Source organism: Methylomusa anaerophila (genome assembly GCF_003966895.1).
GTDB classification, from domain to species: Bacteria; Bacillota; Negativicutes; order Sporomusales; family Sporomusaceae; genus Methylomusa; species Methylomusa anaerophila.
Window position 1 is genome coordinate 57,672 of record NZ_AP018449.1, and the last position, 57,671, is coordinate 115,342.

The window sequence follows — 57,671 nt, forward strand, 5'->3', positions numbered from 1 at the left end:
CCTTCAATCCATTTCGGGTTAAGCACCTTGGTGCGCACTACCCGGCGAATCTCGTCAGCCAAATCAACAACCTGAGGCAATTGCGGGTCGCGGGTGTCGCCATAGTACGTTTTGGCCTTCCGGCCGGATATCACATTGGCCGCCAGCGTCATGCCGCCCTGATAGCTGTAGTAGCAGCAACAGCCCAACAGGTCATGCTCATCGGTCGGATTGTTGCGGAAGGTGACGTTCAGCGTCTGGAGTTGGTTGACCAGTTGATCGGCGGCCTCGGCGCCCTGACTGTCCATCCCTTCGCCATAGGCAAAGCTGTTCCAGTACACATACACCTCGGCCAGGTCCTTTTCATCCTTCCAGGCGCTGGCATAGACCGCCAGATTAACACCTGAACCATACGTACCCGGCCGTGTGCCGAAAATCCGGAAGGTGGCCTGCCGCCAAAGCTCGGCTTCAGCGGCTGCGGTTTTTTCCAGTTTTAGCTTCTCCATGTTTTCCAGCGTATGCTTTTTGACATAATTGTGCTCGCTTGGCTCGTCAAGAGCGGCCAGCTCTTTTACCGCCCGGTCAATGATTTCCACAATCATCGGGAAGCAATCGCGCACCAGGCCGCTGATATGTAAGGTTACGTCAATACGGGGGCGGTTTAGTTCCGCCAGTGGTATGATCCGGTAACCTTTAATGCGCCCATTTGGCTCCCATTCCGGTTCCACACCAAGCAAGTAAAGGATCTGAGAGGTTTGCTCCCCGTTCGTCCACATCATATCCGTGCAGGAAAGGACAATGCCGCAGTTTTCCGGCAGGCAGCCTTCCTCGCTTTCGTACTTCTCCAGCATGCGGGCGGCCAAAACCCGCCCCACCCGCCAGGCGGCCTTGGTCGGTATGGTAAAGGGGTCCATGCTGTAGAAATTCCGTCCGGTAGGCAGTACATCAGGACGGCCCCGGGTCGGACAGCCGGAAGGACCGCTGGCGATATACCCGCCTTCCAGGCCATGCAGTAAACTGTCCATTTCCCGGCTGCAGCCGGCGATTTTTTCTCTGAGGCTGTCAATTATTTGTTTAAACCCGGCAAATACCTCTAAAACTCCGGCATTCCTAACACGCTCGCCCAGCAGTTCACAGGCAACTTCTTCGCCGCTCAGTGTCTCCCCGTTCAGGAACAATTCCACCGCTTTTTGGGACAACAGATAGGCTTCCTGCAACAGTTCCCCATTGCTGACGGCATAGCCTGGCGGATATTCGCCGGGATTGGCTTTGAGCTCCAGATAATTCAGTCCTTGTAATGCCAGGATAACGCCGCGCAGCGACTGGGTTTCATCGCCGGCATATTTCAACATGGAGGCAATGAATTCTACCAATTCATCGCCTGCCGGCGCCTGCCCGAAAATATGCATGCCGTCGGCAATGGAAGTATCGCGGATACGGGTCAGCGCCTCATGGGCTTTTTTTACAACCGCCGGGAAATTCTCGGCCATGTATTTGGGGTCGTGCAGCGTTGCCGGCGGAATGTGCATCTCCTGGTGCAGGTTGGCTTTTTCTATCGCCTCGACAATCAAGTGTTCCAGGGAATGAGCCCGCGCCGGGTCATTTCCCCGGGCCGTTCCATACTCCCCTAACAGCTGCTCAAGTTCCTGGAGTTCATCATAAGTGCCGCTGTGGGTCATAACCGGCAGCAGATAATCAATAAGCACCGCTGCCGCCCGCCGTTTGGCTATCGTCCCTTCCGAAGGATTGTCCACGCTGTACAGATATAGATGCGGCATTTCGCCCAGAGTCAGGTCCGGATAACATTCCCGGGACAACGCCAGGGATTTTCCCGGCAGGAACTCCAGGTTGCCATGTGTGCCGACACTGATTAACAGGTCGGCGCCCCAAACCTTTTGCCAATACCAGTAGCTGGCGACATATTGATGAGTAGGCGGGCACTCCGGGTCATGGAGGATTTTACACACCTGACCGTCACATTTTGGTCCGTAGCAGCCCCGTTTGGGCTGCACAACAACCAGTGCATTGCCGTATTCCACCCCGGTCAGCACCAGTTTGTCCTGATAGACCATGGATTGTCCGGGAGGTTCGCCCCAGGTTTCAGTCATTTTTTGGCGGACATTTTCCGGAAACTGCCGCCACCATTCCCGGTACTGTTCGGTCGGGAAAAGGGTTAGCGCCCCTTTTTTCTCCACAATCTCCTCCACCGGCGTCCAGCGGAAGTCCGATATGGCTTTTCTGCCCATTATGGTTTCAATGAGTTCTTTGCCTGTGGCCGGCATATTGTCAATGCTGTAGCCCTGCTCCTTCATAACCGCCATAATCCGGGCCACGCTTTCCAGGGAATCCAGATGCGAGGCCCCGCCGACACTAAGCTCGGTACCGGCGCAGGGATTGTTGTTGAACAGGAAGACAACCCGCCGGTCCTGGGGCAGCTTGCTTCTGAGCGCCACCCAGCGTGTCAGCCGGGCGGCGGCTTTCTCAATTCTTTCGGCGAGCGGAACAAATTTCTCCACCGTGATGCCGGTAGTCTCGTCCCGGGGAGTCTCATAGCTGGCCAGGATAATCGGTTCAATCATGCCGTAAAACTCAGGCATGGCCACATACCAGATGGCCGATGACCCCAGACCATGGGGGTTTTTCTCCCATTCCTCCCGGCTGATGTGATAAGGCAGGAAACCTTGGATGACGGGAACATCCAGCTTTTGAAACAGCGCAACCACCTGGTTGGTCTCCCGGTCGTCCCAGTCCTCGGTCCCTTCGGTGAAGCGGGACGCCTGGATATTAAAGAACAAATCGATGACCGGTTGGCCGTCGCGAAAAAAGTAGTGATTAACGATTTGTTCATTAGTCCAGCTGTCAGAGGTGACCTTGTCATGGGCCTGATAAGAGAATACCGGCAGCAGATCCATCCCCTTCCTGCCAAAAGTTTCGATCAGGGCGTCAATGACTTCCACATTGCGGTTCATCCATAATTGCCGGTTAAATAACAAGCCTATTTTCTTGTTATCCGCAGACCAGCGTCCTTCACGCCGCGCCCAGGGAATATACTCCTCCATGGTGCTGAAACACTTAAGTCCGCGGCCGTAGATCCCCTGCCACAACTGTGCCCGGGGTTGCCCGTAATCCACATTGATGCCGGCCAGTTCCTTGGCAACGTAGGAAAACAGTCCAACCATGTTTTCCACACCTTCCAGGTCCATGTACTGCTGGATCCGGGCCACATGCTCGCCGGCAATGCTTGACAGCAGGAAATAGGCCGGTTCCTTGCCCCAGCAAGCCACCTGCTTTTTTCCCCGCAGTGCTTCAATCACAGGTACGAGACTATGCCAGTGCTCATTGTCCTGCGGCTGCAGAAGAATGATATCGGCCTCCTCTTCCATATAGCGCACAAACCGGCTGCGTTTGCCCTCATTCTCCAAATCCTTGACGGCGCAAACGTGAAGATCCAAAAAGCCCAGCAGTTTTTTGGCCTCCACAATATTGAGCAGCCTGGTTCCCCACGTCAGAAACGCGATTCTCATTGTTGTTACCCTCCTCATCTATTCATAAGTCAGGCACCGTCCTTCAGAATGCTTCACGACGGCTGTTCTCTCATTCTGAATCCCGGCTCCTGGCTTTCGGCCCCTTATGTTTTTTCACTGCAAAATGTGCAACCGGTGTTCCCCCGTCAGCGTCCCGTCTTCCCGGCGCAGCGGCGACTCGCTGCCGGCGATCGTCGTGCCGTCCGCGGCAATATTGCCGCAGATCGCAACCCCGCCGGTAGGATAAAACCATACCAGCTTATCCGGACCGGCAGCCTGCAGATCTAGGCAGTAAAGTCCGGAACGCTCCTTTTTCCGGGCCACATAATTATGATATATGCCGGCGACCATATAGCGGCTGTCGGCGGAAAAACGCGCTTTTCCCAAACCGCCCTCCGTTTGCCACTTCCAGAGAATATTGCCTGAGCGATCATAAGCAAATAGGGTGGTGGCGTCAGGATGAGTGAAAGATGGCGCTAAAGCAAAGCTCTTATCCGCCATATAAGTTGCCGTTGTCATAAAATAGACCGTACCGTCGTCCCTGACCCGCGCCACATTGCCGGACGCATACACCGGGACGCCGCTGACCTGGATAATCTTGCTGACCTGATACAACCATACCGGCTTGATGTTGCCGTTCTTTTTGTTAAGATCAACCTCCGACAAATCAAATAACATGCCCCGGTTGTCGCCGATGAACACGGCTGCATACTTCCCGTTGGGCGACATATTAATGCCTTCATTAATTCCGACCCATTTGAAGGTAGGCCGGGCCGGCCGCAATGTATAAGCAGCAGCCAGTTCTCCCGTTTTCCCGTTTATGAGCCTGATCACGCCGTCCGGATACTGCTGGGTGTCAATCGAACCCGGATTAGCATGAATGTAGTTGGCAAAAAGCACTTTCTGCCCATCGGCGGAAACTGAGATCCTGGATATAGTTGTATCCATCACCCCGGCTGCCGGATACCGCCAAAGGGTATTGCCGGTAGAGGTGTCAAACGCCATCATAATGCTCTGGGTCGGGTTGGTTACAACCACTTTTTCACCGGCTTTTTCCACCACCCGCTGCACATACTCGCTGCCGGCCACAATCATGTTGCCGCTGACGGCGAGATTTCTCACCTTGGGCCGGTTGCTGGGATTCCGGTTTGTCCCTTGTCCAATGATAGGAGAAAAAGAGTACTTCCATAATAAATTTCCCGATAACGTTTCAAAAGCGTAGAGATTGGCGTCGGCGCTGGCCTCGCCTATGAACAGTGTCTTACCGTCGTCGGCAAAGACCGCACTGATGGGCGTACCGTTGGGAACGCCGTAATCCCAGAGCTTCTTGCCGGTCCGGTTGTAAACATACACCCGGTTATCATAAGAGGCCAGCGCAATATATTTCCCGTCCGGCGCTACGGCTGCGTCGTCAAATACTGTCGAACCCGATTCATTAATGGTCGGAAACTCCTCAAACTCATCGAGCCTGGCCACACCGCCGACCAATATTCCGGGCCGGGCCGGCGCCGCATCCGACCAGGATTTCCCCGCCATTTTCACTTCATATCTGGCGCCGGTCCGCCAATTCCCGCCAAAGAGGACGGTACGCTCCCCCAATACTTTTCCTTTATCAGGCTGCACATCGCCATTAATACTCAATTGAATGTCCGCCGCCGCTACTGTCTTGTCGGCAGTTACCGCCAGGCCGTTTTTGGTGAAGACGGCCTGCAGCCCGCCCGGCAAACCTTGGTCCTTGTCACTGCAGCCTGCCGTTACTAACATCAGCGCCAATAGCAAGCCGCATATCCATAACCGCATAGCATCCTCCTCCTGCCGGCGATTGCACCGCCCTTCGTCGCTGCTGCCGCTAATCCATCGCCGTCCGTTTCAAAGAATCTCCCAACCGGCAGCCTATAGCCGCCCCGATGGCACAGTAGACAAATCCGGCAGCCAGCACCGTCCAAATGTACCAGTCGGCGTAATACAGCCGGTACAACATCATGTACGCCATCATGCTCATATAGGAGGTAATGATGTCCACCACCCCGCAGACCACAGCCAGAATGACAATGCTGAGACGGCTCCGGCAGCCTCTCCCTCTGGTAACGCCGGTAAAGAAGAGACCGGCTTCCAGAAAAACCGCCAAGGCCGCGTACAGCAAAATGTTCATCGGCGAGAAATGTCCAAAAATAAACCCGTTGAGAATAAACCTGACAACGATCATCAGGCTGACGGCTCCCGGCCTGGGCAGTACAACAGCCAAGGCTACCATCAGCGCATACAGGACCGTTTGGCTGAAAAATCCGGTAAACAAAAAACTGAACGGACCAAAAATTACGTGAGCAATATCCATGAGTACCGTTGCCGGCAGATTAACGGTAACAAAGGTGACCGTTCCGAATAGAGCGACAATAACCATTTCCTTGCTGGACACCCGCCTGAGCGCCGACTCCTGCCGCCAAACAAACCAACTGACGCCCAGCACCGCCACCAGCGTCATAAACAGTGTCGCATACAGGGGCTTGTTGTCATGAACGGTCAACGTCACCGGTTGTTTCGACGTGCTTACCACCTGACTGACGCCGAATATCCTGGTTTCCGTCTGCAATTCATATTTGCCGGCGACGGCCCTATTTTCATCAAGATAAATGGGAAGAATCACCTGGTTGCTGGAATGGGCGGGTACGGCCGCTATACCGTAACTATAGCCCAGTCCGCCGTTTTTGTTTTGCGGCGCGGTAAAAGCCGGCGACATCTTGCCCGTAACGATATCCGTCATTTTGGCCGTGACCAAGGCTAAAACCTGTTGATCACCGTCGTTGCTGATTCTTATGGCGGCAAAAGTAAGCGGATCTTCATCAAAACGCCGGTCTTCGCGTTCCCCTGTAAAAAACTGCAACAAACGGCTGGGCGGCTGATAGGCCAGAGCACCCGTCTGAACTTTCGGCTCCAGGCGGCCGGAAGCATCCACCGGCAAGTCGACTTTGGCAACCTTGACATTATTGCTGATGTCGGCGAGGGAAGAGATTTGGATTACCGCCTGTTTGTCCCATTCCCGCTGTTCCCGGCCATTATCCAAATGCAAGCGGGCGGTTATCGTTGCCTTCCGCCCCGCTTCACCGGCTTTTACTTGGATCTGTTCATTCCATATCTCGTTTTCCGCCGTCAGACTGGCCGGTCCGAGCACATGGTTTACGCCATCGCGCCGTTCCAGTCTCATGACGGGAGGAACGGCTGCCACTTCAAGCTCAGGCGGAATGGAAACATCCAAGATCCCGCCAACCTTTTGATCAGCATGATTGGTGATCAGAAGGTTAATGGCAAAAGTACTGCCATTGGTAACCAGACCCACATTTTCCTCGCTGTTTAGCCCATAGGGAGCTTGCAGAAAAAATGATATTGTCGCCGGCGGCTTGTCCGGGCTCCTGGCAGACAAGCGGATCTTGCCGCCGTCCCGCAGGCAAATCTCAAACTCATATTCATGCCCCGGCCTCCAGGGAATAAACACTGGGAGGACTTTATGACCGCCTGGTCCCGTATCGCTGGCGATAACCGTTTCCCCCGGCTTATCCCTGACGCGGATTTGCCTTATTTGCTGCTCCCGGTCAAATGTAATTTCGACTCCCTGCCGGGTAAACTCAATCTGTCCCCCCGGCGCTTCCTGCCCGGCTCCCAACAGCCGCCAGGCGCCATAGACCAGACCAATGACCAGCAATACGAGGCCAAATTTCTGCAACTTGTTATAGTGGGGCAAATGCCAACACCATCCTTACTAACGATTGAAAAAAACCATGAAGAATTGCCGGACGCTGCGCCGCCAGCACCGGTCAATAACCTTCATGGCTACTGTTTTATAAATTCATGTTAACTTTGCTGCTCTTAAACAGACAAATATATGGTATTCCACATTCATAGGGAAATCCATAAGGAAATTCATAAAGAAATCCAAAGAAATCCATTGTTAATTGTTAATTGTTAATTGTTAATTGTTAATTGTTATCAATCGCGTACATGCAATAAGGTCCAAATCCCCGCCCCGGTCAGAATGACCGCATAGGCGCCCAGGACGGCCACCGACGGCCAGGGGGTATGGCCGCCTGCTCCGAGGATGCGCAAGGCATAGGTTGCATGGGTCAGCGGCAAAATTTCAATGATCCACCGCAACACAAGGGGAAATTTGTCAACGGTAAAAAAGGTTGCACATAGAAACGACATAGGAAGGAGAAAATAAGTGCTGAAATTCCCCATATCCTCATGGGAATCAATCACCATAGCAGCCACAACACCCATGGCGGCAAATAAAGCGCATATCAGCATAAGCACCAATAAAAAACCGGCATGAATTGCAATCGTGGCGCCAAAAAAATGCGCCAGCAGGAAGATAACCGCGCAGGATATCATCCCCCGCAAGGTGCCTGCCAATATCTTGCCAATCACAAAGGCTGCCGGACCAACCGGAGCAACCAGGTATTCCTCAAAGGATTTATGATACAGCCGCATCATATTGAGCGGTGAGGCTACAGAGTTAAAGCTGATATTCATGGCATTCAGGGCCATAATTCCCGGAACGATAAAATTAAGATAGCTCCCGCCGTTCATCTGGATGCCGCGGCCAAGTCCCCAGCCGAAAGCTACCAGGTACAATACAGGGGTCACCATCCGCGACAGGATAAACTTGGTCATGCGGCGGTGCAGCACCAGCCAATCCCGCCAGAATACCGTGTAAATATCGTTGAAGAACATTATCCTGCCACCTTTCGCCCGGTCAACTCGACAAAAACATCTTCCAGGTTGGACCGGCGTATGACTGTGTCTGCTGTTAAGTTGCCGGCAAAAGCGCCGGCATCGTTCCGGTGGGAGAAGAACCGGTATTCGGTTACGCCTGTTTCATTCCATTCCACCACATATTCCCCCAGACGCCGGCACAGCTCCACCGGGCTGTCGAGGGCAATCAGCCTGCCTTTGTCAAGGATGGCCACCCGCTGGCAGAGGTTTTCCGCTTCTTCGATATAATGAGTGGTCAGGAGCACCGTAATGCCATCCCCGTTCAACCGGCGCACCAAATCCCACAAGCGCCGCCGCACCTGCGGGTCCAAACCGACGGTAGGCTCATCCAGAAACAATATCCGGGGACGGTGCAGGAGGGCTCTGGCAATCATCAGGCGGCGCTTCATGCCGCCGGAAAATTTTTGCACCATGTCATGGCTCCTGTCAGTCAGTTCCACATACTCCAGCAGTTCATCAATGCGCTTGCGCCGGTCATCACGCGGCATATGGTGCAAACGGCCATGCAGTTCCAGGTTTTCCCGCGCCGTCAAATCAATGTCCAGATTCAAATGCTGCGGCACCACCCCAATGGTGTTCTTTATCTCCAAATCATTGTCCGGCAGTTTCCAGCCATTGATGGTGACCGTTCCGGCAGTCGGCTTGGTCAACATGGTCAAGATGCGGATAGTCGTCGTTTTGCCCGCACCGTTCGGCCCCAACAGGCCAAACGTTTCCCCTTGTTCAATGTGCAGGCTGAGTTTGTCGACTACGGTGCGCTCCTCAAATTTCTTAACCAGTCCGTCGATCACGATCATATACGCTTCTCCCATCATTTATGCCCATGAGCATGCGAATGCGTATGCGTATGTTGGTGGGAATGATCGTGACTATGGGCATGCTGATGTCCCAGAATTTCCTGTAGTTTTTTCTGCTCCGAACCGATTTCCTGGAAGGGTTTTTTTCGCATACGGTGCATAAGGGCCAACTCGACGACTTCAGAAACGTCCGAACGTTCAACTTTATCCCGGCCGTTAAGTGCGGCCAAAGCCTTGGCGGCCTTTAGCATCACCAGGTCGGCGCGATGTCCGTCAACTCCCATTTGAATGGCGATATCGGCAATATTGAACAGCACATCGTCATCATGGCTAACAGCGGCCAACAAGTTTTGCGCCGCTGCTATCTTGTCCCGCAGCTTGCTTTGTTCTTCTTCCCACTGCGCCGCGAATGCTTCCTGGTTCTCTTCAAAGGCCGTCCGGCGTTTAATGACATCCACGCGTTTGGCGGTGTCGGCAATGCCCTCAATGGTTACGCACAGCCCGAAGCGGTCCAGGAGCTGCGGTCTCAGCTCGCCTTCTTCCGGGTTCATGGTGCCGACAAGGATAAACTGGGCCGGATGGGAGAAAGACACGCCTTCCCGTTCGACGGTATTTACCCCCATGGCGGCGGCATCGAGAAGTACGTCAACAATATGATCATCCAGGAGATTGACCTCATCCACATAGAGAATTCCCCGGTTGGCCTCAGCCAACACTCCTGGTTCGAATTTTTTCTCGCCGTGTTTAATAGCGTGTTCAATGTCAAGAGTGCCGACAACCCGGTCTTCAGTCGCCGATACCGGCAAGTTCACCACTTTCATCGGGCGTTTGGACCGCGGCAGTTTTTCGCCTTTTTCAACGCGCTCATGGCACTGCGGACAATACATCAACGGCTGATCGGGATCACAGTGGTAAGGGCAGTCGGCCACCACATCAATTTCCGGCAGCAATTCGGCCAAGGCCCGCACTGCCGTTGATTTGGCGGTTCCCTTTTCCCCCCGGATCAGGATACCGGACAGGCGCGGATTGATTACATTCAGCATCAAACCTTTTTTCATGCTTTCCTGGCCGACAATGGCTGCAAACGGATAGTTCATCGGTTTATGATTATGCATGGTACACTCTCCTCTTTAAGATGGGAACTGCTTATATCTGACGATTTCTAAGCAGTTCGCGGCATTTGGCAACCTGAGTAGCAGTACATTAAGCCAGGGCGCCGCGAACTATATTTACCAGACTATCAACTTTCAACTGATCAATTGTATAGCACTCAGCTCCCAGACGGGTTGCCAGCTCTTGCGCCTTGCCGAAGGACAGCAGGCCTTTCTGTTCGGTGTCAACCACAATATACTTAATATCAAACTCTTCGCGCATGTTCGCGGCCGCCCGGTGAGCCTCCGCCAGCGGTTTGTCCTCAGCCATGGCGACATTCGCCTTGCCGTCGGACAAAATCACGACAATGGGGCGCATGTGCGGACTGCGTTTAAGGTGCTGTCTTACGACTTCCTGCGCTTTAATCAGTCCTGCCGCTAACGGCGTCTTCCCGCCAACCGGCAGCTCAACCAGACATTTTTGCGCCAATTCGACGCTATTGGTCGGCGGCAGCAGCACCTCAGCCTGATCCCCTTTAAACGCCACCATGGCAACCCGGTCCCGTTTTTGATAAGCGTCCTGCAATAAAGACAATATCGCGCCCTTGGTCTCGATCATGCGTTGCTTGGCCCCCATCGAACCGCTGGCATCGACGACAAACAACATAAAGTTGCCGATGCGCTTCTCCCGGACTTTTTCCCGGATGTCACCGGTTTCAATGACCAGCGCCATGCCGTTTGAGCGGCGGCTGCGCTGGAAAGGCGCCGCGGCCCGGATGGTGGCGTCAATAGCCAGGTCATCCCGTTCACGGTGGCTGGTGCTGCGTACATAGCGGCCGGTGCTGGAATCGGTTTTGGTGCGCGAACGCCGGCCTGAGCCGCGTCTGGGCTGACGGTCTTTGTTCAGGGTAATGCGCTTGACGGCAAAAGGTTTGCCAAGGGCAAAGACTACCTCGGTAGACGGTTTGGCCTTGCTGTTGTTATCTTTTTCGTCCCTTTGATCCTCCTGCCGCTCCTCTTCCTGCTGGTTCTCAGGCGGAGGCGGCGGCGGATTGCCCTGCTCTTCCTGTTCCTGATCTTCATTCTGATCCTCAGGCGGCTCAGGCTGCTCCTGTTCCTGCGGCTGCGTTTCCGACTCTTCCGGCGGCTGACGGCGGCGGTGCGCCAGCACCAGCGGCGCTATCGCCAGCACATCCGCTTCCGTTACCTCCCGGTGCCCAAGCCACGCGGCATAAGTTACGGCGGCCCGCACCAGCACGATATCCGCCCGGTGGCCGGCGGCATGGGCTTCGGCGCAGAGCCGGCCGATCAGGGAATACCGTTCTTCCGGCAACGCCACTGCCGGCAGCAGTTTCCGGGCCGCGCCGACCTTTTTCCGCAATATATCCTGCTCTTGCCGCCAGTGTTCCCGGAACCGGGCCGGATCGGTTTCAAAAGCCTCGCGGCGCTTAATGATTTCCACCCGCGCCTCCCGGTCGGTAAGACCGGTTACTTCAACACAAAGGGCAAAACGGTCTAATAGCTGCGGCCTTAAGTCACCTTCCTCCGGATTCATGGTTCCCACCAGGATAAATTCCGCCGGATGGGTAATGCTGACGCCTTCCCGTTCAACTACATTCAGGCCGCTGGCGGCGGCATCCAGAAGCACATCCACAATGTGATCGTCCAGCAGGTTGATTTCATCAACGTAAATGATGCCCCGGTTGGCTTCTCCCATAAGCCCGGGCAGGAAGGCCCGCTGACCGGCCTTAATCGCCTGTTCGAAATCCAGACTGCCAACCACCCGGTCTTCTGTAGCCGACACGGGAATATCAACGACCGGTACGGTCATCGTGAAGGTGTTAAATTCGCCTTCATGGCTGCGGCATTGGCCGCAGGCTCTGCTTCTGTCCGCAGGATCACAGTGATAAGGGCAGCCGGCAACAGCTTCCATAGCCGGCAGCATCTCAGCCAGACCGCGGACCGCCGTCGATTTTGCCGTTCCTTTCTCACCGCGAATCAATATTCCTCCCAACCGGGGATTAACGGCATGGAGCAATAGCCCCAGCTGCAAATCCTCTTGTCCGGCCAGCGCCGCAAAGGGGTAAATAACCCGGCGCTGTTTGTTTGACTGTTCCATATTCTCGCCTCGACTTCACTAGTAGTTACTAGCTATTTATTCTACAAATAGTTTGTGGCAAATTCATATACCGGCCGCAAAGCGGAAGAATAGTAAAACCCATAATGGTACAGGATTAAACTGGTCTTGCCGGCCGCTATGGCTGCCGCCGCCGCTAAATATCCCGCCAGAAAGACCTTTTCCGCCGCCAGCAGGCGGAGTTCTTCCAAATAAGTACGGCAATGGCTGGAACGGAAAGCCCTGCTCTCCACCGCTACCGCCAGCGTCCCCGCCCGCCGCAGGCAATTCGCCAGGATGGGCGTAAGCAACCGGATGCTCAGGCGGCTGCCGCCCCTCATCCGGGAGGCGGTAATCACCTGCATGGTTTCCTGCATCATGACCGGAATAAACCGCACTGCCGTTACGGTCATAAAGGCCAGGCTATACGGCAGGCGCATGCGTACCAAGCCGAGCAGAAGCAAGCGGGTTTCCGTCGTCCAGCATGCCAACAGCCCCAGCGAAGTCATGGCTGCCATCCTGAGACCCTGTCTGAGTCCATAAACGACGCCTTCCTGATACACATACAGTCCTTGGGTCAGTTTTCCCAGCACCGGCATTTCCGGGGAAATAAGCGTGAATATCGCCGTACGCGGCACCTGCTCATAGAACAGGGCCTGGCTGAATACCGCCCCCCATAGCCCCATCAAGATGACTACGGCCACCACTTTCAATTTTAGCAATTCCAGCCTTGCCGCCAGCATGCCGGCAAGCCCTGCGGCCACATAAGCCGCTAACAGCCAAGGGTTATCCAGCAATATAACAACCATACCGGTAATCAACAGCGTGGCGATCTTCACCCGTGGATCCAGGCGATGCAGCGGCGTTGCCCCGTCCGTTCTGGTAAGCTCCTGCCAGTTTAGCATAGCCAGCGTTCCTCCAATTCATGGGGGGTAAAGACATTAGGAAGCCCCAGTTCCTGACCGACAAGCCAGGATTGGGTGGGTTTCAGCCCGCTGCTTCTGAGGAGCGCGGCATCGGCGAACACAGTCCGCGGCGGAGCATCAGCCACAACCTTCCCCCCTGCCAATACAATGACGCGGGTTGCATAGCAGATAGCCGTTTCCACATCGTGGGTGCAAAAAACCAGCGTCTTAACCTGTCCTATAAGCACGGCCATCAAATTGTCAATATTGCGCTTATCTTGCCCGGTGGTCGGTTCATCCAGAAAAACAATTTCCGGATGCATGGCGACAACTGCGGCAATGGCCGTTCGCAGCCGCTGGCCCCGGCTTAAGGATAAAGGCGGGTCCTCCTCAAGCTGATTAAGGGCCATCCCCTGCACAGACTGCCGGTAATAGTCGGTAAACTGCGTACCTCCAATCTTAAGATTTTTAAGACCGAACTCAACCTCCCGGCGGACGCTGTTTTGAAACAGCATTAGGTCTGGATTCTGCATTACCAGGCCCACCTTGCCCAAAGGAAGTTTCTGTTTTTTGGTTATTGTCGTTCCTGCCACCAGGACCGCGCCTTGCTGCGGCGCGGTCATAGCGGCCATATGCGCCAGCAGTGTCGATTTGCCGGACCCGTTGCGTCCCATAATGGCTACCCGTTCACCCTGCCGTACCGTCAGGCGAATGCCGTTCAGAACCGTTTTGTCCCCTTTGCCGTAACGGAAAAACAGGTCTTTAATTTCCAGCACCGGCTTATCGCCCGTCGGTCCGGAGGCGCAGCCAGTCCCCGGATTGCACGGTTTTTGGCTGCCGTGCTTCAACAAGCCCACCGTTTCATCCACCGTCATGGGCACCTGATTCTGACGCAGCCGCCGGGCAATCTCCACCGTTTCCGGCACCCTCAATCCCATATCGGCGAATAATTCCGCCTTTTTCATCGCTTCTCTGGTGGGAGCGTCAAAGACTACTTTCCCGCCCCGCATTACCACAATCCGGTCTACATATTGAGCCACTTCATGAATGCGGTGCTCTACCATCACGACCGTAACACCGTACTTTTTATTCAACTTTTTGATTACATCCATAACTTCAGCCGCACCTTGCGGGTCAAGCTGGCTGATTGGTTCATCAAGCGCCAGGATCTTAGGCTTGAGCGCCAGCATGGCGGCAATCGCCAGCCGCTGCTTTTGTCCCCCGGACAAGGCCGTCGTGCTGCGAAGCCGAAAGCCGGCCAAATCAACCGCAGCTAACGCCCAGTCCAGGCGATGGTTGATTTCTGCCGGCGACATACAGAGATTTTCCGGTCCAAATGCTACCTCGTCCTGAATTACGGTGGCAAAAATCTGATCATCCGGGCTCTGTTGCACCAGGCCTACCTGAGCCGACAGTTCCGCCGTGGACATCTCGCGGACGCTGCCGCCGCCGATTCGCACCGTCCCCTGGGCCGTGCCGCCGGAAAGATGAGGGATAATGCCGTTGAGGCATTTTAATAAGGTACTTTTGCCGCAGCCGGTAGGACCGGTAAGAAGCACAAACTCACCGGCGGGAATCCGGAGGCTGACTTGTTCCAGGCTGGCTGCTTCCCGCCCCGGATACCAAAAATTTAAATCTTGAATATCAATCATTATTCTTTCTCTCCTAATCCATAGCCGTGCGTTTTAGACTCGCGCCCAACCGGCAGCCGGCGGCTGCCCCGCAGGCCGTGTAGACAAATCCGGCAACCAGGACGGCATATATATACCAATCGGCATAAAAAAGACGGTATAACGTCATATAGGCCATAAAATTCATATAGCTGCTAACGGTATCGACCAAGCCGCAGACCAGTCCGGCAACCAGGGCCTTGCCGGCAGCGACGGGATCACCGCCGGTATTGCGGGTGATTCCCGTTGCAAACAAGGCGCCTTCCAGACACACCGCCAACACGGCATAGTTCAGAAGCAGCACCGGGGAAAAATGTCCGAAAATGAAACCATTCAAGATAAACCGGACAATGATCATTAACGAAATTGCTCCGGGACGCGGCAGCAACACTACCAGCGCCACCAGCAACGCATACAGCATTGTTTGCGAAATAAACCCGGTAACCAAAAAGCTGAAGGGGCCGAAAATCACATGGGTAATATCCCACACTACGGTTTGCGGCAAGTTAACCGTGACAAAGGTTACTGTCCCGAATAACGACACAATCACCAATTCTTTAGTGGTAAATCTCGCCAGGGCCGCTTCCTGCTTAAGGAGCAGCCAGGCAACCCCCAGGAGCGCGACCAGGAACATTATCATCGTAATAATCACAGCTTTTTCATTCCGGGTCACCAACTGCAAATTTGTCTCGGTACGGCAGATGACCTGATTGACCCCGAAAACAGAAGCTTCCGTCCGGAATAGATAATTGCCGGCAACGGCAATATTTTCATTAATATATATGGGAAGAATAACCTGGCTGACGCTGTGGGGCGCAATGTCGGCAACGCCGTAGCTGTAACCTAAACCGGCATTTTTGTGCGGCGGCGAGGTAAAAGCGGCAGCCAGCTTACCATCGGACGGGTCGGTAATCTTGCCGGTGATCAGCGCCAATACATGCTCGTCCCCGTCGTTATGCACCTGGATGCCGGCAAATGCAAAAGGTTCATCGTCCAAACGCCGTCCGTCCGGCGTCCCGCCCATAATCTTCTCCAGTCTGTTCGGCGGCGCATAAATCAGGCTGCCTGAATTTGCTTTAGGGTCAAAACGTCCGGTAAAGTCAACCGGTATTAGCACCTCGCCCACCCGGATCTTACTGCTGATATCAGCGATGGTGGCCACCTGAACAGCCGATTTTGCGGTAAGTTGCCATTGCTCCCGTCCATTATCCAGATTTACTTGGGCCGCAATGACAGGCTTGCCGCCGGCTTGAGGCGCTTTCAATTGAATCTGTTCATTCCAATGCTCATTTTTCGCCGTAATTCGCTTCAACCCGGTAAGGTGCCACACACCTTCGTGTTGTTCGAGCTTCATACCCTGGGGCTGCGACACAACCTCCACGCCGGCGGGAATAGTCAAATCCAGGTTGGCCTCTACCGGCAAGCCGGTGCTATTGGTTATCAATATATTGGCGGTAAACGCGCTGCCGGCAGGGACAACGCCGATGCTGCCTTCATTGCTCATCCCATAGGGCGCCTGCAGCAACAAGGACACTTTTTCCGGTCCCGCCGCCGGCGCTTGCGCATTAAATACGGCGCTGCGGCTGCCAGGCAAACCCAGCTCGAATATGTATTGCTGCCCTGATTCCCATTTCATGAAAATAGGAAACTTCTGCCGCAGCCCCGGCCCAAGCGTGACTGTCGTCAGAATCCGGCCGTCTCCCGTTTTTACGGTAACCTTTTCTACCTCACGCGGGATATCCAGCGCCACGTCCGCACCCTGCCGGGTAAAATCAATCCTCCCGGAAACCTCTTTATCGCCGGCAAAATGCTGATAACAGGCAACGATGAGAAGAATGGCCAGAAGTAATAATATTGTATTCCTTTTTGTCATCGCATTCTCCGTTCCCCTTAATATCTCCAGCATCCGGTTTTATGCTTCAACCCCCAAAGACTTCAAAAGCTTTCTGGCTAGTGCTATGGCTTCCTTTTCGGCCGGCGGCACATTGGCGAGCAAAGCTTTATACGCATTGACGGCCTCCTGTTTACGCCCTAATTTTTGGTAGCATACGCCTTTGACCAAATATGCGCCCGGATGTTTAGAATTTAGCCGGATAGCCTGATCAAGATCTCCGACAGCCGCCTCAAATTCATTTTTATAGTAGTAGCATGCGCCGCGGCGGAAATATGCGTCAGCATACTGGGGATCCAGTTTGATGATGCTGTCATAATCTCTCCAGGCAGCATCATACTCCTTGTCTTCATAATAAGCCAGCCCGCGTTCAACGTACGCCGGCACATATTCCGGACTCAGTTCAATGGCGCGGTTAAAATCAGCCATAGCCAGCCCATTTTCTCCGTTATTCCGGTAGGCCCGCCCCCGTTCCGCATACAGGGCCGGATTATTGGGGTTAGCGGCAATGGCCCGGGTCAATTCATCAATCATCTTTTGGCTGTCATCCGTCCCGGTCGTACCGGCGGCAGCGTATGCAACCGTTGCGCCAACAAGCACCAGAGCCGCCAGCAGTGAACAAAACCATTTTTTCAATGCCTCCACCTCCAACTTCCTGAATTATCCGGGGAATCAAACTTTCAGCCTGAACACCACCGGCATGGTGGTATAACAGGTTATTGCCTGGCCGGTTTCCCGTTCCCGGGCCGGAATAAACTGCCATTGCCGTACCGCGGCCACCGCCGCTTCATCCAATAGGGCAAAGCCGCTGGAGTTATGCACGGTGATACTGCCCGGGCGGCCATTGGCCAATATTTGAATTTTCAGCACCACCGTTCCTTCCCGGCCGGCTTGCCGGTCCGGTTCCGGATAAGCCGGCTCCACCCGCGACAAAATGCTCGGCGGGATGACGCCGCCTTGGCCTGATTTTCCCGTGCTGCCGTTGCCGGAACCGGCAGCGCTGCTTTCCTCGCTGCCGGCAGCGCTGGCATTGCCGCCTGGTTCAGACGATTCCTCCGACCTGCCGGCGGCTGCCGCAGTTTCTTCCACTACGGCCGGCGCTCGGCGAACCGGCGCTGGCGTAGGTTTCGTCTCAGCCGCAATTACCGGCCGGTCTTGTACGGCGGCGGGTTCCGGCGCCGGATTACCGTCGGCCGTTGGCCCGGGATTTTCCGCTTCCGCGGCCAGTTCCAGTTCCAAATATTGTTCCGGAGGTTCCGTTGCGGTAAAGAGCCTGGCCGTCATCCAGCCGACGCCAATCAGCACTATGCTGTGGAAGAGCAGCGAAATGACCAAGGCTTTCCGCCAGCGTATCTGAGTTTCCATTGCTCTTACCTCCCTTTCTTTTCCGTCGCAATGGCCACCCGCTGCACGCCTGCCAGCTTAAGTTCGTCCAGCACCGCCACGACTTTCCCGTATTCCGCCTGTTTATCCGAACGCAGGATGAACACGATGTCGTTTTGCTTGCTTAATTCCGCCTGCACCCGCTGTTTTAGCAGTTCCAGCGGAATATCTTCCTGTTCCAACAGGATCCGTCCTTCCTTGGTGACCAGGACGGAAACGCTGCGCGGCCGGTCGGTCTGGGCCGATGCCGCCTGCGGCAGGTTGACCGGAATGATCTGCTGCTCTACCATGTACAAGGTGCTCATCATGAAGAATACCAATAGGAAAAAGATAATATCAATCATGGGAATTATCATCAGGCGGGGCTGCCTTTCATTGCGGAGGCTACGCAGTTTCATGATGCTTTTCCTGCCTTACCTGTCCGAGGAGCAGCACGCAGATTTTTTCGATGTCGGTTATCATGCTGTCCAGCCGGTGATTGAAGTAACTGTACACAACCATGGCGAATGTGGCCACGCAGAGGCCGGAGGCGGTAGCCACCAGCGCTTCCCCCACCCCGCCGGTAATGGCCAGCGGCTGGCCGGATTTGATATTCATTACGCTGAAGGAGCCGATCATGCCGATGACGGTTCCCAGCAGACCCAGCAGGGGCGCTATGGTGACGATGGTGTCCAAGTGGCTTAGGTTGGCCTTCAGTCCGGCTACCGCCAGTGACGCCTCTCCTTCCAGCACGCTTTCCACATGCCAGGCGCCCCGTTGAAAATACTGGATGCCCTTTGCGGCCACCATGGCCGCGACGCCCCCTGTCTGCCGGCAGATTTCCAGGGAGGATTCCCAGTCCCGGCTTTCCAGCGCCGGCGTTATCTTGGCTACCAGGTCAGGCATATCGCCCTTCATTTGCCGGTAATACAGATAACGTTCCACCCCGATGGCCGCCACGATGAGCGAGCAGGCCAAAATCAGATACATGACCGGCCCGCCTTTTTGAAACACGGCAAAACATTCCCAGAAAAAATCCATTTTGATTCCTCCATTCAGTGCGCACGTTGTGCGTTTCATATATATTTCACAGAAATCATCGCTCCTGCGACGCGATGTAAGACAACCGACTTACCTCACGCGAAAGCCTCTGGGGGACAACAGCATGTCGGTAAAGTCAGGATTAGACAGCGCCTGCTGTCGAGTGGCCTGGCGAGTCAGGCCATATATGGTAAAGCCTGTGGACTGAATCCGGGTCTGTGGCCAAGGACGCTACCGGACATTCCGGTATCAATGGGTATCTCCAATATAGGAATGATTGGGTATAAGCAGGCCCATTGACACACCTGCGGTAAGCAGAATAACGACCAACCGGATACCTACGTATGGATACACTATAGGAAGCTGTCAAACGTGACCTGCCTAAGTACCGCTGCCGGTATATGGCAGAGAGCCCTAATAGTAGCCTAACGGCCTTCTGTAATGGATGGCACAGGGTGAAGGGGGGCAGTATTCCAAGTTCCCATTTTGAAAGGAGTTGCTTTGAATGGAGCATGCAAAACTCATGCAGAAATTGGAAGGTTATCGTCGTCGCAATGCCGACAATCAGGGCTATGTCAACCATGACCTCTATCGATTGCTTTACGATAGGGACTTGTACATCATCGCCTACAATTCCGTTAAGTCTAACGACGGTGCGGAGACTTCCGGCTCTGATGGCACTTCCCTTCACGGGTTCTGCCAAGAATGGATCACAGAACTGATCGCAGCCATGCGTACCGAATCCTACCTGCCTCAGCCAAACAGAACCATGAGGATACCAAAAAGCAACGGTAAAATGCGTAAGCTAAGCTTTCCAAACGGAAAGGACAAGCTCGTTCAAGAGGCCCTCCGCATTATCTTAGAATGCATCTATGAACCTACCTTTTCCAGCCTCTCACACGGCTTCCGGCCAAATCGCTCTACACAAAGTGCCATCGCTGAGGTGGAAACTTGGAGAGGTACCATTTGGTTCATCGAGGGAGACATTGCCGCTTGCTTTGATGAAATCGATCATCGCATATTGGAGTCCATTCTTCGGGAACGAATTAACGATGAACGATTTATCAGGCTCATCAATAAAGTTCTCAAGGCTGGCTATTTCGACATGCAGCACAGCTACCACAGGACTAAGACCGGAAATGCCCAGGGTTCCTGCTGCAGCCCCATTCTTTGCAACATCTACCTCGATAAGCTGGACCGATTTATGGAACACATTATCGAGCGGGATACCATGGGGGACTACCGCAGACAGAATCCCGATTACGCCAAGGCCAGATACCAATACAAGAAGGCGGTAAATAACGGCAGCGACTCAAAGGTGGCTAATTCCTTGTTAAACGAAATGAACAAGCTCCCGTCTACGGACAGGTATGACCCTCATTTCCGTAGGATACAGTATGTGCGCTATGCTGACGACTTTCTGATTGGCTTAATTGCTCCTAAGTCTTATGCTGTGGAACTCAAGCAGCAAATCAAGGACTTTCTCCAAAACAAGCTCTGTCTGCGCTTAAGCAAGGAGAAAACTACCATTACACACGCTGCTGATCATGACGTAGCTTTTCTCGGCTACATCCTCCGCAAGGGATGCGGCAAACACGGAAAATTTCAAAACCACCCTTTTGACTCCTCCCTCCATGTCTTTATGAATACGCAGGGTATCTTGAGAAAGCTGCGGGAAAACGGTATGTGTACGGCAAGTGGCTATCCCATCGGTATCACCCGGCTCCTTAGAGAGCCCCCGGAAGACATCATCAAATATGGTAACCAGGTTCTGCGTGGACTGTTGACTCAGCAGTCCGGCTGCTACAATTTCTTTGAAGGATGGCGCATCCAATACATTGTACAGTTTTCCTTGGCTAAAACTTTGGCTCGTAAATTTGACATCAGCCTTAAGAAGGTGTTCGCTCACTACGGCAACTCTCTCCTGGTGACTTATGAAAACACCAAGGGATTCACTTGCTCTGTCAGCCTGGCTCTGTATAAATCGTTTGCAAGGCAAAAGAATTTCTTCGCTACCATCAAGTCGGCAGTAACATCATTTGACCTGCCCACTTACAACTTGGTAAATCCCCTTACCCGTGTTTGCTACATTTGCGGCAATCCGCAGCGTCATGTCAGCATGTATCACAGGAAAACCAAGAAGAAGCTCGACAAGCCTTACTCACCCATTAAACCGTCATGCTTGCGATCAACCGGCGGCAGATTCCCCTGTGCGATCTCTGTTTTGCCAGGGCTGATGCTAACAGGGTTCATCTCAATCAATTCAACCGACGATAACTCATTTTGGAATAGGGAGAGCCGTATGCGGTGAAAGCCGCTTGTACGGTTCGGGAAGGGGCGGATTACTTGGTTAATCCGCCTATTTCATAAATTTTATACCTAGACTGATTAGACGTTGTTTGCCGCAAGCGGTAGAACCTGGTCATTGTAGTTGCAGCAATGTTTGTCCATCAGGATAAGGGGAAAAACAAATAGCCATGAGAAATGAACCTTCCCGCATTCTTCGGGCAGTTCACCTTCATGGCTAACCATAAACTCAGCCTATTCAGTTGATCTGCTTCGGCATTCATAATATCAAGTGTTTTTTTTCACTTAATATTATCTCCTCTGGCACTGCTTTGGGCGAAGCACTGTTAATACAAATATTACCTGGAAAGCTTCAGCTTTCATTTCTACGTTATATATTACACAAAGGTAGTGTTTGTGTCAATATAACCCAACCTTTTTGGTGGCCCAAATCCGACAGATAAACTTTAAGGAGCTGTTTCGATAAAGACAGTCCCCTTTCATACCGATATGCATGATATGCGCCCTGGCTGTTTTGAATTCAAGTCTGCCAAATGAACAACCCGGCTGCATATTCTTTGGATGAGATTTTTCTCATGACTCACCACAAGCACACCCATATCATATTTACGGGCAAAATACAGCACTACATGCCAGATTTGGGCCTGTGTCACTGCGTCGAGCATGGTTGTCATCTCGTCAGCGATAAGAAAACGAGTCTTTTGCGTGAGGGCCCGCGCCACGCAGAACCTTTGCAGTTCGCCGCCGGACAGCTCATTGGGCCAGCGTTTGAGCCATGCCTGTTGGATGCCAAGGGATTGAACGATTGCAGCATCCGGCCTTTCTCCTTCATACAGAGTATCCTGCATCCGCCAGCGAGGGTTAATTGCTTTTTCCGGATGCTGGAAAACAAGCTGGACAGGATTGTATCCCCTCCGCGGAAGCAAAGAACCGTTCAGTTTGACAGTACCCCGATGCGGCTGTTCATAGCCGGCAAGTATGCGTCCAAGAGTGGTTTTTCCGTAACCGCTGGAACCAATAAGGCCGACAACCTCCCCGGACTTGATCGCAATATTGACGCCGGCAAGCACCCAGGGACCATTTCCGTAGCGATAATATAGATCTTGTCCTTCAAGAGGCATAAATACACCTCACCATGCCATGGCGCACTTCACGGGCCTCAGGTTGTACGGCAGCGCAGCTTGCAGTAGCCAAAGAACAACGCGGCTGGAATAAACAGCCTGGCGGCAGGGCGGCGGGAGATGGCTGAAATCCAGGAATGGATATAAAACCGTTTTGCGGCAATGCCAGCCACAACGCTTTACTATAAGGATGTCTAAGCCCCGCTCCGTCCCCGGCAAAGTCCTTGGCCGGAGCCGCCTCAACAGTGGTACCGGCGTAAAACACCGCAATATTATCAGCAATTTTGACCGCAGTCGCAATATCATGGGTAATCAGCATAACAGCGCATCCTTCATCAGCCATCTGGCGAAAAAACCCCAAGGTCTCCTTAACAGCCGCTTCATCCAGGCCTGGTGTCGGCTCGTCGGCAATAACCAATCGCGCTCCACTCACGATTGCCGTAGAAACCAGCACCCTTCGCGCCATGCCGCCGGATAGCTGAAACGGAAACAGCCGGTCTACATGCTCAGACAGGTGATAACGGGAAAAAACTTCGCGCTGCACCAGACCCGGGTCTCCACCTCTCACGCCGGTTCGTACCTGTTTCCCCACCCGCATTAGCGGATCAAGAAAATTTACCGACTGGGGCACGAGGGCAATATCCCGTCCTCTGAGTTTTGCCTGACGCGCCGGCGTGAGTTCCTTGCCATCAAAACGCATCGAACCCGTGACCCGGGCATTAACCGGCAGTATTCCCAAAATTGCGTGAGCCAGGAGACTTTTGCCGGACCCGCTTGAACCTACAACAGCGAGAACCTCACCAGGGCTGATGGCAACGTTGAGGCTGGTTATGACCTTAACTTCCTGCTGTCTGAGACCGGCAGCGTACTGTATGAAGGATACCGACAGATCCTTAACATCTAAAATCGTCAATTCTTTTCGTCCGCCTTTTCTTTTCGATCTGACTGCCGTCACTCGTGGGCGCTGTAAGGATCAACGAGCAGGCGTAAATTCTCGCCAAGACTGTCGAAAGCCCTAACCATAATGAGCAAGGAAAGCCCGGGGAAAAACGCCAGCCACCAAATTCCGGCCGATAGGTAGCGCATGGATTCCGACAGGATAATACCGATGGCCGGCTGGTGAGGCGATAAACCAAAGCCTAAGAAAGTAACGCCTGCTTCATGTAAAATAGCATGAGGGAATAATAATACAAATCCGACAAAAAATTGCGGCACCAAATGGGGCAGCATATGTTTTGCCGCCACCCACCGGCGGGACCGGCCCAGCCGGCGGGAAATCTGGACGAACTCAGCCGAACGCAGCTGCAACACCTCAGCCCGGATAATCCGGGTCAGACTCGGCCAGTGAGTAAGAGCCACCCCGATAACCACGCCTTTGACGCCACCGCCCAGTGAAAACGAAATAAGTATGAGCGTTACCAGATGCGGCATGCTGAGAAGCAGGTCCACCAGCCAAGTGATAAAGCTGTCGACCCTCTTGCCCAGCGTAGCGGCCATCAGCCCCAGGACCAAAGCAATCATCACACTGGCTGCCGCCGTCAGCACCCCGACGCCAAGACTCATAGTCAGTCCCTTCAGGGTGCGGGTCAGCATATCGCGGCCTAACCAGTCGGTTCCAAACGGATATTCCAACGAAGGCGGCAAATTTCGAATCTCAAGATTTGTCAATACCCTTGCACTGCTGGAGAGCAACCCGCCTGAAACAATACCGATCAGCAGCACGGCGGCGGTCAAAATGGCGAGCAAGGTACGTTGTCTGCGGTTTAACCGGAATAAAAAATCCAAACCCCAGCGGCGTTTTTCCGTTTGGGTCGCAATTGCGACTGATCCGGTCTCACTCATACAGCCGCCTCCTCTGTAATCCTTGGATCAATTAAACGGTAGAAAATATCAGCCAGCAAGTTGCCGCTAAAGACGAATAATGCACTAAATATTGCAATCCCCAACAACAGCGGCACATCTCCTCTCAGACCCGCCTCGACAATGGTCTGTCCCAGGCCGGGATAGGAAAAGACCTGCTCGGCAAGAACCGCGCCGCCAAACAACTCGCTAAACGACGCCAGTTGCAGCGTGATGGCCGGCAGGGCCACGTTCCTGAGACCGTGCCGCCAAAAAAGGGTAAAACCCGTTTCGCCCCGCGCCCGGGCAAACAGCGCATAATCGCTTTGCAGCACATCCAAAAGTTTCTGCCTGGTATGCAGCGCTACGTTAGCCACACCCAAAACACTTAGGGTCAAAGCCGGTAAAATCAAATGCTGCAGCCGGTCTGCCAAAGTTACATTTTGGGCAAGAACTCCTGCCGGGACTCCCATTCCCACCGGAAACCAGCCCAGCCATACTGCGAAAACCATAAGGAACAAGAGTCCCAGCCAAAACGTCGGGGTAGAAGCAAGGGTATAGCAGTACCATTTCACCAAATGGTCCACCCATGTATTCCGTCGCATTCCCGCAATAACGCCAAGAGTAAAACCTGCAATACCCGATACCAGCCAAGCGGTACCCATAAGAGCGACGGAGGCGGCGAACCGTTCACCGATCACGGCCAGCACCGGGCGGCGAAATATCATGGATGTCCCAAAATTACCGTGGAGCACGGCGTAACCCCAACTCGCGAATTGTTCCAACGGGGGCTTGTTAAGCCCCCAGTATTCAGCAATCTTTGCCCTTTGCTCCGGCCCGACGTTAAGCATGTCCACGCCGACATACGCCTGTACCGGATCAATGGGAGAGTATCGCAGCAGCAAAAAAGAGAACAAGCAAAGGGCAATCAACAAGGTGGCGATTCTCACGAATTTGCCGATAACAAATCTTAATATGCTTGTCATTGGCATAACAGGCCAACCTCCTTACTCTTCTACTTCCAGCGCCACTCTGTAATATTATCGGTAACAGGCCAGCCCTCCCCGTGGGGTTCCACTTTCGGTTTGCCGATGTCCAGATTATCCTTGACCAGGTAGCAGTGTTTCAGATTGACCAGCCAGGCCCAGGGCGCATCGCCCCGGGCGCTTAAACCGGTTTGTCCGTCCCATTGGGCTTTTTTCCAGAATTCATTGGCCTGGTTTTCGTCAGCGGCAGCCAAAGCTTTGTCCATATACGCATCAACAGCGGGATTACTGTAGTAACCGGCATTGAAATACTCAATTCCCGCCATTTTTGAACTAAATAAGCTGTACATTTCGAGGGGAGTATGGCTGCCCCAGCCAAACACTATGGCGTTGGAATGCTGCAGTTTGCCGATATCATCCCAGCTCTTGCCTTCAGCATTAATAATAATGCCAAAGGGTTTTAGCATATCGGCCACAGCTATGGCGAGGGATTGGCGGATTTTATCGCTTGCAGGGTAAAGCAGCGTGAACTGAGCCTTGAGCGTCCCTTTTTCCAGCATGCCGTCGCCATCAGTATCTTTCCAGCCGCCGTCATTTAGAATTTTTTTGGCCTCGGCTGCATCATTGTCTTTAACCACAGTATCCTTGTTCCACCACGGCAGTCCATCGCAAACCGAGTAAGCGGGAGTACCTTGTCCTTCCAATATCCCGTCAACCAGGGCCTTACGATTGATGGCCACATTGACGGCTTTACGGATGGCGATATCGGCGGTTACGTCATTACCGACAGCAAGTCCTTTATCCGTTTTGCCGCCGGATTTAACATAAGGAAACAGAATACCCCGATTGTCAACACTGTCCACAGGCAGCAGCGTCATCCCCGCCACCCTTTGTTTGCTAAAAGAAGCCGGAATCGCCGCCATGTCTAATTTTCCGGCATTGGCGGCAGCCATGGCGGCGTCCTCAGACAAATACAGGAAGGTAATTTTGGTGAAGTAAGGCTTGGGGCCATAGTAAAGGGGATTAACTTCAACGATAAGCTGTTGACCCTTGTCCCACTGCACAAACTTATACGGCCCTGAACCCATGGGTTTTTTCCCATAGTCCTTGTCGTGGGCATGCCGGGGAACAATACCTGTGCATACCAACAGATTCACGAATGTGGATTGGGGCTTGTTGAGAATAAACTTCACCGTAGAATCATCCACAGCTTCCACATTATTCAGATTGTTCAAGTCAACTACAGAACCACTCTTGGCGGCTGTTTCAAAAGTATATTTGGCATCTGCTGCCGTGAGCGGCTTGCCGTCGGAAAACTTGACGTCATTACGAATTTTGACGGTCCATACCAGGCCGTCGTCACTTACCATATAATCTGTTGCCAAATCGTTGACGATTTTCAGGTTATTATCCCGTTTAAGCAGTGTACTCTGAAATAAGGTAGACCCGTAGCGCCCCCAGCCGGTAGTAGGATCAAAACCTCCCTCCGGCTCAGCGCCAAGAGCCAAAATCAGCTCAGTTTTTTGGTCCGCAGCCGCATTTTCCGTTTTGGTCCGGGAACAGCCGACAGTCAATAGCAGAAACATGACAAGCACAAAGGCAACCGCCGCGAATGATCTTTTCTTTACCATTTCTCCACCCTTTTCCTTAGCCGGCCGACACTTGCGGCAGAATAAAATCACGATAATAGCCTTCATCCTTGATCAACACGTCATGGGGACCTGTTTGCACTATCTTGCCTTTATGAAGAACCACCAGTTTATCCGCCTCCCGGAAAGTAGACAACCGGTGAGCTACAATCACAGTTGTTCTTCCCCGGCGCAGCTTCCTGATGGATTCCTGCAACAGCCGTTCGTTCTCCGTGTCCAAGCTGGATAGAGCCTCATCCATGATCAGGATCGGCGCGTTCTTTAACAGCGCCCTGGCAACGGCAATTCTCTGTTTCTGGCCCCCGGACATCTTTAGTCCCCGCTCCCCCGCGTTGGTTTCATATCCTTCCGGCAGGCCGACGATAAATTCATGGATATTGGCCGCCCGGGCGGCAGCCTCCACTTCCTCCCGGGAAGCCTCCGGCTTGCCAAGTTTGATATTCTCCAGGATAGAGGTGTTAAATAGATACACATCCTGGGGCACAATGGTAATCAGATTGCGCAGTTCATCCAGCGGCATGTCCCGCAAATCCACGCCGCCAATGGTAATTTGACCCTTTTCTACATCCCAGAACCGCTGCAGCAAGTTGAGGCAAGTCGTCTTACCGACTCCCGACTGGCCTACCAGGGCCACCGATTCACCAGCCGATACCGAAAAGGTTACGTTGCTAAGGACATAAGGCAAGTCCTGTCCATAACCAAAGGACACCCGGCAAAACTGAATATCAGTCGCATTCCCCTCTGGCAAGTCTGCATCGCCGCCGTCCGATACTGTTCCTTTCGCATCCAGAACAGCAAAGACACGGCTGGCAGCAGCGGCAATCAGGCCGAAGTTTCTGCCCATGGCGGCGATTTCCAGTACCGGGGCAAAAATGTTGGCAGCCATAATGACAGCCACCGGCAGCCAATAAAAAGCCATTTGCCCGTCAACAATAAGGTACGCTGCTGCTCCCAGGACCGCAATCATGGCCGCGGAGGAAAAAATGTTCAGAAAAGCTCCCTCCAGACCCAGCCGTTTGCCGTAAATCAACAAACTCCGGTCCAAAGCTTCCGACAACAGTTTTAAGCGCCGCAAAAAACCGTCTTCAAAATTATAAGCGATAATTTCCCGCAGCCCCTGCACCCCATCCACCGTGTCGGAATTCATTTCCACCAGCCTGGCCCTGCTTTCCATCCCTTGCAAATCGGCCCGCCGGCGCAGCCACAGCGGTACGCTGAACAGCAGAAAAATCCAGGGAATGACTACCAGCGGCAATAACCAGTGAATATAACCCAGCATAAGCAAGGTAACCATCGACGCCAGTACCGCCACCAAAAAAGTCCCGGCGGTATGGGCAAAAAACCATTCCAAAAGTTCCGTGTCAGCCATCAAAGCGGCAGCCAATTCGCCGGAACGCATATTGAGCAGGTAGGCCGGCGTCACTTTTTCCACCGCCCGGTAGAGTTTTGCCCGGAAATCCTTTAAAATCTGGAAAGCGACATTATGGGCTACCCACATATCGCTAAAATACATAATAACCCGCAAGGTCACCAGCACGGCCAGCACGGGCAGCCACCGCCAAATTTCCTCCGCCCGGCCGCCGGCCGCCGCCAGTCCAACCAAATAAGCGCCCAAAGCCGAACCGGCAATAGCCAGCAAATGATGCAGCGTGCCGCAGGCTACGGAGGCAGCCATCCCTATCCTGTAAGGCCGCAAATAAGGAATCAGTTTGATAAAACCTGTCAGACTCAGGGAATCTAAAATACGGGACAAGCTACTACCTCCTTTAGCCATGCTGGGCTTTCACCAGTTGCGCATAAATGTTCCCGGCGGCAAGCAATTCCTTATGAGCGCCGGCTTCCTTAATCTCACAGTCGTCCAGCACCACAATCCGGTCCGCACCCTGGATGGTGGACAAGCGGTGAGCAATAATTATGGTCGTCCGGTTCCGGGTCAGGCCTTCCAAAGCTTTTTGGATAAGTTCCTCACTAACGCCGTCCACGTTGGATGTAGCCTCATCCAGCACCAGCACCGGCGCATCCTTCAAAATGGCCCGGGCCAGGGAAAGCCTTTGTTTCTGGCCGCCGGACAGCCGCACTCCCCGCTCGCCGATATGGGTTTGGTAACCATCAGGCAGTTCCATAATAAAGCCGTGGGCCTGAGCCAACCGGGCCGCCCGCTCCAGTTCCGCCGCCGATGCGTCAGGCTGGGCAATCTTTAAATTGTCGGCCACCGTGCCGTAAAACAGGTAGGTGTCCTGAAACACTACGGCAATTTGGTCCCGCAGGTGTTCCAGAGGATACTCCCTGATATCGCGCCCGTCCAAAAATATAGCCCCGGCCTGGGGATCAAAAAAACGCAGGACCAGGTTAACCAGGGTGGATTTGCCTGACCCGGACCTGCCGACAACAGCCACCGTTTCTCCCGGGTTAATTTTGAGGGAAACATTCTTCAGCGCCGGCCGCCTGCCGCCGGCATAAGCAAAGGAAACGCCTTTAAATTCAATTGCCGGCAGAGACTGCGGCCGATTTTTCCTGACAGCGGCAGGCGGCGGGCCATCAACGGGGACGGCTGTGTCCAAAATGGCGAAAATCTCCCGGCCGGCGGCCAGTCCCAAGAAACTGCGGTGCCAGTACATCACCAGATCATTCAGGGGGCGGAAGCATTCCACCGCCAAAAACAGGATGACAAATAACTCCGCCAACGGCAAAATGCCTGCGGCTACCCGCCAGGCGCCCATCCCGGCGGCGAAAGCGGCCCCGGCGGCCCCGGCCCATTTCACTACCGTGCTGTCCAGCAAAGTGATGGTTAAGCCTTCCATGGAATGCCGGTAATGCTTCCAGGCTTCCCCTTCCAGTTCCACGCCTTTCCTCTGACTGGCGTTAAATACTTTTAAAGTGGGCAATCCCTGCATGGCGTCAATATACTGAGCGTTAAGCCGGGCGTGGGACCGCCAGTAGTCCAGCAGGATTCTTCCCACTATCGGCCCCATGACCAGGGGAAAAGAGACTGTTATCAAAATGCCTGTCAAGACAATCAGTCCGATCAGCCAGTCCAGTTGCCAGATATAGACCGCTATCAGCCCGGACCCGATAAAAGCCACCAATAATTGGGGAATATAGGAAGTCAAAAAAGGCTCCAGGGATTCCACCCCGTCGGTAAGCACCGACTGCAGCCCGCCGCTGCGGTAACTCTCCTGGTAAGGCGGACCTAGATGCAAGATATGCAGAAACAATCGCTGCCGCAATTTGCTTTTCATGAGAAAAGCTATCTTTTTGGCGTAAATTTCGTCCAGCCAGTGCAGCAGTCCCCTGACCACCACCAGCCCGCCGATAAACAACAGGAGGCCGCCAAGCCCTTGCAGGCTTTCGGTCAGAAAAACCAGGTTCAGGCTTTTGGCCACGGCAAAGGCCTGCGCCACATAGGCGGCGGTAATCAGCAGCCCCAGGGCGGTTTTACCGGCCGCGTGGCGATAAACCCCTTGCAATAACAGAAACATTCGTAAGTAAAAATTCATCCTGTCGTCACTCTCCAAACAGATATGAAATTTCCGGGTAACTTTTTGATCATTTGGAGGCGCATATGGCAAACATGGGGGTGGGCGTATACAGCAGCTGCTCTATTTCATCATGAACCAGCAGACTAATGTTTTCCTGAACTTCAACTTGCTGAAAGTCGCATTGGCGAAAAGCCTGTTGATCCCATGCCGGGCGCTTTTGATAAGTTAAAGGCAGTTTACGGGCAATTGCTTCGTTTTCTTGCCGCTGTTCGGGTGACGCATTCTGTTTGTACCCTTTTTTCATGGCCAGCTTCAGATACTTGTCATGCTCCAGCTGAAGCTCCGGCTCACTCAGGTATAAGTGCCAATTGGCGTCGAAAACCAGAACTTTTCCTGCCGGTTTTAACAGCCGGCGCCATTCCTGATATGCTTCCAGCGGGTTAGGCAGCAGCCAGGTTACATTTCTGGACACGATCAAGTCAAAACTCTCATCCGGCAGGGCGACGGCATGAGCTTCCGCCTGCAAAAACTGAATTGTTTTCCCGGCGGCGGCTGCATTCTGCCGGGCCTGTTCCAGCATTTCCTCACACTTGTCCACCGCTGTAACCGAGTAGTTTAGCCCGGCCAGCAGAATGGCAAAAAATCCCGGTCCGGTTCCCACATCCAAGACCCGGAGGTTGTCTCCCGTCCCGGCGTACTTTACCAGCAACGACTCCCAGGCCTGCTTTTTCCCGCAGGCCATTTCCTTCTGAACATGCTCGTTATAACTGCCAGCCCGGCCACCCCAATATTTTTCAATACGTTTTCCCAGCATAACATATCTCCTCTCAATCAAATATCTGTAAGAGTTTTCACAACTCACAATTCATAACTATTGTATAACGATACCGAAACTTTGTAAATAGCAAAACTTCCGGCACACGGAAATCAATTTTGATACATAATTATCCAATTCTTTGAACGACATGGTCATTTGGAGTGTAAATTATCATATTGTTTAATCCATAAAGAAGATAAAATATATCGAATGGTATTATCTGGGGCAAAATTGATTTCCGTGCTTCCGGCAGGAAAATTCTCACTTTTTGTCAAGAGGAACCCCCTTCTGAGCCGCCGTGTAAATCATCGTAATTTTAGCACACGGTATATTACAGTTTTTGTTCTCAATTCATGCACATTCACCTCTGGTATTATTAAACAATACAGATACACACTCAGAAAGGGGCGGCGCATCTGTATTGTTAACAATTATTATTTTACATTAATCTTCTGCCATTCGATTGGTGCATAACTGTTGACTCCGATTTCAAATCCTTGTATTTTATTAGTATTCACAGCAAATGATGTGATTGGATAATAGATAGGAATGGTTAGCGCTTCCTCACTGATGAATTTAAATACTTTATCGTAATTCTCTTGCCTTTCTTTTTCGTTAAGGGTATTTAAGGTTGTTATTATGTTACTGTATAGTTCTTTATCATACCAGGCCTTTGCTGCTTTGCTGGTAACAAGAATGGAGAACAGCTCAAGCAGTGAACCATGAGGCACCCAGGAATCTGAAGATGTTCGCATCAGCGCTATATCAAATGCCTTTGTATTCATAGTCGCATCTTCATAGCCGTTTTTATCCAGAACGTTAAGATTTACTTTTATACCAACAGCGGAAAATTCAGATTGGATAAATTCTGCCATCTGTTTCCATTCCGGGAACTCTCCTGTTGATAATACAAAATTAAACTCCAGCTTTTTTCCGCCCTTTTCGCGAATACCATCGCCGTCTGTATCCCTATATCCGGCAGCTTCCAGTAATTGTTTGGCTTTTTCCTTATCATTGGCAAATCCGAAATTGTTTTCAGCGGTAGTATAAGGAACGCCGCTTTGATATAACCCATTAGCACCGGCGCCAATATTGTCAAACAGGTTTGTTGCTATACTTGTTTTATTAATAGCATAGTTCATGGCCTGACGGACATTTTTATCTTTAAAAGCGTCTACATTTTGGTTGAAAGCAATAAAGTATGAACACATGGTTCTCTTTGTATATATGCCGAATTTGCCGGATTTTTTCAGTTCCAATAGATTTTCCATCGGGATCTTGCCTATAAGGTCACCGCCGAGAATATCTATCTCGCCGCTTTGAAGGGCTAAAGCTCTTGCTTGGGCATCTGGTATTACCTTAAATGTTATTTTATTAACTTTGGGTTTTTCACCCCAGTAGTAGGGGTTGGGAACAAGGGTAAATTCGTGCTCTTTTGTATAGGACTCTACCATCCACGGGCCTGTTCCAACAGGTTTTGTAAATTTTTCACCATCCTTACCCGCGCTATTGGTGATCGAAGCGGGGCTTAAAAAGCGTACAGGGCGCGGGTATGTCAGCTCCGTCAAAATAGGATAGGCTCCGTTTTTAAACACAATTTTAACGGTATAATCATCGACCGCTTCCATACTCTCTACATTGACCGATGTCAAAATGGCATGACGATCGTTGTTGACCCATCTTTTCAGGTTAAAGATAACCGCGTTCGCGTTAAAATCGGTTCCATCGGAAAACTTCACCCCTTGCCGCAGCTTAAATGTATAGGTTTTTCCATCTGGGGAAATTTCCCAGCTCGTGGCCAGCTGCGGCAGAATCTTTCCCTCGCCGCCGTCTTCCACCAAGCCCTCATAAATCATCTTGTACAAAAAATGCGGGCCGTCATAGCTTGCCGCATCCAATTTATCTATGGCACCATCACGATAGATAGCAACAACAATTTCTTTGGCTTTCTGTTCTTCTCTGCCTACTGAATCGCTTTTGCTGCAACCGGCAAAAAACAAACTGCTGCACAGCAAAAGTGCAATTATACTTATTATCAAATGATTCTTTCTCATTTTTCTCTCTCCCTGCAAAAAATTATTGATAGAGATGGCATGCAACATAATGTTCGTTATCTTTCGACACTAAAGCAGGCGGCTCAATCGTACACACCTGTTGTGCATAAAGGCAACGATTTTGGAAAACACATCCTTTCTCAGGTATTTTTATTTCTTCAGTTTCTTTAAACAGCACCCTGCTTTTTTCTCTTTTCCGGGGATCAGGAATAAGGGTTGCCGCTAGAAGCGCCTTTGTATAGGGGTGCTGCACTTTGTCATTAATATTAGGAATAATTTCTACAATATTTCCTAAATACATAACAATAACCCGGTCACATATCTTATTGACTGCAGCGATGTCGTGGGAAATAAACAGATACGTGAGGCCAAACTGTTTCTTTAAATCGGTTAACAAGGTCAAAATTTGATTTTTTAAGGCATAATCAATGCTGGAAACAGCTTCATCGCATACAACAAATTCCGGGTTTAAAATCAAAGCCCTGGCGATGCCAACCCTTTGCCTCTGGCCGCCGGACATTTCGTGCCCGTACCGGGTTAGATACGTTTTGTTAAGCCCTACTTTTTCCAGCATGGCGACGATTTTTTCCCTTTTCTTCTCTTTCGATTCATGGCTGTAATTGTCAAGAGGTTCCCTTATAATCTGTTCCACCGGAAAATACGGATTAAAAGCATTGGCGTTTCCCTGAAAGATCATTTGCATGCCGTTTCTAATTTTCCGCATTTGGTTAAAAGAATAATTTGTTATATCCTGCTGATTAAAAATAATTGTTCCTCTGGTTGGCTGTTCAAGCTTTAAAAGCATTTTTCCCAGCGTGCTTTTGCCGCAGCCCGACTCACCTACAAGCCCCAGCGTTTCTCTTTTTTTTATAGTTAAATTCAGGTTGTATACGGCATATACTTTGGGCTTTTCTTTTTGGTTATAACATTTATACAGGCTGTTTATTTCAAATAAATTCACGCTTTCACCCATTTTCACATTTAAAAAATTGAGGCAAGCAGGGATTTTGTATACTCATGCTGCGGCGATTCGAATACGTCATAAACGGTCCCGCTGTCTACTATCTTTCCGTCTTTTAACACATAGACATCATCGGCCATTTGTGCCACAACCCCTAAATCATGAGTTATTAAAACAATCGCCATACCTGCAGTTTTTAAGCGTATCAATTCCTCCAGTATGGCAGCCTGGGTTGTCAAATCCAGTGATGAGGTCGGCTCGTCCGCTATCAGTACCTTGGACTGGGCAAGGAGTCCCATCGCAACCATAACTCTTTGACACATACCGCCGCTTAACTGAAAAGGGTAGCTTTCCAGAATTTGATCTGTATTTCTTAAACCAACGCGGTCGAGCACGTCTCTGAACAGGCTTAACGCCTCTTTACTGCCTATCGCCCTATTGCGGGTGCGGATTACCTCGAATAAATGGCTTTTTACCTTTAGAACAGGATTCATGGAACTGGTCGACTCTTGAAATATCATGGATATTTCTTTGCCTCTTATTTTTAAAAGCTGCTTTTCCCGCAAATCCCGGAGGTTAACACCGTTAAGCCATATTTCCCCGTCAATAATTCTGCCCGGCTTATCCACCAAATCCAGGACCGATAACGACATAACCGACTTTCCGCTGCCGGAGCCGCCTACAATTGCGGTTATACGGCCTTTGTACACCTCAAGGCTGACCCCGTCCACTGCTTTTACCACTCGCTCTTCTAAATAGAAATAGGTTTTAAGGTTTTTTATGGAGAGAACCGGCTGCTCAGACATGTTGTTCGTCATCCTCCTTTACCGCCACTGCATAACCGGAAACCGGGCTGAAAACATCATTCAGCCCTTCACCAAGCATATTGAAGGCAAACACAACCAGCATAATAGCCAGTCCCGGCCAAAACAGCATTAAAGGATAGGATGTTAAGTATTGCCTGCTGTCGCTCAGCATGACACCCCAGTCGGCAATAGGCGGCTGTGAACCAAGCCCAATAAACGAAAAGCCTGCAACGTGCATAATAACGGCAGCAATTCTAAGACTGGCCAGTACGATAATGGGAGAGATCGAATTCAGGGTGATGTGCCTTAAAATTATGGCGGTCTGACTGCTGCCTGAGGCAATGGCCGCCATCACAAACTCCTTTTCTTTAAGCTTAATGACCATGCTGCGTACAATCCTCGCAAAAGGCGCCCACCAAAGTAAAATGAAAACAATCATGATATTAACTATACTGGGCCCAAGCACTCCCACAATAGCCAGGGCAAAAAGGCCTGACGGAAAGGTTGATGCAATATCGGCAAGACGCATAACGGCATTATCAAGCCATCCGCCCACATAGCCCGCAATAATGCCGAGAGGAACTCCGATCGCCAGCATCAGGGCTGTAGCACAGATTGCGGTAGTGAGGCTGGTCCGGATTCCATAGATCAATCTTGACAATATACACCGGCCAAGCTGATCTGTTCCCAGCGGGAATTCGGCGCAAGGCCTGAGTAATTTTTGGCTGAGATCAACCGCATAAGGATCGTGGGGAGATACGATCGGTGCAAAAATACCCGCAAATAGGAAGACACTGATGATGATTAATCCCAGTATCGACAGTGTCTGTTTTTTTAATTTAACAAGTATGCTGCTTCTTAAAATTTTGACCATTCCTCCCAAGACGACAAAAGGAAACATTGTATGTAGATTTCCTGTCGTCAATTTTTGTGCAACATGTACAATACTGCTTCCTTGCAATTTTTACTCCTGCTGCTTTTAATTATTTGAATTGTATTTTAGGGTCGATATAAACGTATAGAATATCAAGTAAAAGATTTATGACAATATAGGTTATAGCAACAATAATTATATAGCCCTGAATAACAGGTAAATCTTTAAGTTTGATACTTTCGACCGCAAATTTTCCTATCCCGTTCCAGGAGAAAATGGTTTCACAGGCAAACTGACCAGCTAACAGCTTGCCAAAATCCACGCCTATAAGGGTTATACAGGGAAGAACTGCGTTTTTCAAGCCATGTTTCAGCAAAACGGCATTTTTGCTAAGACCTCTTGCTCTTGCCGCTCTCACATAGTCGCAGTTATTTATTTCGATGAGATTATTTCGCAAAATTCTTATATATATAGCTGAGTAATGTGCGCTCAATGTGAATGCCGGCAGCAATATATTTTCAAATTTGCTGCCTGAAATAACAGGAACAAGCTTCAACTGAACTGCAAAAATATATAAAAGCATTAAGCCAAGCCAAAAATCAGGTATTGTCGCACCGATGGTAGACCAAATTCTGAAAAAATGGTCCAGAAACGAATCTTTATAGCGGGCGGAGATGAGGGCTGTCGGTATAGCAATCAAAACAGCAATAAACATGGCTGCAATGGCCAGTTTAAGGGTTGCGGGGTATCTTGACAGTATCTCGTCTGTGACGGGTTGGCGGGTTTGAAAGGACAGGCCAAAATCAAATTTAACTGCTTTTATCAACCAGTTCATATATTGAACAGGAAGTGGCTCATTGAGTCCCAATTCTTCCCGCACGGCGGCAATATTCTTTTCGGTAACCTCCAGTCCCTGACTGCGTATGGTTATCTCGGCCACATCACCAGCTGACATGTTACTTAAGGCAAAGGCTAGAATTGTTACGATAATAAGCATGGGGATGATTTGAAATAACCGTTTTAAAATAAATTTTGTTTTTTTCATAGCTTCTCGCCTTTCCTGAAAACAACCCTCTTTCTTACACTACAGGCATAGCTTTTTGCATGTTAAGTCATAAAAAAAGAAGATACAAAATAAGATGCACATAATATGTGTATCTATAAATTGGACCTTCATGGTATATTGTTTCATACACAATATAATATAATTATTTTTTGTTATTGCTGACTGGTAAGTAAATCATCATAAAGACATTATTTCGTATAATGTCATATATCTAGTTGATTATATAATTTATTTATATATTTTGTCAATTACTATGGATTTTTATGCAAAACTTCCAGCAGTTACCCTGAGTGTACACATTTATACATTAGCCTTGTATAACGTACTAGAACTTTGTAAATAGCAAAACTTCCAGCAGATATTTCACGATTTTTTCATGATTTTTCCCATACTATTTAATTACCCAATACCAAAATTATCTAAATCATATTTTTTATAGCATTCCTCCAGACATTTTTGCACAAGTCGAGTTACCCTGTTGAGTGACAATTTCTTGACAACACATACTTGCTATAGTATCATTTATCGCAACAGGGTTATGAAAACCTTGAATAATTGCCGGAAATGTAATTCGATAGGAAAGATATGTAAGAATCCGATAAATTTAATTATTTTTAATAGAACCACGAAGGTTTTGTTCGCTTGAGAACTGTCCTTCGTGGTTTTTTTATGTTAATAAGATGACGGCGCAGTAAATTCTTTTTTCTTGTTAATAATCTTCATATCATATTGGTTTAATTGCTGTTTGCCAGTTGATGTTAATGAAAGCGGGGGTGTTGTTTGCTCCAAAAAACAATACTTGTTAAACAGATAATAAGAAGAACCTCATGGTTTGCACTTACGATGTTTATATTATCCATTGGAGTTTTCTACTTATCCCGACTTGCGCCTGGTGATCCGCTGCAATCATTTTACGGTGATGCAATTGAATCCATGTCCGCGAAGGAGCTGGACGCGGCAAGAGCACGTCTGGGTTTGGACAGCCCAATATATATTCAATATATCAAATGGATCAGTAACGCATTTCAGGGTGATTTCGGACTCTCACTGAAATATAAGATACCCGCGATGGACGTCATTTCTCCGTTGATTGGAAACACTTTGATTCTGGGAGGAACAGCCTATATACTTGTTTTTATTCTGGCCACCCTCCTTGCTTTGTTTTGTGCGATGAACGAAGATACTTTGATTGATCAAGTCATATGTAAGGTGGGAACAGCAGCCTACTACATACCTCCGTTTTGGTTGGGCGTTGTTTTGGTATTGATTTTTAGTATTAACCTCAACCTGCTGCCAAGCAGTGGAGCCTATAGCATAGGTAAATCAGGCGATATCCTTGATCGAATTCAACATATGATCCTGCCCCTAATAGTCATGATACTCAGTCATCTATGGTATTACTCTTACATGATAAGGAACAAGCTTTTGGATGAGGTGCGAAAGGATTATGTTCTTCTGGCCAAATCCAAGGGCTGCACAAAATCTGAAATCGTATTCAAGCATTGTTTTCGCAATGTGGCACCGACTATCGTCAGCATCATGGCGATTTCTATTCCGCATGTTCTGAGCGGAACCTATATTGCAGAGTCGGTATTCAATTATCCCGGTATTGGTGCACTTTCAGTTCAAAGCGCGAAATATCACGATTACAATTTACTGATGCTAGCTGTGCTGATTACCGGTTTGTTGGTTATTTCCAGCAGTATTATTGCACAATCAATAAATGAAGTAATTGATCCAAGAATGAAATTGACGGAGGCGTCTGAATGGCGGGAGAAGGCAGGGAACAGTTCGTCATAGTTGGTGTTAATTACAAGACACACACTCCCGAGAGGAAAAATTCATCCTTGGGGCAGAGGTTGAAGGGTAAGCCGCTGGTTTCTATTGTCATCCTTACCATTATCATTTTGGGATGTGTATTTGCTGATCATGTGCGTAACCATGACCCGACCAGCTTCTATCTAAATAACCTGAGTAAAGCACCTGATGCAGAATTCTATTTCGGAACAGACTCGCTGGGACGTGATATTTTTTCCATGATATGGTACGGCGGAAGGGTTTCAATTATTATCGGACTGCTGAGCATGGTGATCAGTACTGTGATAGGTGTTGTATACGGTTGCATCAGCGGTAACGCCAATTCACAAATTGATGCTGTCATGATGCGGGTCCCGGAGCTAATAAACAGTATTCCAATATTGTTGCTTGTACTGTTGCTTACCTCGATCATGGGAACACAAAATATTTTTAAGACATCTTTTGTCATCGGTGTGACAGGTTGGTGCGCCCTGGCAAGAATCGTACGAAGCGAAGTCAGGCAGATACGCAGCAGTGAATACGTGCTTGCTTCACGATGCATGGGAGGGAGTTTCCTGCACATAATGAGGAAGCACCTAATACCGAATTTTGTTTCAACAATCATGTTTGTTGTTGTATCAAGTATAAGTTCAAGCATGTCGATGGAGTCTACTCTGAGTTTTCTAGGTCTGGGACTTCCCGTGGATGTAATTTCATGGGGCAGCATGCTATCGCTTGCTAACAAAGCACTACTTTTAAATACCTGGTGGGTGATCATATTCCCGGGCGTATTTTTAGTAATAACCATGGTGTGTATTACCAATATCGCATACTTTTTTCGAAAAGAAACAAACAAAGGTGAAAGCATTTTATAAGGCAATTCAAAATTTATATAATAAAGGAGGATTTTATGAGTTCCAAGGGAAAAATTACCAGACAATTGACAGCGGTAATATGTATTATGGCTGTCAGCCTGAGTCTTATAGGGTGCTCTTTAAGCAGCAGCGGAACTAAAACGACAAAGGTAACCGATTTGTCAAATACGCTGGTATATGCAGGCGAAAATATTGATACAATCAACCCTATTCTTAGTGATCATGGAGAGTTATCCAGTATTGTCTTTTCCGGCTTGATGAACTATGATGCCGCCGGCAAGCCTGTTGTGGACTTGGCGGAAAGCTATACGTATGACGATAGTTCACTTACTTATACCTTTAATCTGAGGAAGGGAGTTTTATGGCATGACGGTAAGCCCTTTACCGCCGAGGATGTTGTTTTCACTTATAAAAAGTTGACAACAGATAAAACCTTATCTGCAAGTATCCTTAGTCAGTATTTGGATATCGCAAGTGTTCAAGCAAAGGATGAGAACACGGTTATAATAGTTCTTTCAAAATATAATGCTGCGATGCTTGATTATTTTACTGTTGGTATTTTACCGAAGCATCTGCTTGAAGGCCAGGACATCACCACGTCCTCATTTAACCAAAAGCCTGTAGGAACTGGCCGTTATAAGTTTGTTGAGTGGGATAAAGCCGGGGGAACCATAACACTGGTGAGAAACGAAAAATACTATGGTAAGGTTCCTAATATTGAAAAATTAGTTTACAAGACAGTTGCCGTGGAAAGCACCAAGGCTCTTATGCTCGAATCAGGCGAAGCAGACCTTGCCTGGCTCAATGCAAACTATGCAAAAAAATTTCGTGGTAAGGCTGGCTATAAAAACTTCGATTTTAAAACAGCTGACTATCGTGCAGTATCTCCGGATTTCAAATCTGCATTCTGGATTAAAAACAAAGATTCCATTGGAGTTCTTAACTATGCTATAAATAAGGATGCTGTCGTAAAAAGTGTGCTTAACAGCCAGGGAAGTACCGCATACAGTCCTATCCAACTGAACTCTTTTGGCGGTAATAAGGCTGCTGACATTTACAAATATGATCTAAATAAGTTTGCAGAAGAGATGAAAAAGCTTGGCTGGATTAAAGGCAGCGACGGCATCTATGAACGCAATGGCGATAAATTCCATTTTAAAATTCAAGTTCGTGATTATGAAGAAGAACGAATAGATATAGCCAATATTGTTTCAAAGCAGTTGAAAGATGCAGGCGTTGAAATGGAAATTGCCCTTGTTACGAAGTTTGACTGGAAAGCTGGATATGACGGCTTCTTGGCCGGTTATGCGGCTGAATTCGATCCGGATGGAACATATCAGCAATTCCTCTCAAGTGGGAGTGCGAATACTATGAAATACTCCAATCCGGTAGTCGACGATATACTTACAAAGGCCAGACATACCAAAGATGTTAATGAAAGAAAGGCCCTTTATGGCGAATTTGAGGTTGCATTTGCAAAGGAACCGGCTTCTATACTGATTGCATTTCTTGACGGTAATTATGTAGGCATTAGCGGCCTAAATGGTCTTGATACGACTAGACTTCTCGGACACCATGCAGTTGGCGTTATGTGGAATATAGAAAACTGGACACTTTCCAAAAAGTGAAATCACAAATCAAAATAAATCTGCTAGTAATGTTAAGACATACTGGGTGTTCTGTCGAGCACCCAGCATTTACTTTTTTGAAATGGAGGCACTGCAGACTATGCAACCTGTATTGCAACTTGAAAACTTGTCAGTTAGCTTCGATACGCCGAATGGTGAGGTCGAGGCTGTCAGAGATGTCAGTCTGTCGCTCAATAAAGGCGAAATCTTGGCTGTTGTGGGAGAATCCGGATGTGGTAAAACCGTTTTGTGTCAATCAATTATGAAACTGTTGCCTAAAACCGCCAAGATAAAGCAAGGACGCATTATTGTTGACGGCAATGATATAACGGATAATAAAGAAAAACAAATGCGTTCGCTGCGCGGCAGTGTTTTGTCCATGGTGTTTCAGGATCCCATGACAACGTTGAATCCAACCATTCCGATAGGAAAACAGATTACTGAATCCATCCTGAAGCATAACAAGTTCAACAGGGAACAGGCAAAAAAAAGAGCATTGGAGATGTTGGACTCGGTTGGCATTGACAATCCTAACCAAAGGTATTCGCTGCAGCCGCACTTTTTTTCAGGGGGGATGCGCCAACGATGCATATTGGCAATAGCTCTGGCCTCTAATCCCAAGGTGTTGTTTGCGGACGAAGCCACTACCGCCCTTGACGTAACAGTTCAAGCTAAAATACTCGATCTTCTTTTGGATATTCGCAACAAGACAGGTATTTCAATTGTCTTTATTACCCATGATCTGGGTGTTGTTGCCCGTATTGCCGACCGTGTGGCTGTCATGTACGCCGGAAAAATCGTAGAAATCGGCACAGCCGAAGAAATTTTTTATGACCCCCGGCACCCTTATGTATGGGGATTGATGTCAGCTTTACCATCACTGGCCAGGGAAGGAGAAAATCTTAACAGCATTCCCGGCACGCCACCAGTTATGGTGGATCCGCCGAAGGGTGACGCATTTGCTGTAAGAAACGAATTTGCCCTTGCGATTGATTACGAAGAAATGCCGCCCATGTTCCAGATTTCTCCTACACATAGCGCAGCTACATGGTTGCTTGATGAAAGAGCGCCAAGGATTACACCGCCAATTTTACTACAAAGAAGGACCGTATCATGAACACACAAAAAATATTAAGTGTCTGTAATTTAAAACAGCATTTTCATATAAACAAAAACTTAACTATCAAAGCTATTGATGGTATTACTTTTGATGTTAACAAGGGTGAGGTTTTTGGTCTTGTAGGTGAAACCGGCTCAGGAAAATCAACTGTTGCGCGTACAATTACGGGAATATATCCACCTACGGGCGGCGAAGTGTATTTTAAGGGCAATATGATATCCCAAAAAATAATACGCAAGCAGAATAAAAAAGATATTCACAAAAACATGCAGATTATATTTCAGGATTCATCTGCTGCGCTGAATCCAAGAATGACGGTCGAGCAGATAATTGCCGAACCTTTGACGGTTAACCGCATTATGAGGGACAAAAATGAGCTCCGGGACAAATTAGAGTCCTTGCTAAAGGAAGTAGGGCTTGATAATGCATATAAAACCAAATATCCTGCCGAGATTTCAGGCGGTCAGCGTCAACGTGTCGCCATTGCAAGATGCTTAAGTATGAATCCTGATTTGATTATTGCCGATGAGCCTGTTGCATCCCTGGATGTTTCAATTCAGGCGCAAATCATTAACTTATTTCAGCGTTTGCAGCGCGAGCATGGGTTTTCATTTCTCTTTATCGCACATGATCTTTCCATCATTAAGTTTATCTGTGACAGGGTTGCCGTAATGCTTCACGGCAAGATTATGGAAATTGCAGCAACAAAAGAATTGTTTAATAATCCGCTCCACCCATATACACAATCCCTTTTATCAGCAGTTCCGGTACCCGACCCTGTCTATGAAAGGAATAAGAAGCTTTTGGATTTTGATACAAAAAATGCAAAAACAGACGGTATCATGGTTGAAGTGGCACCCGGACATTACGTTATGAAGCCTTAAAAAAACAGTCAATATTAAGATGCAGCAACTGCCTTTGGTCCTGCGGCTATTTTCAATACTGTATATAATACTGCGTATTTCTTTACCAGAATCTCAACCGCCGCCCAGCCAGGCTACAGCAAAAAGAAAGCGGCGGCTGATGTTTCACGCTACATGCGGCGTTCCAGACCGAGATAGAAGTGGCGGGCGGCCATGGGATAAAACCCGATTGGATTCGGAGCCGTCACTCCCCTTACCTCATACGCCGTGTTGGCAAGATTATAGACTTTGAAACTGGCGATGAGATCAGGACTGATTTTATATTTTGCCGACAAGTCGACTACCCAGTATGAACTTGTTGTAAATGCCGCCCGGCTTAGTCCGGTCGCGCCTCGCAGCGTAAGTCCGGCATCCCATTTGCCACCGCTGTAATCGGCGCTGAATCGATAACCGTTGGGCTGGTTATTTTCAGGATCATCAGTATAATTTGCGGCTCCCTGCACTTTCTGTTGGACCTGAACGTAAGCATAACCGGCCGAAATGTTCCATAAAGGGGACAATTGGCGGGTCAAATCAAGGTTTAAGCCTTGCCGCTTTTGTTTGCTGACATTATCGAACGAATAAGGGACACCGACAACATTAGTGCTGACTCTTACGATAGCATCGTCCAGGCGACTGCTAAAAATGCTGGCTTGCAATTTGGTATTGCCGGCCAATTTGGTATTCACGCCGATCATAACCGTATCCCCTGTTTCCGGACGCAAATTCGGGTTGCCTCTTGGCACTCCCGTACTGTAAAGCTGTTCGATATTTGGCGTCCGGAAAACTTGTCCCCAGGAAGCGAAAATATTGGTATCATTGTTAATTTTTCGGTTTGCAGTAAGACGAACCGTACTTTGCCCGCCAAACAAGTTGTAGTCGTCATGACGCATTCCTGCCGTCAAGGTCCAATCAGCGGGCAAGCGCCAGCGGTTTTCTAAAAACAGAGCGCTATTCTCGATTTTTTTGTTAAAAATACCGCCCTTGGGAATATCCACATTTACTTGCCGCCAACTGACACCGCCGACCAAATCATACCTATCCGTTATTCTCCAGTTATCCTGCCAGTCAGTGCCGGTAGTCCGGCTAGTTACCGACCACTTATCCACTGCGCTGGGGTATCCCTCCATATAATTGGGAATCTCACGCAAATCAGAGCTGTAGTAAACCTTGAAGTAACCGTCCGCCCCCGTCCGGTTTTTCCAACGATACGTCAAGTCGGCAGTGTTATTGCGGTTAACTTCATAAGAGGTAGGGAAATGATACGGATAGCCCGGCGGCGCCAAGAAGTAACCTTTTTTGCTGTTAATGTATTCTAAATATAGCGAAAGCGATCTCCCCTCGCTTAATTCCTTGTCCAACCTCACACTGATCGCGTCTTCGTCGACGGCACTGTTGGGCATACGCTTGACCTGGCCTGTCCTCGCGTCTTTGTATTCAAAATGGTCCAGTTCCCGGCGCTCTGCAGTAATAAAATACCCAAAACCGTTTTCGCGTCCTTCGGTTCTCAGGCTGTAATTACGCATACCCCAATTGCCGCCCTGCATCTCTAAAGCGGTCTCATTTGCAGTTGCCTTGCGGGTAATGATATTGATGACGCCGCCGGCGGCATCGCTGCCATACAGCGACGAGGCCGGACCGCGCACAATTTCAATTCGTTCGATGCTTTTCACACTTGGCAGGAGATTAAGATTAAGTTTCATCTTGCCGCCTCCAAGGTCATTTTCCTTGTTGATCTTTCGTCCGTCAACCAGCACCAGAACTCGGTCATCACCGTTGATAAATACTGAACTCTGGCTGTAGCCGGCTGAGCCGGAATCAAAAATGCTAAGTCCTGCCTTTTCTAAAATTTCCGGAACGCGGGTATAGCCGCTCTTTTCAATTTCATCGCGAGTAATCACCTTTACACTTGCAGCTGTTTCCGCCTGCTTCAACGGAATACGATTGGCGGTCACAACATATTCATCCAGATTATACTCCTGCTCCTGTGCTGCCGCCTCCGCCATGCTCAGTATAAATGCGCTGCCAATAAGAGTACACAATATTTTCTTCTGTCGTTTATTCATATAAATTCCCCCTCAAAGTCCAATAATTTTTGTGGTAACTGCTCCGTAGCGAAGAATTAAGTACATTTCATTTAAGCTCCAGCTCCATGTTGCCTTAGTACAAGTGTGATTATGCGATCATTCGAGTGCTTATTTTCACCTATTATCTATCACTTATTATCCTCCTCTCAATCAAAAAAGAAGGTCACCAGTTTTGCTTGTAACTTCAGTAACAAGCAAAAAGCCAATGACCTTCAAATCACACCTATTGATCTTCAGATCAATATTCTTTACCATTTTAAAGCAGAGTTCATGTTGATACGCTTTCCAGCATCAGAGGCGATAATCTGCCGCAATTTCGATTATAATTGAGCAAAAATAATTATTCAATTTATCTTCCGTAAGTGCTACCAAATGGGAAAAAAAGACTTCCTCTTCGCAAATTAGCTGTACTTCATAAAGCATATTCCCCATAACTAACTTCTCCATGGTTTTATAAAGCGGATGAATTGATCTATTAAGACTTTTCGGCTACAATCATAAACTTAGTACTCATGTGACCATATTTCAAATACTCCATATAAAACCAATCAGGCTCAAACACTTTTTCTTTTATTTCAATTATTTTAAAGCCAATAGCTTCTAGTAGTTTCTTATCTTCCGGCGGGCGTAAAACACTAATATACGGCAGATTACAAATCATTTCTTCAGGCATACCATTAACGGTAGGGTTCCGCTTCTCAGACAATAATACAAGAATCCAGGATAGTTTTTTCCAAAGCGGTCGCAATAATTGATATTGGTTATTTAAAAAATTACCGTCAAAGACGACTAAGCGTCCACCTGGCTTTAGAACACGCCACCACTCATTATAAGCAGCCTGAGGGCTAGGCAATGTCCATACCACATCCCGAGATACCACCGCATCGAATGTCCCACTCGCTTCCCGCTCTAGATTTGCCACATCGCCACAGTACAGATTAACGAACACTTTATTTTTTAGAAAGTTATCCCTGGCTATTTCGACCATTCCGGGAGCCACATCGACAGCAGTAAGCAAATGACCTTTTTGGGCCAATAAGGTAGCACAAAAACCTGGCCCTGTACCAGCGTCCAATATTTTTTGCTGCGGCTGTTCACCGATACCGTTACTTAGTAAATTTTCCCATAAACGTATACTTCGATTATTCTTAAATTGCGCATCGACACATTTCTTATAAATGGATGAGATGTCTGTCCAATACTGAGAGATATATTTTATCATTGCGTTTTCTCCGTTCTCATGACAATATCAACTTATGCAGTACTTCCTTGCTTAGAAAGATCCATCCGTCTACTATTTTCTAAATTTATATTTTTAATATCTCTTCCTTGTGCATTCCATAACGCTGCGTAAAGCTGACCATTCCCAAGCAGAGTTGTGTGATTTCCCGCCTCAACTACAACCCCGTTTTCAAGCACAATTATTTGATCTGCATTTTTAATCGTCCTTAAATGATGAGCGATAACCAGTACCGTCCGGTTGCGCGCAAGATTGGAAATTGCCTGCTGGATACAGTGTTCATTGATAGGATCGATATTACTTGTAGCTTCATCAAGAATAATAATCTCCGCCCCCTTTAGAATGGCTCGGGCAATTGCCAACCGCTGACGCTGCCCGCCCGAAAGACCGGCACCGCCCTCACCAATTACGGTATTATAGTCTGCAGGCAATGCCATAATTTCCTCATGAATCATTGCTTGTTGCGCGGCAATTATCACTTGCGTCTCTATCGCCTCCTGGTTTCCCATCAGCAGATTTTCATAAATGGCGCCTGAGAAAAGAAAAGTATCCTGCATCACTACGGTTATATGGCTGAGCAGGGTATCATACGGTATATCCCTGATATCAACGCCGCCGATACGGATATGTCCGTCATCAGGATCGTAAAACCTCAGCAGCAGATTTGTGAGTGTAGTTTTGCCTGAGCCGGAAGGTCCGACTAGTGCAGTCATACTTCCCGCCGGCAGGGAAATGTTTATTTTGGAAAGGGCTTCTCTATTATTTTGCCTGTCATATGCAAAGGAAATATTCTCAAATGTTATATCACTGCTTGCCGGGAAACCTTTGCTGCCGGTATCCGGCAGAACCGGCGAGGTCATAATTCTTTGGATACGCTGATAACTGTTTGTAACCACGATATAGTTCAAATAATAGGATTCCGCCGCAAAAAACGGCTTTAAGAACTCTTTACTCATGACGACAAATAGGATAAACTCCACAACTGTAAGTTCATTGCCGAGAACAAAGTAAGCACCGCCGGTTACCACCAATGCCAGCGAAATTTCCAGCCAGCCAAAATAATGTCCCAATACCAGGGCAACCGCATTGGCAAGCCGGGTGCTGCTTAGCTCAAACTGTTTAACAGCGGCATTAAGCCGTCTTTGCAATAAATCATTTTTTTTATAGGATTTTAGTATCGGCATCCCCTTGACAAACTCCAGAAAATAGCCCAGCATGACGATATTATCAGCCCTATTGACGGCATGAGCCTGCTGTCTTCGCCTGGTGCCGGCAATCAACACTGCTAACGCCAGGGAAACACCTGCCGCCATGACCAGCGCCAGTTGCCAGTGGGTATAAAACAGGTAGCTGCCAAGGATGATGGAAACCAGGATATTGGCAAACATTCGCGTCCACAAATGAGCAACAACCATTTCCATGGTGTCAACATCCTTGTGTACGACCGAGCTGACTTCGCCAAGCTGCTCTTTGGTATAAAAGGCCAAAGAAAACTGCTGCAAACGTAGGGCTATTGATTCACGGAGACGTCCCACCAGTGAATAACCGGCTTCATGACTGATCAAATCGCCCAGGGTTGTGGCCCCGGCCTGAATAAACAGTAATACGGCCAGCCCTAACCAGTAACTGCCGATTGTATTATGGGTGATTGTGCCGTTAACAACGCCAAAAACCATGTACAAAAGTGTAAAAATGGCAGCTGCTCCTGCCAGGTCAATAATGGAAAAGGTTATGATGGCTCCGGTCATCAACCGCAACTCTCTTGCCTGTAAACTCCGCAGTAACGCTAACATGGCTGTTTCTCCCTTACTGTCCAGTGGTCGGCGGCATACCGGGCAGCCACCATCTGATTATAGTGCCGGCAACGTGTCAGTAATTCCCCATGCAGACCCTGGTCAATGATGCATCCCTTATCCACAACGATGATCTTATCGGCATGACTGACGGTATCCAGGCGGTGGGTAATAACAATTCGCGTTTTACCGGCCCCGGCTGCTGCAATGGCTTCTTCTACGGCCTGTTCATTCTGAGAATCAAGGGAAGACGTCGCCTCATCCAAAATAATAATCGGCGCGTCTTTGAGGATCATGCGCGCCAGGGCAATGCGCTGTCTTTCCCCTCCTGACAGACGGGAGCCGCCTTCACCGACCTGTGTGTTATAGCCGTCCGGCAGTGACTGAATAAAATTGTGGATTTGCGCCTGCCGGGCTGCTTTGTATACTTCCTTTTCTGTCGCGTCAGGATTACCGATTAATATATTCTCATAAACGGAGGTATTAAACAAAAAGGCATCTTGCTGAACATAGGATACCAGCCTGGCTATGGCTGCTTCCGGCAGCGCGGTTGTGGCAATACCGTTAATAGTGACCGTCCCGGCGTCAGGCAGGAGAAAACCGTTAATCAGCTTACCAATTGTGGTTTTGCCTGAACCGGATATTCCTACCAATGCCGCCATCGTATTCTTCCGGACGGTAAAAGAAATATTCTCTAGTACAGACTTATCTTCGTAAGTAAAAGAGACCGCTGAAAACTGTATATCCCCCCCTGTAACCGGTACTTCGGTCTCTTGCCACGTTCGAGGTGGTATTGTTAAAACAGACAGGATGGCCTTGCGGGAGGCGTTAAATTTCATGACGCGAAAAGTGTAAACCAGCAGCTTACTTAGCGATTCCCCAAAAAATCCGGCAAAAATAATGCCGATAACAAAGGTCTTGAACTGAATAACGTTATCAAGTAGATATTCTGTCCCCACAACAGCAATTAAGAACATGCCGCACGCAATAATAAAACTCTGGACAAAACGGGGCAGGATAATCAGGCGGGTCACCCGTTTGACCCAGACGATATAATCGCGCATCTGTTCCAGCAGTTGTCTGGTTTTCCCCTTGCCTGTATTACAGACTTTGATTACGCGAATCCCTGCAATATATTCCATTAAGTCTGAGCTCATCCGGCTGGTGCGCTGATAATATTCATCAAACTTTGGTGCATAATCCTTCATATACCACATTGTGTACAATACCAGCAACGGGATTTGTACGGCGTAAATAAAGGCAAACGGCTGAAAAACGGTATACATAAACCCAATGATCGCTACCGGAATGATGGAAGCAATCAATAGTTCCGGCAAAGCGTGGGCCAGAAACAGTTCAACCTGCTCAACTTCATGATTGACAATATGGGCAAGCTCGCCGGATTTACGTTTTTCCATACCCGCCAGGGACAAGCGCTCCATATGGTCAATAAGCCTTCCCCTAATGTCAGCCAGGGTTGAAAAAGCAAGCCTGTGGGTAACGGCCAGACCCAGACCGTAAAATACTGCTTTAGCAACAAGCAGCAGGGCAATGATACCGCATTGGGGAAGAATTGCCGCCAGCGGCTGTTTCTGCGCCAGTAAATCCAGCATGGTAACAATATAGAAAAAGGGGATAATGCCGCAAACCACACTTGCGGCATTAATAAACCCGGCCAGAATACTCCTCCTCATATCCCGGGCTGATAACAGGGCAACTTTGTTTGTCATCATAATGCTACTTTTTGCTCCTCTTTTATTTTCTCCTGGCATTGATGTACAAGCGTTTCCAGACGCGTGAGGTTGTTCGCCTGGTTTTGTCCCTGAAAAACCAGGGTTAAAAAGGGAATATTGGGATACTCGCTGCGAAACCGTTCCATGAGCGATTCTATTACCATGCCAGGCACGCAGTTAAAGGGAATGGCATTAATAATACCGTCGGCTTTATAATTAATCATTTCAATCGCCGCACCAATGTGGCTGCCGGCTTTAAGCGTCATCCCGGATTTTTGGATGTGCGTCAACATACATGGTTCGAAATTATAGCCCAAATGTTCAATAACCGGTCTGAGATATTTTTCTTCCTGGTTGTCAATTTGCTGGTTGGTTAGCCGCGCCGTCCGGGCCTGAACAGAATCCCCCGCTTTCTCCGCATAATAGATATTTTTATACCTTGTGTATTTTATTAGCTCATGCACCGGCGGTGTGACAACCTCGGCTCCCAGTGCTTCAAGAGTCTGAATAAGGTTATTGCTGGAGAAACCAACATTGCGTATATAGGCTTCGCCCATAACCCCGATACGGGGACGCCGGATTGTGCGGTCAACAGGTACTGCAAGCATTGCTGCCACTGCTTTATGCAGTGCGCCGGCAAAATCCCCGCCTGTTTCCAGTGTATGCCCGACAGCGTCAATACCGGCTTCAAAGGCCCTTTCCGCCATGCCTGCCTGGCACTCGTACGGCCGGATATTCAGCAGCAGGCGGTTTAAGGTGTCAAGAGCGATAAACGCCTCCATGATTGCCGCTCTATAGAGGGGGCTAGCAACAATTTCTTTAAATTGAGGATTTGCCGGACCATAATCATCAACAATAACCGCATCCCCGGCTCCGCCTGTTTGCATTAGTTTTTTTAGCGCTATGTTGTGAAGCGGGTTGAAAGAATCATACCGGCAACTGCCGCAGGAACCGGGAGAAAAAAAAGCCATACCGGGTTCCCCGCGCGATGATATTATTTTTTTAAAAATATCACCGGTTATAAGGATACAGGGATAACACTCCTCGCCGGTTGTAAACTGCTGACCATAGGCAATACTTTCCTGGTCCGGTTCAGGCAGCGACTCGGCATTAATGCCGCAGCGCCGAAATGCCGCGCTCCAGATTCTGGAGCCTTTAGCCACATAAGGTATATAGAGAGTCTTAACGGCTTTTCTGTCAAAAGACCGGCGTTGAATGCGGTCCGGATAATACGCAGTTGTATCGGCTTTTCCGCTAATGGCGTCAAGAAATGCCTCGCACCGGGTTATAATGCCGGCTTCTCCCGAATGTTCATCAATTTCCAGATACAGTGCCGGTTTGCCGCCAAGCTCGCTTTTTATAAAATGCGACATCATTGAATCATTTACGCAACTGAAATTTGTCACATAGACGGGGTACACGTTGGGTATATCGCGGACTATATCGCTAAGCGCCAGCATACGCTGCCCCATGGCCAGGGTAGTATTATACCAAGCGGCATGTACATCCTCCGAACTATAAAAATCAAAAAAATCCATAGGCAGGCAGTGAACGCCAAGTCCCCGCCATATCTTCGGAAGATTTAACGTTAGTACCTTGTCACAGGTATTGTGCAGCTTGCCGATGAGAATAACCGCTTTATCTGTAGGCGCAATACGGGACAGAGCCGCCCGGCCCTGCTCCAGCATAGTCCTGCGGAATTTATAATACTGTTCAAAGGCGGCGTTACAGGCAGCGTCAACACTTTGTTCCGAATAACATCCCATACCCATAGTCAGCATCATATTATATAATTCCCGCTTAACCGCTTCCGGCCCCAGGCGAAAGTGAAGCTCCGGCTTTAATACAGGTATCCCTTGCCGCTCGATATGCAAAGCTTCATTGGTCATCTCGGCAATAAAAACAATAAAGTCACAGTGATTGGCCATTGGATGATGACTGGGGGAGCAGGACTGTGTTTCCCGCAACGACGGGATAAAGAGGGCATCAATTCCGCCACGTCTGGCCTGATCAACCATCCAGCTTACATGCCCATGCGCCAGTTTGGCAGGATAGCAGGTCGTTGTGCGGACACTGTCGATACCACGCTTTATGGCATCACGATTGGACTCCGGTGTCACTTTTACAGCAAAACCCAAGGTTTCAAAAAAAGTTTTGAAAAAGGGGAAGTATTCATAAAACACCTGCGTGCGGGGAATGCCAATGATCCGTTTGTTGTCAACTTCCGGCGTCTGCCCGCCCAGCAGTTCTTCTCTGGCGGCAAAGTAATCCGGCATGGAGTTTATTTCCGTACGGGCTGCCACTTCATACCTTTCGCAGCGGCCGCCATAATACAGCAACTGATTTCCCTCCATGGCAATCCGGTTAATCTCACACAGATTGTCGCAGTTGCGGCACTCAAAAGTGTCGGTTTTAAACGGGCGTTCCAGATAATCAAGCCCTTTAAACCGCGACTTTACTGCCGGATTTGCCAGGTAATGCTCCCTGGCCAGCAGGCAACAGCCGAGAGCGCCCATAACCTCATAATGTTCAGGGACATAAACGGCTTTCCCGGTTACCGCCTCAAAGGCCGCAACAACAGCTGCATTGGCGGCAACTCCGCCTTGAAAGAAAATACAGGAGCCTATCGGCCGGTTTTCCACTACCTTATATAAATAATTATGCACAACGGAGTAAGCTAGCCCGGCCGTAATTTCGGCGATACTGCCGCCCTCCTGAAAATATTTCACAACTTCCGACTCCATAAAAACGGTGCACTTCTCGCCGCAGTCGAGCGGCCTGGCCGCAGATAAAGCCAACCTGCCAAACTCTTCCTTAATCTGCACACCAAGCTTCTGAGCCTGCTCTTCCAAAAAACTGCCAGTGCCGGCAGCACAGGCTTTGTTCATAGTAAAATCATCCACAATGCCGTTTGTAAGATGAATATATTTGGAATCCTGGCCCCCGATTTCAAAAATGGTATCTACCTGCGGGTTTACAAAAATAGCCGCCCTGGCATGGGTCGTAATCTCATTTTTTATGACATCCGCACCCAAGAGATCGCCGATCAGCATTCTGCCCGAGCCGGTGGTGGCAACCCCGGTAATAAACAAGTCCTGTCCATAGCGCTCGTACAACTGCCGCAGCCCGGAACGTACGGCTTCTATCGGCTGTCCGGCAGTCATCAGATAACGTTTGAAAACGACTTCGCCCGTCAGGCTGAGAAGCACAATATTTGTAGAGATTGACCCGATATCAATTCCCAGAAACAACGGTTCACGAGGCAGTTGCGGTTTGTCGGAAAACTTGTTGCGGGTAATCCGCGCCTCCGCCGGCTTCAAAGGAGCCAACTGCTTTCTCTCGCTTGCTGAATTTTCCTGTTTGGCTTTTTCAGTTCCCGCATTTCGATGAGCAGCTATCCTGGCAGTATTGTTTAGCAGCCATTGTACCGCACCGTACGCGCCTAAAGTCACTGCCTGCACCGGTACATACAATTGACCTTCGGATAAGGAGAATGCGGTGCGAAACGCCCGCAGCACACCTGGATTCTGAGAAACACCGCCTGTAAAAATAACCGGCGGCGACAATTCCTTGCCTTTGGCAATATTGGCTTTAAAATTACCGGCAACCGCATGACATAAGCCGGCAACAATATCCTCAGTGGATGTTCCTTTTTGCTGCAGATGAATCATGTCCGATTTGGCAAAAACCGAGCAGCGTCCGGCAACCCGGGCCGGATTGTTCGATACCAGCGCTTGCTGTGCAAATTCCTCAATTGTCAGGTACAGCCGGGCCGCCTGCTGATCAAGAAAGCTGCCGGTCCCTGCCGCACAAAAACTGTTCATGGAAAAATCCCTGAGAACCAGTTGATCGCTTTTGCCGCTGATATTTTCTTCGAGAAAGATCAGCTTTGAATCCTGGCCGCCAATATCAATGATCGTCCGGGCATCAGGATTTTGACAAGTAACTCCCTGCACAAGCGCAATAACCTCATTCACCGCCGTTGCGCCAAACTTAGCCACAGCCCGGGGCGCTCCTACCCCGGTAGCAGCCATAGCGATAATTTCGTACTGTTGCTCAATGCCTTGGATCACGGCGGAAAGACTGGCGTCAATCCGGCCATTATGCCTGATATATTGATCTGCCAGTAATCTATCATTTTCCGACACAATGGCCACATCAATACTTACCGAGCCAATGTCCACACCAATATAGACACGCATCAGCGCTTCACCCCTGTCTGTTCGTTCACAAATTCGTTAACCATCCGGGCCAGTGCATCCGGATAGGACTTAATCAGCATATGCCCGCCGGGAAGCATGGAGTACCTTACCGGCGCAAGATACTCGCTCCAGCGTTGCATATTCCGGACCAGTTCCATCTCCTCTTCCTGCTTGCCCAGTGCCACTAATGCCGGTACCGTAAGCGGATAATCGGCAAACATATACTTATGCATAGCCCGAGTATCCTCCCGCAGCACCCGGAAATAGTTATCCTTGTCCGAAGCAGTAAGCAGGCTGAGATCAAACCCGTAGCAGGTAAGGGTATATGCAGCCAGTTCAGCCTCACTGGCTGCAAGAATAAAATCCATCTCCCGTCTGGCTCCGGGCGGCGGGCAACTGATCAACAGTAAACCGGCAACGGCTTGGCATCTGTTGTCAAGAAGCCGGCGTACCAGTTCATAGGCAACAAACCCGCCAAATGAATACCCCATGACAAATACCGGTTTTTGACTGGTCGCTGTCAACCGGACAAAAGGCGCTGCAAACTCTTCAATTGTAACCGGCGCTTCGCCACCGCCTCCATGTCCGGGCATAACGGCCGCCAGTACCTCAACAGCGGGATCGATAGCCTGGGCAAAACGGTAATACATGGAGGCGTTGCCGCAGGCATAGGGAAAGCAGACAAGCGTCCCTCCGCCTCCGCCATTACTCCGTAAGGAGATCAGCGACTGATTTGGCATGTTTGGTCTCCTTTCCAAAAACTAGCCGGCACAGGCTGTCGGCGACAATCTGGGTGTGGGATTCCAGAAATACATGTTCCGCGCCGGGAATGACTGTATAGATAACTTGCCGCGCATACTTTTTCCAGTGGGGCAGGTATTCCGTCGATACGATGTATTTATCCATTTCACCCTGAAACGAATACAGCGGCGTGCGCAGCTTATATTCCGGATATTGATAATTCATCATAGCCCCGAGGTCATTACGCACGATTGCACAGTTATGAGCAATTTCCTCGGGCGACATGCCTTCCAGCATTTGCACCATGGCCGGCCCGGCCAGGTTTAGGGTTTGTACGATTTCATCCTCTGCTGCATCAGGCCAGTAATGCTTGCCAGATGCGTCAGGCGCCATGGATGAGATCATAATCAGACCGTCAACAGCGCAATTTCGGGCTTCCAGTTCTCTGACCAGTTCAAACGCCAGTGTGCAGCCGAAACAATAGCCCATAATATACAGCGGTTTATCCTTTTCCCGGACGATAAAGTCGGCAAAAAGCGCAACCATTTCCTGGATTGTTGGCACAAGCGGCCTGGTATTGCCATGCCCCGGAAGATTAGCCGCCATAACCTTAACAGAATCCGGCAGACAGGCCGCAAAGGGCGCAAACATCTCACCCGTGGCATAGTATGAAGAATTCGGGAAACAAAACAATTGTAAATCCGGTTTGCCGGGAGTTTTCAAAAACGAGATATTGTCTGGCAGCAAACAAGTATCAATGTTTTGGCGCTCATTTATCAGCGTTTGCAGAAACCGGCTTGTTTTTTCAATTGTAGGCTCCTTTAGCAGCACATCCATCGGCATTTGCAGACCGGCAAACTCTTTATTGATTTCCGTCAGCAATTGCACCGCCCGCAGTGAGTTCCCGCCGCGGTTAAAGAAATTATCAGTTATGCCGATATCATTGACTTTCAATACCCGCTGCCAGATTTGCACCAGCCGTTCTTCCATTTCGTTGCCAGGCGCCACATAACCGTTGTGATCAAACTGTAATAAGTCCGGCGCCGGCAAGCGCTGCCGGTCAACCTTGCCGTTGGCAGTCAGCGGCAGTCCCGGAAGCAGCACATAACTCCCCGGAATCATATACTCCGGCAGTTTTGTGCGTAAATACTCATTAATGCCGGCATAATACGCTTCTTTCCCGGCTGCCGCCTCCTCATAATCATCGGGAACGATATACCCGGCCAGCCGTTTTTGCGTTTTCTCGCCTGTCGCAGCCACAACCACCGCTTTTATCTTGTCATGCTTTTCCAATGCCGCTTCAATTTCCCCTAACTCAATCCGGTAACCGCCGATCTTCACCTGGAAATCTTCCCGGCCAAGAAACTCAATGGCGCCGTCAGGCAGATAGCGGCCAAGGTCACCGGTCCGGTACAAACGCTCCCCGGTCACCGGATGCGTTATAAAGCTGGCACTGGTCTTCGCTTCATCTTTCCAATAGCCTTGGGCCAGACCGATGCCGCCGATATACAACTGCCCCGGCGCCCATACCGGCACAGGTTCCAGTTTTTCATTATAGATCTGGAAACTCTGATTCCGCAGCGGGGTTCCGTAAGGAATACTGGCCCATTCCGCATTAACCTTTCTAATGGGATAATAAATCGACCAAATGGAGGCCTCGGTTGCCCCGCCCAGACTGTACAGTTCCACCGCCGGCTGCTGCTGCCATATCTGTGCCGGCAGCCCCACCGGGATCCAGTCCCCGCTCATCATGATCAGCCGCAAGGACTCCGGTATTTGCCTGCCGCTGCCCGCCGTATATTCCACCAGCATCTGTACAATGGCCGGCACTGAGTTCCACAGTGTAACCCGGTTTGCTGCCAGCAATTCCAGCCAGCGGGCCGGGTCTTTGGCGTCCGCGGCCGCCGGCAGGACAATGCTGCCGCCCGCCCCGTGCAGGCCGAAGATATCATATACCGACAAGTCGAAGTTGAGGTTGGAAATTGCCAGGGCGCAGTCGTCGCCGGTAACGCCCAAACGCTGGTTGATATCCAGGATGGTATTGACTGCGCCGCGGTGATCGATAACTACGCCCTTGGGATCACCGGTAGAGCCGGAGGTAAAAATCACATAGGCAATATCGGTTGGCGCCTGCAGGCTTTCAAGCGGCGAATCATCCAGCAAATCCAGGCTGCTGTCGGTCACGCTGACCGTTTGCATGCCTGCCGGCCAAACCAGCACCGCCGTGTATTTTTCCTGGGTTACCGCTATCTTGCAGTCGCCGGCGGTCAGGAGATAGTCCAGCCGTTCGGGCGGAACGCCGGCGTCAATGGGCAGATAGGCCGCGCCGGCTAAAAGAATGCCGTAGACGGCCACGACCTGTTCCCAGCCCTTTTCCATGACCACCGCGACCAGGGTGTTGGGCCTGGCTCCCAGTTCCCTTAGCCGCCTGGCAAGCTGGTTGCTGCGCTT

Annotated in this window: 40 protein-coding genes (2 of these 40 cut by a window edge); 6 read left to right on the plus strand and 34 right to left on the minus strand. The window is 49.8% G+C overall.

Features of this window, described 5'->3' with window-relative positions; genetic code table 11:
- From cobN to MAMMFC1_RS00285, 14 genes are all read right to left on the minus strand, one after another.
- Positions 1 to 3,503: the 5' portion of a cobaltochelatase subunit CobN gene (gene cobN / locus MAMMFC1_RS00220; protein ID WP_126305556.1), read on the minus strand. It extends 424 nt beyond the left edge of the window; only the first 3,503 of its 3,927 coding nucleotides appear in the window; the start codon lies at positions 3,501 to 3,503; its stop codon lies off the left edge, out of view.
- A 114-nt stretch (positions 3,504 to 3,617) separates the two neighbouring features.
- Positions 3,618 to 5,303: a WD40 repeat domain-containing protein gene (locus MAMMFC1_RS00225; protein ID WP_126305557.1), complete on the minus strand. Its 1,686-nt coding sequence runs from the start codon at positions 5,301 to 5,303 to the stop codon at positions 3,618 to 3,620.
- A gap of 49 nt (positions 5,304 to 5,352) precedes the next feature.
- Positions 5,353 to 7,221 (minus strand): hypothetical protein, encoded by a 1,869-nt coding sequence (locus MAMMFC1_RS00230; RefSeq protein ID WP_232035591.1) that lies wholly within the window; start codon positions 7,219 to 7,221, stop codon positions 5,353 to 5,355.
- 263 nt (positions 7,222 to 7,484) lie between these two features.
- Positions 7,485 to 8,228: an ABC transporter permease gene (locus MAMMFC1_RS00235; RefSeq protein ID WP_126305559.1), complete on the minus strand. Its 744-nt coding sequence runs from the start codon at positions 8,226 to 8,228 to the stop codon at positions 7,485 to 7,487.
- Positions 8,228 to 9,067 carry an ABC transporter ATP-binding protein gene (locus tag MAMMFC1_RS00240; protein WP_126305560.1) on the minus strand — a complete coding sequence of 280 codons (840 nt, stop codon included), beginning with the start codon at positions 9,065 to 9,067 and terminating at the stop codon, positions 8,228 to 8,230. The genes MAMMFC1_RS00235 and MAMMFC1_RS00240 overlap by 1 nt, the downstream gene beginning before the upstream one ends.
- Positions 9,068 to 9,081: 14 nt before the next feature.
- Positions 9,082 to 10,182, minus strand: coding sequence for an ATP-binding protein (locus tag MAMMFC1_RS00245; RefSeq protein ID WP_126305561.1), 1,101 nt, complete (start codon positions 10,180 to 10,182; stop codon positions 9,082 to 9,084).
- Between the two features lie 88 nt (positions 10,183 to 10,270).
- Complete coding sequence (locus tag MAMMFC1_RS00250; RefSeq protein ID WP_126305562.1) at positions 10,271 to 12,277, minus strand: putative cobaltochelatase; 2,007 nt, start codon at positions 12,275 to 12,277, stop codon at positions 10,271 to 10,273.
- A gap of 41 nt (positions 12,278 to 12,318) precedes the next feature.
- Positions 12,319 to 13,179, minus strand: coding sequence for an energy-coupling factor transporter transmembrane component T family protein (locus tag MAMMFC1_RS00255; protein ID WP_126305563.1), 861 nt, complete (start codon positions 13,177 to 13,179; stop codon positions 12,319 to 12,321).
- Positions 13,173 to 14,831 (minus strand): ABC transporter ATP-binding protein, encoded by a 1,659-nt coding sequence (locus MAMMFC1_RS00260; protein WP_126305564.1) that lies wholly within the window; start codon positions 14,829 to 14,831, stop codon positions 13,173 to 13,175. Before MAMMFC1_RS00260 ends, MAMMFC1_RS00255 begins: the two co-directional genes overlap by 7 nt.
- A 13-nt stretch (positions 14,832 to 14,844) precedes the next feature.
- On the minus strand, positions 14,845 to 16,722 hold the full coding sequence (locus MAMMFC1_RS00265) for a hypothetical protein (protein WP_126305565.1): 1,878 nt from the start codon (positions 16,720 to 16,722) through the stop codon (positions 14,845 to 14,847).
- A 39-nt stretch (positions 16,723 to 16,761) separates the two neighbouring features.
- Positions 16,762 to 17,376: a tetratricopeptide repeat protein gene (locus MAMMFC1_RS00270; protein ID WP_126305566.1), complete on the minus strand. Its 615-nt coding sequence runs from the start codon at positions 17,374 to 17,376 to the stop codon at positions 16,762 to 16,764.
- A gap of 36 nt (positions 17,377 to 17,412) precedes the next feature.
- Positions 17,413 to 18,105: an energy transducer TonB gene (locus MAMMFC1_RS00275; RefSeq protein ID WP_126305567.1), complete on the minus strand. Its 693-nt coding sequence runs from the start codon at positions 18,103 to 18,105 to the stop codon at positions 17,413 to 17,415.
- Positions 18,106 to 18,110: 5 nt separating this feature from the next.
- Positions 18,111 to 18,521 (minus strand): ExbD/TolR family protein, encoded by a 411-nt coding sequence (locus MAMMFC1_RS00280; protein WP_126305568.1) that lies wholly within the window; start codon positions 18,519 to 18,521, stop codon positions 18,111 to 18,113.
- Positions 18,508 to 19,143, minus strand: a complete 636-nt coding sequence (locus MAMMFC1_RS00285) for a MotA/TolQ/ExbB proton channel family protein (RefSeq protein ID WP_126305569.1) — start codon at positions 19,141 to 19,143, stop codon at positions 18,508 to 18,510. The genes MAMMFC1_RS00280 and MAMMFC1_RS00285 overlap by 14 nt, the downstream gene beginning before the upstream one ends.
- Before the next feature lie 505 nt (positions 19,144 to 19,648).
- Between MAMMFC1_RS00285 and MAMMFC1_RS00290 the strand changes: the two genes are divergently transcribed.
- Entirely contained in the window at positions 19,649 to 21,454 is a 1,806-nt protein-coding gene (locus MAMMFC1_RS00290; RefSeq protein WP_197723873.1) for a reverse transcriptase/maturase family protein, read from the plus strand.
- Positions 21,455 to 21,929: 475 nt separating this feature from the next.
- Here the strand turns inward: MAMMFC1_RS00290 and MAMMFC1_RS00295 are convergent, their stop codons facing one another.
- The 13 genes from MAMMFC1_RS00295 to nikB form a co-directional block, all read right to left on the minus strand.
- Positions 21,930 to 22,571 (minus strand): ABC transporter ATP-binding protein, encoded by a 642-nt coding sequence (locus tag MAMMFC1_RS00295; RefSeq protein ID WP_126305570.1) that lies wholly within the window; start codon positions 22,569 to 22,571, stop codon positions 21,930 to 21,932.
- Positions 22,561 to 23,526, minus strand: coding sequence for an ABC transporter ATP-binding protein (locus MAMMFC1_RS00300; protein ID WP_232035592.1), 966 nt, complete (start codon positions 23,524 to 23,526; stop codon positions 22,561 to 22,563). The genes MAMMFC1_RS00295 and MAMMFC1_RS00300 overlap by 11 nt, the downstream gene beginning before the upstream one ends.
- Positions 23,523 to 24,413: an ABC transporter permease gene (locus MAMMFC1_RS00305; RefSeq protein WP_126305572.1), complete on the minus strand. Its 891-nt coding sequence runs from the start codon at positions 24,411 to 24,413 to the stop codon at positions 23,523 to 23,525. Before MAMMFC1_RS00305 ends, MAMMFC1_RS00300 begins: the two co-directional genes overlap by 4 nt.
- The gene (locus MAMMFC1_RS00310; protein WP_126310365.1) at positions 24,410 to 25,396 is read right to left on the minus strand and encodes an ABC transporter permease; all 987 of its coding nucleotides are present in this window, start codon (positions 25,394 to 25,396) and stop codon (positions 24,410 to 24,412) included. The genes MAMMFC1_RS00305 and MAMMFC1_RS00310 overlap by 4 nt, the downstream gene beginning before the upstream one ends.
- Before the next feature lie 29 nt (positions 25,397 to 25,425).
- A complete protein-coding gene (locus MAMMFC1_RS00315) occupies positions 25,426 to 27,093 on the minus strand; it encodes an ABC transporter substrate-binding protein (protein WP_197723874.1) in 1,668 nt (555 codons plus the stop codon).
- The gene (locus tag MAMMFC1_RS00320) at positions 27,044 to 28,798 is read right to left on the minus strand and encodes an ABC transporter ATP-binding protein (protein ID WP_126305573.1); all 1,755 of its coding nucleotides are present in this window, start codon (positions 28,796 to 28,798) and stop codon (positions 27,044 to 27,046) included. The genes MAMMFC1_RS00315 and MAMMFC1_RS00320 overlap by 50 nt, the downstream gene beginning before the upstream one ends.
- Positions 28,799 to 28,811: 13 nt before the next feature.
- A complete protein-coding gene (locus MAMMFC1_RS00325) occupies positions 28,812 to 30,542 on the minus strand; it encodes an ABC transporter ATP-binding protein (RefSeq protein ID WP_126305574.1) in 1,731 nt (576 codons plus the stop codon).
- Between the two features lie 49 nt (positions 30,543 to 30,591).
- A complete protein-coding gene (locus MAMMFC1_RS00330; protein WP_126305575.1) occupies positions 30,592 to 31,338 on the minus strand; it encodes a class I SAM-dependent methyltransferase in 747 nt (248 codons plus the stop codon).
- Between the two features lie 437 nt (positions 31,339 to 31,775).
- Entirely contained in the window at positions 31,776 to 33,341 is a 1,566-nt protein-coding gene (locus MAMMFC1_RS00335) for a nickel ABC transporter substrate-binding protein (protein ID WP_197723875.1), read from the minus strand.
- Positions 33,342 to 33,417: 76 nt separating this feature from the next.
- On the minus strand, positions 33,418 to 34,368 hold the full coding sequence (locus MAMMFC1_RS00340) for an oligopeptide/dipeptide ABC transporter ATP-binding protein (protein ID WP_197723876.1): 951 nt from the start codon (positions 34,366 to 34,368) through the stop codon (positions 33,418 to 33,420).
- Between the two features lie 8 nt (positions 34,369 to 34,376).
- Positions 34,377 to 35,162, minus strand: a complete 786-nt coding sequence (locus MAMMFC1_RS00345) for an ABC transporter ATP-binding protein (RefSeq protein WP_126305578.1) — start codon at positions 35,160 to 35,162, stop codon at positions 34,377 to 34,379.
- Positions 35,155 to 36,036 carry an ABC transporter permease gene (locus MAMMFC1_RS00350; RefSeq protein ID WP_126305579.1) on the minus strand — a complete coding sequence of 294 codons (882 nt, stop codon included), beginning with the start codon at positions 36,034 to 36,036 and terminating at the stop codon, positions 35,155 to 35,157. The genes MAMMFC1_RS00345 and MAMMFC1_RS00350 overlap by 8 nt, the downstream gene beginning before the upstream one ends.
- Before the next feature lie 109 nt (positions 36,037 to 36,145).
- Positions 36,146 to 37,081 carry a nickel ABC transporter permease gene (gene nikB, locus MAMMFC1_RS00355; protein ID WP_126305580.1) on the minus strand — a complete coding sequence of 312 codons (936 nt, stop codon included), beginning with the start codon at positions 37,079 to 37,081 and terminating at the stop codon, positions 36,146 to 36,148.
- Positions 37,082 to 37,882: 801 nt separating this feature from the next.
- On the opposite strand from nikB, the gene MAMMFC1_RS00360 reads away from it, so the two are divergent.
- From MAMMFC1_RS00360 to MAMMFC1_RS00380, 5 genes are all read left to right on the plus strand, one after another.
- Positions 37,883 to 38,902 carry an ABC transporter permease gene (locus MAMMFC1_RS00360; RefSeq protein ID WP_174234354.1) on the plus strand — a complete coding sequence of 340 codons (1,020 nt, stop codon included), beginning with the start codon at positions 37,883 to 37,885 and terminating at the stop codon, positions 38,900 to 38,902.
- The gene (locus MAMMFC1_RS00365) at positions 38,869 to 39,774 is read left to right on the plus strand and encodes an ABC transporter permease (RefSeq protein WP_126305581.1); all 906 of its coding nucleotides are present in this window, start codon (positions 38,869 to 38,871) and stop codon (positions 39,772 to 39,774) included. Before MAMMFC1_RS00360 ends, MAMMFC1_RS00365 begins: the two co-directional genes overlap by 34 nt.
- Before the next feature lie 35 nt (positions 39,775 to 39,809).
- Positions 39,810 to 41,402: an ABC transporter substrate-binding protein gene (locus tag MAMMFC1_RS00370; protein WP_126305582.1), complete on the plus strand. Its 1,593-nt coding sequence runs from the start codon at positions 39,810 to 39,812 to the stop codon at positions 41,400 to 41,402.
- 82 nt (positions 41,403 to 41,484) lie between these two features.
- A complete protein-coding gene (locus MAMMFC1_RS00375; protein WP_269471854.1) occupies positions 41,485 to 42,519 on the plus strand; it encodes an ABC transporter ATP-binding protein in 1,035 nt (344 codons plus the stop codon).
- Entirely contained in the window at positions 42,516 to 43,406 is an 891-nt protein-coding gene (locus tag MAMMFC1_RS00380; protein ID WP_126305584.1) for an ATP-binding cassette domain-containing protein, read from the plus strand. The genes MAMMFC1_RS00375 and MAMMFC1_RS00380 overlap by 4 nt, the downstream gene beginning before the upstream one ends.
- A gap of 149 nt (positions 43,407 to 43,555) precedes the next feature.
- On the opposite strand, the gene MAMMFC1_RS00385 is transcribed toward MAMMFC1_RS00380, so the two are convergent.
- From MAMMFC1_RS00385 to MAMMFC1_RS00415, 7 genes are all read right to left on the minus strand, one after another.
- The gene (locus MAMMFC1_RS00385; protein WP_126305585.1) at positions 43,556 to 45,490 is read right to left on the minus strand and encodes a TonB-dependent receptor plug domain-containing protein; all 1,935 of its coding nucleotides are present in this window, start codon (positions 45,488 to 45,490) and stop codon (positions 43,556 to 43,558) included.
- Positions 45,491 to 45,986: 496 nt separating this feature from the next.
- Positions 45,987 to 46,733: a class I SAM-dependent methyltransferase gene (locus MAMMFC1_RS00390; RefSeq protein ID WP_126305586.1), complete on the minus strand. Its 747-nt coding sequence runs from the start codon at positions 46,731 to 46,733 to the stop codon at positions 45,987 to 45,989.
- Positions 46,734 to 46,765: 32 nt separating this feature from the next.
- Positions 46,766 to 48,544: an ABC transporter ATP-binding protein gene (locus tag MAMMFC1_RS00395; RefSeq protein ID WP_126305587.1), complete on the minus strand. Its 1,779-nt coding sequence runs from the start codon at positions 48,542 to 48,544 to the stop codon at positions 46,766 to 46,768.
- On the minus strand, positions 48,538 to 50,277 hold the full coding sequence (locus tag MAMMFC1_RS00400; RefSeq protein WP_158618583.1) for an ABC transporter ATP-binding protein: 1,740 nt from the start codon (positions 50,275 to 50,277) through the stop codon (positions 48,538 to 48,540). Before MAMMFC1_RS00400 ends, MAMMFC1_RS00395 begins: the two co-directional genes overlap by 7 nt.
- A complete protein-coding gene (locus MAMMFC1_RS00405; protein WP_126305589.1) occupies positions 50,274 to 54,479 on the minus strand; it encodes an acyl-CoA dehydratase activase in 4,206 nt (1,401 codons plus the stop codon). Before MAMMFC1_RS00405 ends, MAMMFC1_RS00400 begins: the two co-directional genes overlap by 4 nt.
- A complete protein-coding gene (locus tag MAMMFC1_RS00410) occupies positions 54,479 to 55,219 on the minus strand; it encodes a thioesterase II family protein (RefSeq protein ID WP_126305590.1) in 741 nt (246 codons plus the stop codon). The genes MAMMFC1_RS00405 and MAMMFC1_RS00410 overlap by 1 nt, the downstream gene beginning before the upstream one ends.
- On the minus strand, positions 55,185 to 57,671 hold the final stretch of the coding sequence (locus MAMMFC1_RS00415; RefSeq protein WP_126305591.1) for a non-ribosomal peptide synthetase. Its footprint extends 4,932 nt past the window's final position; 2,487 of the gene's 7,419 nt are visible here — the last part of the coding sequence; the start codon falls outside the window, past its right edge — the gene reads right to left on this strand; it ends in the stop codon at positions 55,185 to 55,187. Before MAMMFC1_RS00415 ends, MAMMFC1_RS00410 begins: the two co-directional genes overlap by 35 nt.

Coding starts and splice junctions, on each gene's coding strand:
- MAMMFC1_RS00225 (WP_126305557.1), bottom strand. CDS start 5,303: ATGCGGTTATGGATATGCGGCTTGCTATTGGCGCTGATGTTAGTAACG.
- MAMMFC1_RS00235 (WP_126305559.1), bottom strand. CDS start 8,228: ATGTTCTTCAACGATATTTACACGGTATTCTGGCGGGATTGGCTGGTG.
- MAMMFC1_RS00240 (WP_126305560.1), bottom strand. CDS start 9,067: ATGATCGTGATCGACGGACTGGTTAAGAAATTTGAGGAGCGCACCGTA.
- MAMMFC1_RS00245 (WP_126305561.1), bottom strand. CDS start 10,182: ATGCATAATCATAAACCGATGAACTATCCGTTTGCAGCCATTGTCGGC.
- MAMMFC1_RS00250 (WP_126305562.1), bottom strand. CDS start 12,277: ATGGAACAGTCAAACAAACAGCGCCGGGTTATTTACCCCTTTGCGGCG.
- MAMMFC1_RS00255 (WP_126305563.1), bottom strand. CDS start 13,179: ATGCTAAACTGGCAGGAGCTTACCAGAACGGACGGGGCAACGCCGCTG.
- MAMMFC1_RS00260 (WP_126305564.1), bottom strand. CDS start 14,831: ATGATTGATATTCAAGATTTAAATTTTTGGTATCCGGGGCGGGAAGCA.
- MAMMFC1_RS00265 (WP_126305565.1), bottom strand. CDS start 16,722: ATGACAAAAAGGAATACAATATTATTACTTCTGGCCATTCTTCTCATC.
- MAMMFC1_RS00275 (WP_126305567.1), bottom strand. CDS start 18,105: ATGGAAACTCAGATACGCTGGCGGAAAGCCTTGGTCATTTCGCTGCTC.
- MAMMFC1_RS00280 (WP_126305568.1), bottom strand. CDS start 18,521: ATGAAACTGCGTAGCCTCCGCAATGAAAGGCAGCCCCGCCTGATGATA.
- MAMMFC1_RS00285 (WP_126305569.1), bottom strand. CDS start 19,143: ATGGATTTTTTCTGGGAATGTTTTGCCGTGTTTCAAAAAGGCGGGCCG.
- MAMMFC1_RS00290 (WP_197723873.1), top strand. CDS start 19,649: ATGGAGCATGCAAAACTCATGCAGAAATTGGAAGGTTATCGTCGTCGC.
- MAMMFC1_RS00295 (WP_126305570.1), bottom strand. CDS start 22,571: ATGCCTCTTGAAGGACAAGATCTATATTATCGCTACGGAAATGGTCCC.
- MAMMFC1_RS00305 (WP_126305572.1), bottom strand. CDS start 24,413: ATGAGTGAGACCGGATCAGTCGCAATTGCGACCCAAACGGAAAAACGC.
- MAMMFC1_RS00310 (WP_126310365.1), bottom strand. CDS start 25,396: ATGACAAGCATATTAAGATTTGTTATCGGCAAATTCGTGAGAATCGCC.
- MAMMFC1_RS00315 (WP_197723874.1), bottom strand. CDS start 27,093: ATGAAGGCTATTATCGTGATTTTATTCTGCCGCAAGTGTCGGCCGGCT.
- MAMMFC1_RS00325 (WP_126305574.1), bottom strand. CDS start 30,542: ATGAATTTTTACTTACGAATGTTTCTGTTATTGCAAGGGGTTTATCGC.
- MAMMFC1_RS00330 (WP_126305575.1), bottom strand. CDS start 31,338: ATGCTGGGAAAACGTATTGAAAAATATTGGGGTGGCCGGGCTGGCAGT.
- MAMMFC1_RS00340 (WP_197723876.1), bottom strand. CDS start 34,368: ATGGGTGAAAGCGTGAATTTATTTGAAATAAACAGCCTGTATAAATGT.
- MAMMFC1_RS00345 (WP_126305578.1), bottom strand. CDS start 35,162: ATGTCTGAGCAGCCGGTTCTCTCCATAAAAAACCTTAAAACCTATTTC.
- MAMMFC1_RS00350 (WP_126305579.1), bottom strand. CDS start 36,036: ATGGTCAAAATTTTAAGAAGCAGCATACTTGTTAAATTAAAAAAACAG.
- nikB (WP_126305580.1), bottom strand. CDS start 37,081: ATGAAAAAAACAAAATTTATTTTAAAACGGTTATTTCAAATCATCCCC.
- MAMMFC1_RS00365 (WP_126305581.1), top strand. CDS start 38,869: ATGGCGGGAGAAGGCAGGGAACAGTTCGTCATAGTTGGTGTTAATTAC.
- MAMMFC1_RS00370 (WP_126305582.1), top strand. CDS start 39,810: ATGAGTTCCAAGGGAAAAATTACCAGACAATTGACAGCGGTAATATGT.
- MAMMFC1_RS00375 (WP_269471854.1), top strand. CDS start 41,485: ATGGAGGCACTGCAGACTATGCAACCTGTATTGCAACTTGAAAACTTG.
- MAMMFC1_RS00380 (WP_126305584.1), top strand. CDS start 42,516: ATGAACACACAAAAAATATTAAGTGTCTGTAATTTAAAACAGCATTTT.
- MAMMFC1_RS00385 (WP_126305585.1), bottom strand. CDS start 45,490: ATGAATAAACGACAGAAGAAAATATTGTGTACTCTTATTGGCAGCGCA.
- MAMMFC1_RS00390 (WP_126305586.1), bottom strand. CDS start 46,733: ATGATAAAATATATCTCTCAGTATTGGACAGACATCTCATCCATTTAT.
- MAMMFC1_RS00395 (WP_126305587.1), bottom strand. CDS start 48,544: ATGTTAGCGTTACTGCGGAGTTTACAGGCAAGAGAGTTGCGGTTGATG.
- MAMMFC1_RS00400 (WP_158618583.1), bottom strand. CDS start 50,277: ATGATGACAAACAAAGTTGCCCTGTTATCAGCCCGGGATATGAGGAGG.
- MAMMFC1_RS00405 (WP_126305589.1), bottom strand. CDS start 54,479: ATGCGTGTCTATATTGGTGTGGACATTGGCTCGGTAAGTATTGATGTG.
- MAMMFC1_RS00410 (WP_126305590.1), bottom strand. CDS start 55,219: ATGCCAAATCAGTCGCTGATCTCCTTACGGAGTAATGGCGGAGGCGGA.